At 34.6% G+C, this 57671-nt stretch carries 56 protein-coding genes, 1 tRNA gene and 2 pseudogenes (1 of these 59 cut by a window edge); 52 read left to right on the top strand and 7 right to left on the bottom strand.

The window, feature by feature from the left end; all coding sequences use genetic code 11:
* Positions 1-6 precede the first annotated feature (6 nt).
* From CBF37_RS11950 to CBF37_RS02320, 27 genes and pseudogenes are all read left to right on the top strand, one after another.
* A pseudogene (locus CBF37_RS11950) lies at positions 7-78 on the top strand (SEC-C metal-binding domain-containing protein); the annotation flags it as partial.
* A 67-nt stretch (positions 79-145) separates the two neighbouring features.
* A protein-coding gene (gene prfB / locus CBF37_RS02445) for a peptide chain release factor 2 (protein WP_206168027.1) occupies positions 146-1250 on the top strand; the annotation gives its coding sequence in 2 pieces (ribosomal slippage) (positions 146-217 and positions 219-1250; 1104 coding nt in all).
* Between the two features lie 108 nt (positions 1251-1358).
* Positions 1359-2045 carry a cell division ATP-binding protein FtsE gene (ftsE, locus tag CBF37_RS02440; RefSeq protein ID WP_125983126.1) on the top strand — a complete coding sequence of 229 codons (687 nt, stop codon included), beginning with the start codon at positions 1359-1361 and terminating at the stop codon, positions 2043-2045.
* Positions 2038-2916, top strand: coding sequence for a permease-like cell division protein FtsX (ftsX, locus tag CBF37_RS02435; protein ID WP_125983125.1), 879 nt, complete (start codon positions 2038-2040; stop codon positions 2914-2916). Before ftsE ends, ftsX begins: the two co-directional genes overlap by 8 nt.
* Before the next feature lie 255 nt (positions 2917-3171).
* A complete protein-coding gene (locus CBF37_RS02430) occupies positions 3172-4002 on the top strand; it encodes a phosphate ABC transporter substrate-binding protein PstS family protein (protein ID WP_125983252.1) in 831 nt (276 codons plus the stop codon).
* A gap of 26 nt (positions 4003-4028) precedes the next feature.
* Complete coding sequence (pstC, locus tag CBF37_RS02425; protein WP_125983124.1) at positions 4029-4949, top strand: phosphate ABC transporter permease subunit PstC; 921 nt, start codon at positions 4029-4031, stop codon at positions 4947-4949.
* A 1-nt stretch (position 4950) separates the two neighbouring features.
* Positions 4951-5835, top strand: coding sequence for a phosphate ABC transporter permease PstA (pstA, locus tag CBF37_RS02420; protein WP_125983123.1), 885 nt, complete (start codon positions 4951-4953; stop codon positions 5833-5835).
* Positions 5836-5848: 13 nt separating this feature from the next.
* Complete coding sequence (gene pstB, locus CBF37_RS02415; RefSeq protein WP_125983122.1) at positions 5849-6655, top strand: phosphate ABC transporter ATP-binding protein PstB; 807 nt, start codon at positions 5849-5851, stop codon at positions 6653-6655.
* 11 nt (positions 6656-6666) lie between these two features.
* Positions 6667-7419, top strand: a complete 753-nt coding sequence (gene pstB / locus CBF37_RS02410; protein ID WP_125983121.1) for a phosphate ABC transporter ATP-binding protein PstB — start codon at positions 6667-6669, stop codon at positions 7417-7419.
* Positions 7420-7448: 29 nt separating this feature from the next.
* Positions 7449-8123, top strand: coding sequence for a phosphate signaling complex protein PhoU (phoU, locus tag CBF37_RS02405; RefSeq protein WP_125983120.1), 675 nt, complete (start codon positions 7449-7451; stop codon positions 8121-8123).
* A 393-nt stretch (positions 8124-8516) separates the two neighbouring features.
* Complete coding sequence (locus CBF37_RS02400; protein WP_125983119.1) at positions 8517-9848, top strand: murein hydrolase activator EnvC family protein; 1332 nt, start codon at positions 8517-8519, stop codon at positions 9846-9848.
* A 108-nt stretch (positions 9849-9956) separates the two neighbouring features.
* Entirely contained in the window at positions 9957-11348 is a 1392-nt protein-coding gene (locus CBF37_RS02395; RefSeq protein ID WP_125983118.1) for a gluconokinase, read from the top strand.
* 87 nt (positions 11349-11435) lie between these two features.
* Entirely contained in the window at positions 11436-12731 is a 1296-nt protein-coding gene (gene purB, locus CBF37_RS02390) for an adenylosuccinate lyase (protein ID WP_125983117.1), read from the top strand.
* Between the two features lie 72 nt (positions 12732-12803).
* On the top strand, positions 12804-13265 hold the full coding sequence (locus CBF37_RS02385) for a MarR family winged helix-turn-helix transcriptional regulator (protein WP_125983116.1): 462 nt from the start codon (positions 12804-12806) through the stop codon (positions 13263-13265).
* A 54-nt stretch (positions 13266-13319) separates the two neighbouring features.
* Complete coding sequence (locus CBF37_RS02380) at positions 13320-14558, top strand: MFS transporter (RefSeq protein ID WP_125983115.1); 1239 nt, start codon at positions 13320-13322, stop codon at positions 14556-14558.
* Positions 14559-14825: 267 nt separating this feature from the next.
* Positions 14826-15359: a YqeG family HAD IIIA-type phosphatase gene (locus CBF37_RS02375; RefSeq protein WP_125983114.1), complete on the top strand. Its 534-nt coding sequence runs from the start codon at positions 14826-14828 to the stop codon at positions 15357-15359.
* Entirely contained in the window at positions 15352-16461 is a 1110-nt protein-coding gene (gene yqeH / locus CBF37_RS02370; RefSeq protein ID WP_125983113.1) for a ribosome biogenesis GTPase YqeH, read from the top strand. The genes CBF37_RS02375 and yqeH overlap by 8 nt, the downstream gene beginning before the upstream one ends.
* Before the next feature lie 19 nt (positions 16462-16480).
* A complete protein-coding gene (gene yhbY, locus CBF37_RS02365; protein WP_125983112.1) occupies positions 16481-16792 on the top strand; it encodes a ribosome assembly RNA-binding protein YhbY in 312 nt (103 codons plus the stop codon).
* A gap of 45 nt (positions 16793-16837) precedes the next feature.
* A complete protein-coding gene (locus CBF37_RS02360) occupies positions 16838-17455 on the top strand; it encodes a nicotinate-nucleotide adenylyltransferase (protein WP_125983251.1) in 618 nt (205 codons plus the stop codon).
* Positions 17448-18047, top strand: a complete 600-nt coding sequence (gene yqeK / locus CBF37_RS02355; protein ID WP_125983111.1) for a bis(5'-nucleosyl)-tetraphosphatase (symmetrical) YqeK — start codon at positions 17448-17450, stop codon at positions 18045-18047. Before CBF37_RS02360 ends, yqeK begins: the two co-directional genes overlap by 8 nt.
* Positions 18048-18062: 15 nt before the next feature.
* Positions 18063-18419, top strand: a complete 357-nt coding sequence (gene rsfS / locus CBF37_RS02350) for a ribosome silencing factor (protein ID WP_240626649.1) — start codon at positions 18063-18065, stop codon at positions 18417-18419.
* A gap of 1 nt (position 18420) precedes the next feature.
* Positions 18421-19155 (top strand): class I SAM-dependent DNA methyltransferase, encoded by a 735-nt coding sequence (locus CBF37_RS02345; RefSeq protein ID WP_125983109.1) that lies wholly within the window; start codon positions 18421-18423, stop codon positions 19153-19155.
* Between the two features lie 68 nt (positions 19156-19223).
* Positions 19224-20399 (top strand): nucleotidyltransferase, encoded by a 1176-nt coding sequence (locus CBF37_RS02340; RefSeq protein ID WP_420824156.1) that lies wholly within the window; start codon positions 19224-19226, stop codon positions 20397-20399.
* A 16-nt stretch (positions 20400-20415) separates the two neighbouring features.
* The gene (locus tag CBF37_RS02335; protein ID WP_125983107.1) at positions 20416-20910 is read left to right on the top strand and encodes a cupin domain-containing protein; all 495 of its coding nucleotides are present in this window, start codon (positions 20416-20418) and stop codon (positions 20908-20910) included.
* Between the two features lie 47 nt (positions 20911-20957).
* Positions 20958-21028: transfer RNA gene (locus CBF37_RS02330), tRNA-Thr, on the top strand.
* 449 nt (positions 21029-21477) lie between these two features.
* Positions 21478-21762: a helix-turn-helix transcriptional regulator gene (locus tag CBF37_RS11945; protein ID WP_125983106.1), complete on the top strand. Its 285-nt coding sequence runs from the start codon at positions 21478-21480 to the stop codon at positions 21760-21762.
* Positions 21763-21959: 197 nt separating this feature from the next.
* Positions 21960-23138, top strand: a complete 1179-nt coding sequence (locus CBF37_RS02320) for an acetyl-CoA C-acetyltransferase (protein ID WP_125983105.1) — start codon at positions 21960-21962, stop codon at positions 23136-23138.
* A 33-nt stretch (positions 23139-23171) separates the two neighbouring features.
* Here the strand turns inward: CBF37_RS02320 and CBF37_RS02315 are convergent, their stop codons facing one another.
* Positions 23172-23918 carry a bifunctional hydroxymethylpyrimidine kinase/phosphomethylpyrimidine kinase gene (locus CBF37_RS02315; protein ID WP_165866606.1) on the bottom strand — a complete coding sequence of 249 codons (747 nt, stop codon included), beginning with the start codon at positions 23916-23918 and terminating at the stop codon, positions 23172-23174.
* 152 nt (positions 23919-24070) lie between these two features.
* On the opposite strand from CBF37_RS02315, the pseudogene CBF37_RS02310 reads away from it, so the two are divergent.
* From CBF37_RS02310 to holA, 14 genes and pseudogenes are all read left to right on the top strand, one after another.
* Positions 24071-24751 (top strand): annotated as a pseudogene (locus CBF37_RS02310) (IS6 family transposase).
* Between the two features lie 184 nt (positions 24752-24935).
* Complete coding sequence (locus CBF37_RS02305) at positions 24936-25235, top strand: DUF1507 family protein (protein WP_125983103.1); 300 nt, start codon at positions 24936-24938, stop codon at positions 25233-25235.
* Between the two features lie 5 nt (positions 25236-25240).
* Positions 25241-26485, top strand: a complete 1245-nt coding sequence (locus CBF37_RS02300) for an FtsW/RodA/SpoVE family cell cycle protein (RefSeq protein ID WP_125983102.1) — start codon at positions 25241-25243, stop codon at positions 26483-26485.
* Positions 26486-26517: 32 nt separating this feature from the next.
* A complete protein-coding gene (locus CBF37_RS02295; protein ID WP_125983101.1) occupies positions 26518-29943 on the top strand; it encodes a pyruvate carboxylase in 3426 nt (1141 codons plus the stop codon).
* 25 nt (positions 29944-29968) lie between these two features.
* Positions 29969-31108, top strand: a complete 1140-nt coding sequence (locus CBF37_RS02290; RefSeq protein ID WP_125983100.1) for a CAP-associated domain-containing protein — start codon at positions 29969-29971, stop codon at positions 31106-31108.
* A complete protein-coding gene (locus tag CBF37_RS02285; RefSeq protein WP_240626642.1) occupies positions 31101-31541 on the top strand; it encodes a YlbF/YmcA family competence regulator in 441 nt (146 codons plus the stop codon). The genes CBF37_RS02290 and CBF37_RS02285 overlap by 8 nt, the downstream gene beginning before the upstream one ends.
* Positions 31531-31881, top strand: a complete 351-nt coding sequence (locus tag CBF37_RS02280; protein ID WP_125983099.1) for a YlbG family protein — start codon at positions 31531-31533, stop codon at positions 31879-31881. The genes CBF37_RS02285 and CBF37_RS02280 overlap by 11 nt, the downstream gene beginning before the upstream one ends.
* 37 nt (positions 31882-31918) lie before the next feature.
* Positions 31919-32476 carry a 16S rRNA (guanine(966)-N(2))-methyltransferase RsmD gene (gene rsmD, locus CBF37_RS02275; protein WP_125983098.1) on the top strand — a complete coding sequence of 186 codons (558 nt, stop codon included), beginning with the start codon at positions 31919-31921 and terminating at the stop codon, positions 32474-32476.
* Between the two features lies 1 nt (position 32477).
* The gene (coaD, locus tag CBF37_RS02270; RefSeq protein ID WP_125983097.1) at positions 32478-32969 is read left to right on the top strand and encodes a pantetheine-phosphate adenylyltransferase; all 492 of its coding nucleotides are present in this window, start codon (positions 32478-32480) and stop codon (positions 32967-32969) included.
* A 10-nt stretch (positions 32970-32979) separates the two neighbouring features.
* Positions 32980-34032 (top strand): SepM family pheromone-processing serine protease, encoded by a 1053-nt coding sequence (locus CBF37_RS02265; protein ID WP_125983096.1) that lies wholly within the window; start codon positions 32980-32982, stop codon positions 34030-34032.
* Positions 34033-34087: 55 nt separating this feature from the next.
* Positions 34088-34774 carry a helix-hairpin-helix domain-containing protein gene (locus CBF37_RS02260; protein ID WP_125983095.1) on the top strand — a complete coding sequence of 229 codons (687 nt, stop codon included), beginning with the start codon at positions 34088-34090 and terminating at the stop codon, positions 34772-34774.
* A gap of 29 nt (positions 34775-34803) precedes the next feature.
* Positions 34804-35289: a ComE operon protein 2 gene (locus CBF37_RS02255; protein WP_125983094.1), complete on the top strand. Its 486-nt coding sequence runs from the start codon at positions 34804-34806 to the stop codon at positions 35287-35289.
* Positions 35267-37609: a DNA internalization-related competence protein ComEC/Rec2 gene (locus tag CBF37_RS02250; RefSeq protein WP_125983093.1), complete on the top strand. Its 2343-nt coding sequence runs from the start codon at positions 35267-35269 to the stop codon at positions 37607-37609. The genes CBF37_RS02255 and CBF37_RS02250 overlap by 23 nt, the downstream gene beginning before the upstream one ends.
* 20 nt (positions 37610-37629) lie before the next feature.
* Positions 37630-38643 carry a DNA polymerase III subunit delta gene (gene holA / locus CBF37_RS02245; protein WP_125983092.1) on the top strand — a complete coding sequence of 338 codons (1014 nt, stop codon included), beginning with the start codon at positions 37630-37632 and terminating at the stop codon, positions 38641-38643.
* 53 nt (positions 38644-38696) lie between these two features.
* Here the strand turns inward: holA and rpsT are convergent, their stop codons facing one another.
* The 3 genes from rpsT to CBF37_RS02230 form a co-directional block, all read right to left on the bottom strand.
* Complete coding sequence (rpsT, locus tag CBF37_RS02240; RefSeq protein ID WP_125983091.1) at positions 38697-38951, bottom strand: 30S ribosomal protein S20; 255 nt, start codon at positions 38949-38951, stop codon at positions 38697-38699.
* A 128-nt stretch (positions 38952-39079) separates the two neighbouring features.
* On the bottom strand, positions 39080-40945 hold the full coding sequence (locus tag CBF37_RS02235; protein ID WP_125983090.1) for a heavy metal translocating P-type ATPase: 1866 nt from the start codon (positions 40943-40945) through the stop codon (positions 39080-39082).
* 157 nt (positions 40946-41102) lie between these two features.
* Entirely contained in the window at positions 41103-41942 is an 840-nt protein-coding gene (locus CBF37_RS02230; protein ID WP_125983089.1) for an undecaprenyl-diphosphate phosphatase, read from the bottom strand.
* A gap of 150 nt (positions 41943-42092) precedes the next feature.
* Here CBF37_RS02230 and CBF37_RS02225 point away from each other — a divergent pair, with 150 nt between their 5' ends.
* Positions 42093-42593 carry a PTS sugar transporter subunit IIA gene (locus tag CBF37_RS02225; RefSeq protein ID WP_125983088.1) on the top strand — a complete coding sequence of 167 codons (501 nt, stop codon included), beginning with the start codon at positions 42093-42095 and terminating at the stop codon, positions 42591-42593.
* A gap of 35 nt (positions 42594-42628) precedes the next feature.
* Here CBF37_RS02225 and CBF37_RS02220 read toward each other — a convergent pair whose 3' ends face one another.
* Positions 42629-44014: a hypothetical protein gene (locus tag CBF37_RS02220; protein WP_125983087.1), complete on the bottom strand. Its 1386-nt coding sequence runs from the start codon at positions 44012-44014 to the stop codon at positions 42629-42631.
* A gap of 133 nt (positions 44015-44147) precedes the next feature.
* Here CBF37_RS02220 and CBF37_RS02215 point away from each other — a divergent pair, with 133 nt between their 5' ends.
* Positions 44148-44777, top strand: coding sequence for an MBL fold metallo-hydrolase (locus CBF37_RS02215; protein ID WP_125983086.1), 630 nt, complete (start codon positions 44148-44150; stop codon positions 44775-44777).
* Between the two features lie 29 nt (positions 44778-44806).
* Here the strand turns inward: CBF37_RS02215 and CBF37_RS02210 are convergent, their stop codons facing one another.
* Positions 44807-45391, bottom strand: coding sequence for a hypothetical protein (locus CBF37_RS02210; RefSeq protein WP_125983085.1), 585 nt, complete (start codon positions 45389-45391; stop codon positions 44807-44809).
* A gap of 70 nt (positions 45392-45461) precedes the next feature.
* The gene (locus tag CBF37_RS02205) at positions 45462-46085 is read right to left on the bottom strand and encodes a histidine phosphatase family protein (RefSeq protein WP_125983084.1); all 624 of its coding nucleotides are present in this window, start codon (positions 46083-46085) and stop codon (positions 45462-45464) included.
* Between the two features lie 271 nt (positions 46086-46356).
* On the opposite strand from CBF37_RS02205, the gene rpsB reads away from it, so the two are divergent.
* The 9 genes from rpsB to CBF37_RS02160 all read left to right on the top strand — a co-directional run.
* On the top strand, positions 46357-47145 hold the full coding sequence (rpsB, locus tag CBF37_RS02200; RefSeq protein WP_125983083.1) for a 30S ribosomal protein S2: 789 nt from the start codon (positions 46357-46359) through the stop codon (positions 47143-47145).
* 135 nt (positions 47146-47280) lie between these two features.
* Positions 47281-48159 carry a translation elongation factor Ts gene (tsf, locus tag CBF37_RS02195; RefSeq protein ID WP_125983082.1) on the top strand — a complete coding sequence of 293 codons (879 nt, stop codon included), beginning with the start codon at positions 47281-47283 and terminating at the stop codon, positions 48157-48159.
* Between the two features lie 107 nt (positions 48160-48266).
* Entirely contained in the window at positions 48267-48989 is a 723-nt protein-coding gene (gene pyrH, locus CBF37_RS02190) for a UMP kinase (protein ID WP_125983081.1), read from the top strand.
* Position 48990: 1 nt separating this feature from the next.
* Positions 48991-49548 (top strand): ribosome recycling factor, encoded by a 558-nt coding sequence (gene frr / locus CBF37_RS02185; RefSeq protein WP_125983080.1) that lies wholly within the window; start codon positions 48991-48993, stop codon positions 49546-49548.
* Between the two features lie 166 nt (positions 49549-49714).
* The gene (locus CBF37_RS02180; protein ID WP_125983079.1) at positions 49715-50509 is read left to right on the top strand and encodes an isoprenyl transferase; all 795 of its coding nucleotides are present in this window, start codon (positions 49715-49717) and stop codon (positions 50507-50509) included.
* The gene (locus tag CBF37_RS02175; protein ID WP_125983078.1) at positions 50509-51297 is read left to right on the top strand and encodes a phosphatidate cytidylyltransferase; all 789 of its coding nucleotides are present in this window, start codon (positions 50509-50511) and stop codon (positions 51295-51297) included. Before CBF37_RS02180 ends, CBF37_RS02175 begins: the two co-directional genes overlap by 1 nt.
* Positions 51298-51315: 18 nt before the next feature.
* Positions 51316-52596, top strand: a complete 1281-nt coding sequence (rseP, locus tag CBF37_RS02170; protein ID WP_125983077.1) for an RIP metalloprotease RseP — start codon at positions 51316-51318, stop codon at positions 52594-52596.
* Between the two features lie 26 nt (positions 52597-52622).
* Positions 52623-54323, top strand: coding sequence for a proline--tRNA ligase (locus CBF37_RS02165; RefSeq protein ID WP_125983076.1), 1701 nt, complete (start codon positions 52623-52625; stop codon positions 54321-54323).
* 81 nt (positions 54324-54404) lie between these two features.
* On the top strand, positions 54405-57671 hold the 5' portion of the coding sequence (locus tag CBF37_RS02160) for a PolC-type DNA polymerase III (RefSeq protein ID WP_125983075.1). It continues 1071 nt past the right edge of the window; 3267 of the gene's 4338 nt are visible here — the first part of the coding sequence; its start codon is at positions 54405-54407; its stop codon lies beyond the right edge, outside the window.

Raw genomic sequence — 57671 nt, 5'->3', positions numbered from 1 at the left:
GAGCATATTGGTCGAAATGACCCATGTCCTTGCGGTAGTGGTAAAAAGTATAAAAATTGTCATGGTAAACCAGTATAGATATTATGATATACGACTTAGAATATTCTGAGTCGTATTCATTTTTGAGCGGAGGTACGTAAATTATATGGAGATAAGTGAAAGTAAAGCACAAATAAAAGACTTTGAAGAAACATTAACAAATCTTAGGGGGTCTCTTTGACTTAAATGAGTTAGAGGAACAGGTTGCAGAAGCTGAGTATCAAATGGCACAGCCAGGATTTTGGGACGACTCAGAAAAGGCCCAAGCATTTATTGATGAGTCTAATCAAATTAAGGTACTATATGAGACTTTTAAAACACTCGAAAATAGTTATGAAGAACTAACGGTATTGCTTGAGTTGGTGCTGGAAGAACCTGACGCAGAAATGCAGCAAGACTTAGAACAACAAATAAATGAATTTGCAGAGCAGCTTGACGAGTATGAACTCAGCCAACTACTTGATGGTCCTTACGATAAAAATTATGCTATTCTAGAATTGCATCCAGGTGCTGGAGGAACAGAATCACAGGATTGGGGTAGTATGCTGCTGAGAATGTACATTAGATGGGCAGAACAAAAAGGCTATACAGTGGAAACACTTGATTATTTACCTGGAGATGAAGCGGGTATCAAGAGTGTGACCTTATTAATAAAAGGATTCAATGCATATGGATATTTAAAATCAGAAAAAGGTGTTCATCGTCTTGTCCGTATCTCGCCATTTGATTCTAATAGTCGTCGCCATACCTCGTTCTGTTCAGTTGATGTTATGCCAGAATTACCTGACAACATAGATATTGATATTAAAACAGATGATCTGAAAATTGATACGTATCGTGCAAGCGGTGCTGGAGGCCAGCATATCAATAAAACTGAATCAGCAGTTCGTATTACGCATTTACCGACAGGTGTTGTGGTTGCAAGCCAAGCACAGCGTTCTCAATTAAAGAATAGGGAACAAGCGATGAGTATGTTGAGAGCAAAATTATATCAGTTGGAAGTTGAGAAAAAGGAACAAGAGGCTGCAGAAATAAGGGGGGAACAGAAGGAAATAGGTTGGGGTTCTCAAATTCGTTCATATGTTTTTCATCCGTATTCTATGGTTAAAGATCATCGAACCAATTATGAAGTTGGCAATACTCAATCTGTTATGGATGGAGATATTGACGGGTTTATTGATGCTTATCTTCGTTGGAAATTAAATGATTAAGTAGTAAATGACATGAAATTGTAACGATTTATAAAATAAATTTTGTCCAAGACATGTTATACTATAACCAATTAGGACTGGAATAAATATATCAGGGAGAATCTATACATGATTGAAATGCAAAAAGTAACCAAAAAGTATTCAAATGGTACGACTGCACTGAGAAATGTATCTGTAAACATTAATCAGGGAGAGTTTGTATATGTTGTTGGCCCTAGCGGTGCTGGTAAATCGACATTTATTAAATTAATGTATCGTGAAGAAAGAGCCACTAAAGGTGCACTAAATGTGTGTGGCTATGACTTATTAAAAATAAAGAATCGAAATATACCCTATTTGAGACGTGAAATAGGTATTGTGTTTCAAGATTACAAATTATTAACACATAAAACTGTCTATGAAAATGTCGCATATGCTATGCAGGTAATCGGAAAAAAACCGCGTGAAGTAAAAAAACGTGTCATGGAAGTTTTAGATTTAGTTGGTCTGAAGCATAAAGTACGTGTGTTTCCAAGTGAGTTATCTGGTGGTGAGCAACAACGTGTCGCAATTGCTAGAGCCATCGTAAATACACCAAAAGTATTAATTGCTGATGAACCTACTGGAAACTTGGATCCCGAAAACTCTTGGGAGATTATGGATTTATTAGATCGCATCAATGCACAAGGTACAACGGTTGTAATGGCGACTCATAATAGTATGATTGTAAACTCCATTCGTCATCGTGTACTGGCGATTGAAAATGGTCGTATTACAAGAGACCAAGATGAGGGGGATTATGGGTACGATGATTAGAAATTTTTTTAGACATATTGGCAGCTCACTTAAAAATTTAAAGCGTAACGGTTGGATGACAATTGCTTCTGTTAGTGCGGTTACGGTTACTTTAACACTACTTGGAATTTTTCTAGGTGTTATAATGAATATTAATAAAATTGCCGATGATATTCGTGATAATGTAGATGTTTCAGTTTTTGTTGAGATTGGAACGAATGAAACAGATATTAAAAAACTAGGTGAAGAGTTAAGTAAATTACCCGATGTTGATAAAGTAACTTTTTCAAGTAAACAAAATGAGTATAAAAAATTAACAGATCGATTAGGTGATACATGGAAGCTGTTTGATGGGGATGATAATCCGTTATATGATGTGTACATTGTGACACCTAAAAATACAGAATCAATTCCAGATATTCAAAAATCTGCGAAGGATTTGCCTAATGTTGATAAAGCTGATTATGGTGGCAAAAACTCAGATAAGATCTTTAAAATGTCGAAGAATGTAAAATTATGGGGTGGTATTGCTGCAGTATTCCTATTATTTGTAGCAATGTTCTTGATTTCAAATACAATTCGAATGACAATTATTTCTAGAAAACGAGAAATTCAGATTATGCGATTGGTAGGTGCCAAAAATGGGTACATTAGATGGCCTTTCTTTCTAGAAGGTGCATTTATCGGTGTCTTAGGCTCTATTGTTCCAGTGCTTTTGATTTCTTTCGGCTATTCACAAATTTATTTTATGTTTGCTAAGAACATGATGTCTTATCAATTAATCAATCCGACTCAATTGGTCGTTCAGTTAAATATTTTAATTGCTGTTATTGGGATCGTTATAGGATCAGTAGGTTCCATATTCTCAATGAGACGGTTCTTAAAAATCTAAGGATTGAAAAAATAAATCAAACCTGGAGAAATTATTTCTTCAGGTTGTTTTTACGTCAAGAGCATTTGATGCCAAAATATTTTTTTGAGGAATGTTAAATGTTGACGTCTATTGTAAAATCAATGTAAAAATACTTGCATTTCTTTTCGCTTAATTATATGTTTAGTTTGGTTAGTTTATGCAAATTGTGTTAAATGTAAATTATTCGTAAAATTATTAGGGGGTACACTCGTGAAAAACGTGTTAAAAAGCTTGATGTTAGTGAGTTTAGCATTTCTTTTTGTTGGCTGTAAAGGTGTAGATAATGGAGAATCTATTAATGCGGTCGGATCATCTGCTATGCAGCCGCTAGTAGAGGCTGCAGGTGAACAATACAGCGGTAAAAATATTGGTAAATTTATTAACGTTCAGGGAGGCGGAAGCGGAACTGGGTTAAGTCAAGTTCAATCTGGAGCTGTGGAAATTGGCAACTCGGATTTGTTTGCGGAAGAAAAAGATGGAATAGATAGCAAGGTATTGGTGGATCATCGTGTTGCTGTTGTAGGTCTGACTCCGATAGTTAATAAAGAAGTTGGTATTAAAGATATTTCAATGGATAATCTAAAGAAAATTTTTACTGGAAAAGTAACGAATTGGAAAGAAGTTGGCGGTAAAGATCAAGAAATTGTTTTAATTAATCGTGCCGCTGGGAGCGGAAGTCGCTATACTTTTGAACAATGGGTTTTGAAAGGTGATAAAGCTAAAAATTCTCAAGAACAAGAGTCTACTGGGATGGTCCGGCAAATAGTCAGCACAACACCAGGTGCAATCAGCTATGTGGCGTTTTCTTATGTAACTAAAGATGTCGCTACTCTAACAATTGATGGTGTGGCACCGACTGAGGAAAATGTGATGTCGAATAAATGGGTCATTTGGTCATATGAACACATGTATACTAAGGGCGAACCTAAAGGACTAACTAAAGAATTTTTGAAATACATGGAATCTGATGAAGTACAACATGATATAGTTCCACAACTAGGCTATATTCCAGTTTCAAAAATGAAGGTAGAACGAGATGTTAAAGGGAATGTAATCAGTAATTAAATACCTACAATGGGGAGGATATACAGTTGGAAGATATTCAAAAAAAGTTGTTAAAAAAATCTAAAAAAGCAAAACTTGAGCAATTTGGTAGAACTATCAGTTTTTTAGCTATTTTATTAATCGTTATTGTTGTATTAGCAATTTTTTATTTCGTTGCAAGTAAGGGGCTTGCTACCTTTTTTGTGGATAAAGTAAGCATTAAAGATTTTATCTTAGGCAAGGAGTGGAATCCTGGGTCCAAGGGACCTGATGGACAACCATTGGTGGGTGCATTGCCGATGCTTACAGGATCATTTGTTGTCACATTGTTATCGGCTCTGATTGCAACACCATTTGCCATTGGAGCAGCCGTATTTATGACTGAAATTTCTCCAAAACTAGGTACAAAAATTTTACAGCCGGTAATTGAATTATTAGTTGGTATTCCATCAGTAGTGTATGGATTTATCGGTCTTTCTGTTATTGTACCAGCTGTTAGAAATGTATTTGGTGGCTCTGGATTTGGTATTTTAGCTGGAACTTTTGTTTTATTCGTTATGATCTTACCCACTGTAACTTCGATGACTGTAGATGCTTTGAAGTCTGTACCTAGACACTATCGTGAGGCATCTCTAGCACTTGGCGCAACGCGTTGGCAGACAATATACAAAGTGGTTTTGAGAGCAGCTGTGCCTGGTATTTTAACAGCAGTTGTTTTCGGAATGGCTCGTGCTTTTGGTGAAGCATTAGCGATTCAGATGGTTATTGGTAATGCATCATTAATGCCACATAATTTAATAACTCCAGCTTCGACTTTAACCAGTGTACTAACAATGGGTATTGGTAATACAATTATGGGTACTTTAGAGAATAATGTTTTGTGGTCATTGGCATTATTGTTATTATTAATGTCGCTATTCTTTAATATTATTACTCGTCTAATTGGTAAAAAGGGGGTAATGAAATAAAATGAATCCAAAAAAAGCAGATAAAATTGCAACTGGTATTCTCTATACCATTGCTGCTATAATAATTGCCATTTTAGCGAGTTTGATACTTTATATTTTGGTTCGCGGCGTGCCACATATTTCTTGGGATTTTTTAACAAAACCATCTAAGAGCTTTCAAGCTGGCGGCGGTATCGGTATTCAACTATTTAATTCATTTTACTTACTGATTATTACGATGATTATAAGTATACCTATTTCTTTAGGTGCGGGCATCTATTTATCTGAATACGCACGTAAAAACTGGTTTACTGATGTTATACGGACTGCCATCGAGGTATTAAGTTCATTACCCTCGGTTGTTGTCGGCTTGTTTGGTTTCTTAATTTTCGTTATTCAAGCAGGGTTTGGTTTTTCAATTATTTCAGGTGCATTAGCATTAACGTTCTTTAATTTACCTTTATTAACAAGAAATGTTGAAGAATCTTTAAAAGCCGTTCATTTTACGCAACGTGAGGCGGGATTAGCCCTCGGTTTATCACGTTGGGAAACTGTGACTCGTGTAGTTATACCAGAAGCTCTGCAAGGGATTTTGACAGGTATTATTCTAGGTGCCGGAAGAATTTTTGGTGAAGCTGCAGCTTTAATTTATACAGCTGGACAAAGCGCTCCAGCATTAGATTTTTCAAATTGGAATCCCCTAAGTATTTCAAGTCCTCTTAATATTTTCAGACAGGCTGAAACGTTAGCGGTTCATATATGGAAAGTTAATAGTGAAGGTAACATGCCCGATGGTGCCCAAGTGTCGGCTGGAGCTTCAGCTGTTTTGATTATAGCTGTTCTACTGTTTAACTTTTTAGCACGATTTATTGGCAAGAGATTACACAAGAAAATTACGTCAGCATAGGTAGGTAAATTATATGAAAAAATACAGTTTGGACGATACACATATTATCCGTTTCAATGCTGAAAAAAAGATTGCTTTAGAAACGGAAGACTTACATGTATGGTATGGAGATAATGAAGCAATTAAAGGTGTTAGTTTAGAATTCGAAAAAAATAAAATTACGTCATTAATTGGTCCTTCTGGATGTGGTAAATCAACATACTTGAGATCCTTAAATCGAATGAATGATGAAATTGCCAATACGAATGTGACAGGAAAAATTGTTTATGCTGATACCGACATAAATTCAAAATTTATTGATGTTTTTGAGATGCGTCGACATATTGGTATGGTATTTCAACGACCTAATCCATTTAGTAAATCAATATACGAGAATATTACGTTTGCTTTAAAAAGACATGGATTAAAAGATAAGCAGAAACTTGATGAGATTGTTGAAACAAGTCTTAAACAAGCAGCTTTATGGGATCAAGTTAAAGATAACTTAAATAAAAGTGCATTAGCACTATCTGGTGGTCAACAGCAAAGATTGTGTATAGCTAGAGCTATCGCTGTTAAACCGGATATATTACTTTTAGATGAACCAGCTAGTGCATTAGATCCGATTTCTACAAGTAAGGTAGAAGAAACATTAATCAATCTTAAAGAAAATTATACAATAATTATCGTGACTCATAATATGCAGCAAGCGTCTCGTATCAGTGACTATACAGCTTTCTTCTATATGGGTAAAGCAATCGAATATGATAAAACAAGAAAAATATTTACACGACCAAAAATTCAGGCGACAGAAGATTATGTGTCTGGTCATTTCGGTTAGGGAGGATAATCATGGCAATTATTGAATCAAATGACTTGCATTTGTATTATGGCAAAAATGAAGCATTAAAAGGTATCACAATGGATTTTGATGAAGGTGGAATAACTGCACTAATTGGTCCTTCTGGCTGTGGAAAATCAACATTTTTAAGAACACTGAATCGGATGAATGACTTGATTCCAGATGTAACCATTACTGGAAAAGTAACTTATGACAATAAAGATATTTACAGTCCTAAAATGGATATTGTTTCATTAAGAAAACAAATAGGTATGGTCTTTCAACAACCTAATCCGTTTCCTTTTTCTGTGTATGATAACGTTATTTATGGTTTGAGGCTTGAAGGTAAGCACTCTAAGGAAGAACTGGATCAGATTGTTGAAGAAAGTTTGCAAGCTGCAGCAGTGTGGGACGACGTTAAAGATAAACTAAATAAAAGCGCACTTTCCCTTTCAGGTGGCCAGCAGCAAAGAGTATGTATTGCTCGTGTACTGGCTGTGAAACCTGAAATAATACTGTTGGATGAGCCGACGAGTGCCCTTGATCCGGTCTCCAGCGGAAAAATTGAGAACATGCTATTAGAATTAAAAGATCAGTATACGATGATTATGGTAACCCACAATATGCAGCAAGCATCACGTATTTCCGACAAAACAGCCTTTTTCTTAAACGGCGACTTAATTGAGTATGATAAAACAAAAAAAATATTCTTGAATCCAAGTCAAAAAGAAACAGATGATTATATTTCTGGAAAATTTGGTTAAAAATTTATATTTATAAAGGGGATGGATTTATGTTAAGAACACAATTTGAAGAAGAATTAAACAAGCTGCATACAAAGTTCCACAATATGGGAAATGATGTCAGCACTGCAATTAATAAATCAGTAAAGTCATTTATTGATCATGATAAGAGCTTAGCTAAAGACGTCATCGAAAATGATTCAGCGATTAATCAGCAAGAACAAGATTTAGAAAAGAAAAGTTTTGAAATGATAGCTTTGCAGCAGCCGGTGACGACTGACTTGCGAACTATTGTTACAATTATGAAGGCCAGCAGCGACTTAGAGCGAATGGCGGACCATGCCGTCGCAATTGCAAAATCAACAATTAGAATTAAAGGTAATAAACGAGTATTGGAAATCGAACAAGAAATTTCTGAAATGGCTGATAAAGTTACTAAAATGGTTGATGAGGTTTTAGTTGCCTATGTTAATACCGATGTGGAAAAAGCAGTAGAATTAGCACAACGAGATGAAGAAATAAATAGGTGTTTTAAAAATATTTATCATCATTCGATTCAGGCAATGCAAGAAGATCCAGATACGGTTATCGTTGGAGCGGATTATATGCATGTTGCTGGTTTTCTTGAAAGAATCGGGGATTATGTGACAAATATCTGTGAGTGGATTGTATATTTAAAAACTGGCAAGATTTCAGAATTAGAAGTTAAAATCAGTCCTGAATAAAGTTTAAAGGTCAGAGACAAAGTATTTATATTTAGATGCTTTGTCTTTTTTATTGGTAAAATAGAGAAAAAAATGACTAATAATATAGCTTATCAATCATTTATTGGCTTAAATATTCTGTTCCTTATTTTTCAACATTGAATAAAAATTAGGATCAATGATTTATAAATATGAATATTTTTCACAAAATTTTATGGATTTTTCGTAGTACAGATTGAGGTTGAATTAGTTGGTATTTCTGAAGTTTATATTGATGGAACACATATTGAAGCTTATATAAATAATAAGTAATATGGACCTAAGGAGGATTTGTAATAAATCTGTAATTAACTATCAGACTTAAGTATGATATAGTCTAATAGAATAGAAATAAACGTGTATAGGGGTAAATGAATGAGAGCGAAAAAATCACTAGTATTTACATTTGCAGCGACGTGTTTAGTTACTATGACACATGCTTCCATTGCAAATGCAGAAACAATAGATAAAAAAATTGAGAATGAAGATAAAGTTATAAATAAACTTTCTGATGATAAAGATAATTCTGATCGTAAATTATCAGATATCGATGCAAGTATAATTACATTGACTCAAGAAGCTGATCAATTATTATCAGATAAAGTAACTTTAGAAAAAGAAGCTAATCAGTTAGCTATTGATATTGAAGGATTGCAAAAAGCAATTCAAAAAAGAACTGAAAAAATTGAAGATCAAGTACGTTCAACACAAGTTAATCAAAATGAACAAGACATTGTTAATGTTATCTTGGAATCATCTTCAGTATCAGATGCAATCAGTCGTACTGTTGCTTATACAAAATTAGTAACAGCTAATAATGATATTGTTCAGGAACAGAAAAAAGATCAAGAAGAACTGGCTCAAAAACAAATCGATTTGCAAACAAAGTTAGATGAAATTACTAAAAAAGCAAATGATTTAAAAGCTAATCAAACTAAATTAGAGGCTGAAAAAGATGCACAATTAAAATTAGCTCAAGATATTTTAAAATCTTTAGATTCAGCAAAAGATAAAAAATCTGGATTATTAGCTCAAAAGGCACAAGCTGAGAAAATTGCTGCAGAAAATGCGAAGAAGCAAAAAGAACAAGCTGAAAAAGCAAAACAAGCTAAAGAAGCACAAGAAAAAGCCTTGGCCAAACAACAAGCTGAAGCAAAAGCAACGAAACAGGCTGAAAAACCTTTAGAATCAAACAAACCAGTCTCTGCTAGCAGACCGTCAGGCAATCAAGGAGCAAGCAATAATTCAGAGCCTGCAGCTGATAGTAGTTCTTATGATGAACCAACAGTTATCCCAACAACATCTGGAAGTGGGGGATTCCAACGTCCAATTCCAAATATTACAATTACTAGTGGTTTTGGCGGACGTCCAGACCCAAACGGATTTGCTGGAACGTGGCATGATGGTATCGATATGGCAGGATCATCTGGTCAGCCTATTATGGCATCAAGAGCTGGTACAGTTGTAGAATCAAGTTTCCATCCAAGTGCAGGTAACCACGTTATTATTAAACATGATAATGGTTACTATACTTACTACATGCATTTAAATGCTCCCGGTATCGCTAATGGATCGCAAGTACAAGCTGGTCAGGTAATCGGCGGAATGGGAACAACTGGCAATTCAACTGGTGTTCACTTACATTTTGGTATCAGTACAGGACTATGGAATGGATTTATGGATCCAAGTTCATTCATCGGAATTTAAAAAATGAAGCGATAGTCAATAGCTATCGCTTTTTTTATAGCTTTTTTTTACGATAAAAAGTAGAATGAAAGATGAAGATAAACTTGAAGACGTAAAGGAGGATGACCAATGAGCATCTTAGCAATTGATGTTGGTACAACTAATTTAAAATGTCAAATATTTGAGAATCATCAAATTGTAGATATGGTTTCAGTTCCAATAGAAACTCACTCGGATAATACGGGCAAAGTTTATCAAAACCCAGAAAGGATTCTTATTCAAATAAAAAGAACAGTTCGAGTACTGACGCAAAAGGGTTACGATATTACATCTATTATTTTTTGTACAGCAATGCATAGTATCATGCCGTCTTTTGAATCAGGAATTGATCAGGAATTATTGATATGGCAAGATTCGCAAAGCAGCGAGTTTGTTAAAGAGTTTCGGCAGGACTCATTAGCCCATGAGTTCTATGGTAAGACGGGAACTCCAATTCACGAAATGTCGCCTTTCTCAAAAATTGCTCATTTTCGCAATAAAGGGTGGTTTGCTTCTGTTGATAAATGGATAGGATTGAAAGAATATTTGATGCAAGCTTTTACGGGACACTTAGTGGTCGATTACTCAGTAGCTTCTGCAACAGGAATGTTTAATTTAAAAGAAAAGCGTTGGGATGAGGATGTTTTAACTTTTCTCAATATAGAGTCGACTCAATTGGCATCATTAGTTGATACAGATCAATACTATATTATTAAAGAATCTTTAGCAGATGAGTTATTCATATCCCGTGATGTGAAGGTTTATGTTGGAGCCAGTGATGGCTGTTTAGCCAGTTATGCTAGTTATGTATCCAATGGGACGTCAAATACCTTGACAGTCGGAACCAGTGGCGCTATTCGCAAGCTATCCAAGGAGATAAAATTAGATTCAAAAGGACAAACATTTTGTTACTATTTGACAAAAGATTATTGGGTAGTCGGCGGAGCGACTAATAATGGTGGTCAAGTTTTAGAGTGGGCAGATAAGATATTTTATGATAATAACAGCTTGTATGAAAAACTAGCAGATATCGTCTATACATCACCAATCGGTAGTCGTGGAATTTCTTTCTTACCATTTTTGTCAGGTGAACGTGCACCTTTATGGGATTCTTCAGCAATGGCTTCTTTTCAAGGGGTAAAGAAATATCATTCAAAAGAAGATCTAACTCGTGCGATTGTTGAAGGTGTTTTATTTAACTTATTTTATATAGCAGAATTGATTGATTTAGATATCAGAGATCTATCTATCAACGGCGGCTTCTTTCAAAATGATGTTTTAGCAATTATGACTGCAGATATTTTTGGGAAGACGTGCATTCAATCAGAGTACTCTGAGGCAGCATTTGGTGCCGTGAGTTTAATCGAACCACCGACAGCTAATCAAATGACTGAACAAAAAAGGATATTTTATAATGAAGATAACCATAAAAGATACATGCAATATTACGATGTATATAAAAAAAGATTAGCAGAATTTTAACGTGATTTTGATGAATATCATTTGCAGTTTCATGTTATGATATAAAAGTATTTTTTTATATGTGGTTAGAAAGGGACTAATTTAATTATGATAGAACGTTATACACGACCTGAAATGGGTAAAATTTGGACAGATGAAAATCGTTATGATGCGTGGCTTGAAGTAGAGATTTTAGCAGATGAAGCGTGGGCATCTTTAGGTGAGATTCCTCAAGAAGATGTAAAAAAAATACGGGAAAATGCTAGTTTCGATATTGCTAGAATTCTAGAAATTGAACAAGAAACACGCCATGATGTCGTTGCTTTTACACGGGCTGTATCAGAAAGTCTAGGCGACGAACGTAAATGGGTTCATTACGGTTTAACTAGTACAGACGTGGTGGATACTGCGTATGGATATCTTTTAAAACAAGCTAACGATATTTTAAGAAAAGATTTAGCAAACTTTTTAGAAATTATTGGTAGAAAAGCTGAGGAACACAAGTATACTGTCATGATGGGGCGTACACACGGCGTACATGCAGAACCGACAACTTTTGGTTTAAAATTGGCTCTTTGGTATTCTGAGGTGAAACGAAATATAGAACGCTTTGATGAAGCAGCTAAAGGTGTTGAAGCGGGTAAAATCAGTGGAGCTGTAGGGACTTTTGCTAACACTCCACCAGCAGTTGAAGCATATGTCTGCGATAAATTGGGTATTCGAGCACAAGAAATATCTACTCAAGTTTTGCCTCGTGATTTACATGCTGAATATATGGCTACAATTGCTTTAATAGGAACAAGTATCGAAAAATTTGCGACTGAAATTCGTGGGTTACAAAAATCTGAAACGCGTGAAGTTGAAGAATTCTTTGCTAAAGGTCAGAAAGGTTCGTCTGCAATGCCACATAAACGAAATCCAATCGGTTCTGAGAATATGTCTGGATTAGCACGTGTTTTACGCGGTTATATGATAACAGCATATGAAAATGTAACGCTATGGCATGAACGTGATATTTCTCACTCATCAGCTGAACGTATTATTATTCCTGATGCCACTATTTTATTAAACTATATGTTGAATCGTTTTGGAAATATTGTAAAAAACTTGACTGTTTTTCCAGATAATATGAAACGTAATATGAACGCTACTTTTGGTTTGATTTATAGTCAACGTGTTTTATTGAAGTTGATTGATCATGGCATGAGCCGTGAAGAAGCTTATGATTTAGTTCAACCGAAAACAGCTTATGCTTGGGACAATCAAATAGCATTTCGACCATTACTTGAAGCAGATGAAAAGATTATGTCGGTATTAACTATGGCTGATATTGATGATGCCTTTGACTATAATTATCATCTGAAAGCAGTAGATACAATTTTTAATCGGGTTGGTTTAAAATAAATAAAAGAGTAGAACAGCTTAGCAAAAGGTTAAGCTGTTTTTATTTAATGGTAGACAAGGGAGCGGCAAAAAATGGATAAGAGGCAAGAGTTAATGACTGGTTTAATGGATTTGCTAAATGAAATAAATTATAGAAATAAACCTGAGATGGAAGCTGAGTTGTCGGGTATGACACTAAATGAAGTTGAGTTGATTGAGTTGATTGCCAAAGAGCCTTCAGCCAATGTAACCAGACTAGCTGAAGCAACTCATATGACTCGAGGGGCCATCAGCAAGTTAACTAAAAAAATGATTAAAAGAGAATTAATTGAAATGTATCAGATACCTGAAAACCGTAAAGAAACTTTTTTTAAATTAACGAAAGAAGGACAATTAGTTTTTGATAAACACCAACTACTTCACCAGCAGTGGCTTGAGCGAGATGCAGAAGTTTTTAATCAACTTTCAGATGCTGATTATCATGTGTTTTTTGAATTCATTAATAGATATCAGAAAAAAATAGCCGAAGATAATGTTGACAAGGAAACAAAATAGAGTTATCTTAATAATGTTGACAAGGAAACATTATTAAGATAGGAGTTAAGGCTATTGACAAACAAATTTGAAAAGCACACAAAAATTTTTGGATTCATTTCGGTATTTCTAACAGGTATTGGTTTAACTATTATTAGTCCAATTTTACCGTTCTTGATCAATCCATATGTGCACTCAGCTCATGAACAAGCAACAATGATTACGTTAATGATGTCAGTTTATTCAGGTGCTGTATTTATTTTTGCACCGATATTAGGAAATCTCAGTGATAGAATCGGCAGACGGCCAATTTTGTTATTTAGTTTAGCTGGCTCGGCAGTTGGATACATCATCTTGGGTATTAATGGATCATTGATAATGATTTTTATAGGCCGATTGATTGAAGGAATTACAGGTGGAGAAATTTCAACTCTTTTTGCATATTTCTCTGACATCACGAACTCGGAAGAGCGAACGAGATATTTTGGGTGGATGTCAGCAACAGTGGGGGTTGGAACAGCTGCAGGACCGGTTGTCGGCGGATTATTAAGTCATTTTGGGACAAGTGTCCCTCTTTTCGCAGGGGCCGCAGTTACATTAGTGAATGCTTGCTATGGTTATTTCTTTATGCCGGAAACGTTGAAGAAGAAGAGGATAGTAAACAAAGGAAGCGTTCGAAACAGCTTGCTGAAGTCTTTAAATCCGGTACATTCATTAAGACCGCAATTAAAGAACATATTAATTTCTGGAAGTTTTGTCTGGTTATCAGCGGGTTTGTTCCAATCATTATTTGGGCAATTGACGATTGATACCTTTAGATGGCAAGCTGCACTGATTGGTGTGATGTATTCAATTATCGGCATCATGGATATCGTTTCTCAAGTATTGTTTATGCCGTACTTACTAAAATATTTAAGTGATCAAAAAATTGCTGCGGTGGGGCTTATTAGTGAATTGATTAGTTATGGAGTAATCTGTATATCAGTTATTACAGGCAAGCCAATTGTTTTTGTAATTGGTATGATAATATTCGGTTTTGGAGATTCCTTGTTTGGACCGTCATTTAATGGCTTGCTTTCTAAACAAGGAACTGAAGATGAACAAGGAAAACTTCAAGGTCAAGCCCAAAGTTTACAAGCATTATCACGGGTAGTCGGTCCGCTGATCGGCGGTCAATTGTATGGCGGAATTAGTCACATTACTCCGATTTTACTGAATAGTGTGTTACTGCTAATGGGGCTCTTTTTCTTATCACGATTAAAGGATAAAAGCAAACTTAAACTAGGTAAGCAGTGTGTTTCTGATTTATTTTAATTAAGAATAGTATTTTGACTGAACTGCTAAGCTATGAGGTGCTGAAAGTATGTAAAGAAGTTTTTGACGCACATTATTATTTTTACTGTAACGGTAGTTGGTTTATTAGTTTACCTGATAAAAGTGAAGTATTGTATTAGTAATGAATTGATTTATTATTGCTCTAGTGATTAATTTTAGGTGAATTTTGCTGGATTTTAACGTATAATAGTAGGAAAGCTAAGGAGAACTTAAGGTTTCTCCTTTTTTTAATGAAAGGAATTTAACATGTATCAAAATTATAAACCAACCTGGATGGTTGAAGCAATTTATGATATTACCCCTGAGCAGTTAAAACAACATGGCATCAAAGCCGTACTAACCGATTTGGATAATACGTTAATTGCTTGGAATAATCCAGATGGTACGAAAGAATTGTTAGAGTGGATTGACTCGATGCGCATTGCTGATATTCCAGTTATCGTTGTCTCTAATAATAAAGCCTCGCGAGTTGCCCGAGCTGTTAAACAATTGAATTTAGATTACGTATCCCGTGCTATGAAGCCGTTTCAACGCGGGTTCAAGCAAGTTGAAAAAAGGTATCAACTTCCAAAAGAGTCACTAATTATGGTTGGTGACCAACTTATGACAGATATCCGCGGTGCAAATCGTGCTGGTATCAGAACTGTGTTAGTTAAACCGATTGTTGAAAGTGATGCTTGGAATACAAAATTTAATCGGGCTAGAGAGCGCCGTGTGATGAGAAAGTTAAAGCAAGTTTACCCTGAAGAGATGAAATGGAGGAATTCCTTAAATGACTGAAGAAATACAATGTATCGGCTGTGGTGTAATTATTCAAACTGAGGATAAAGACGGCATCGGCTATACACCAAAATCTGCACTAGAAAAAGGTCTAGAAACAAATGAGGTCTATTGTCAGCGATGTTTTAGATTGCGTCATTATAATGATATTCAAGATGTGAATATTACCGATGATGAATTTTTGAAATTATTAAACAGTATTGGAACGTCTGATGCACTAATTGTTAATGTCGTTGATATTTTTGATTTCAATGGGAGTTTAATTCCTGGACTGCACCGATTTGTTGGTGATAATCCAGTTCTGATGGTCGGAAACAAAGTAGATATTTTACCAAAATCATTGAAGCGAGGTAAAATGATACAATGGATGCGTGAGCGTGCTCATGAAGTTGGTTTACGTCCAGAGGACATAATTTTAACCAGTGCGAAGAAAAAGCAAGATATGTTAGATTTACTTGATTTAATTGAAGAACATCGACATGGGAAAGATGTGTATATTGTCGGGGTAACAAATGTCGGAAAATCAACTTTAATCAACGCAATAATCAGTGCCACGGCAGGTGTTGATAATGTTATTACTACATCACAATTTCCAGGTACAACACTTGATAAAATAGAAATTCCTTTAGAAGACGGTCAATTTATGATTGACACACCAGGGATTATTCATCGTCATCAAATGGCGCATTATTTAGGTAAAAAAGATTTACGTTTGACATCACCGACCAAAGAAATTAAGCCTAAAGTTTATCAGTTAAATGCTGGACAGACTTTATTCCTTGGAGGAGTTGCTCGTTTTGATTACATTCAAGGCAAGAAGGCTTCATTCGTTGCCTATGTATCAAATGAATTAAATATTCATCGAACTAAGACAGAGAAAGCTGATGAATTTTACGAGAAGCATGCTGGCGGTTTATTACAACCACCACGTCCCGATGAATTGGCCGATTTCCCTAAATTGGTCCGCTTTGAATTTTCGATTAAACAACCAACAGATCTAGTTTTTGCTGGATTAGGTTGGATTACTGTCAGAGAACCAGCAGTTGTTGCTGGCTGGGCTCCAAAAGGTGTCGATGTCATTATTAGGAAAGCATTAATTTAATAAAAGAAAGAGGAATAAAATGAATTTAAGAGGAAAACAAAAGCGTTATTTACGTAGTCAAGCACATCATCTAGATCCAATTGTACAAATCGGTAAAGGCGGTATTAGTGAAACATTGCTTGAGCAAGTTGATGATGTTTTGGAGCGTCGTGAACTAATTAAAGTTAGTCTATTACAAAATACTGATGAAGACACTGAGGACGTTGCAGAAATTTTCGAATCAACCTTGAATTGCCAAGTTGTACAGGTGATTGGCCGTGTTCTTGTTGTCTACCGTCCGTCATCAAAAGAAAAATTTAGAAAAGTGTCTCAAGCAGTTTCTAAAATATAACAGAGGTGACAGACTGTGTTTCTTAAGTGTAAATATCAGGAATTTGTGTTACCCAAAGTTCATGTTACACCGCAGCATAAAGGTAAAAAGAAAAAATCGGTAGGATTGCTGGGTGGCGGATTTAATCCCGTACATCATGGACATCTGGTTATTGCTGATCAAGTCAGTGAACAATTACATCTGGATGAGTTTTATTTAATGCCTTCATTTCATTCACCTCATATTGATGAGAAAAAAGTTATTGATGCATCGCATCGTGTAGCAATGTTAGATTTAGCGATAGAAGACAACCCAACATTAAAGCTCGAACTTTGTGAAATTGATCGGCAAGGGAAAAGTTATACATATGATACTATAAAGCAGTTGACGGAAGAAAATCCTGAAGTGTCCTATTATTTTATTATCGGCGGAGATATGGTAGACTATTTGCCGAAGTGGTATCGAATCGATGAGTTAGTTTCAATGGTTCAATTTGTCGGTGTTAACCGATCAGGATATAATATAGAAAGCAATTATCCAATTATTTGGGTTGATGTACCATTACTGGATATAAGCTCCAGTATGATACGGAAAAAAATAAATCAAAATGGTTCAATCCGTTACTTTACACCAGATAAGGTGCTTGATTATATTGAGAAAGAGGGTCTATATCGTAATGACTAAGAATTTAGTGTATACCGAAAAATATGTACCATTTACTCGAGATGTATTCATGGAAAAAATAGCATCTAAGTTAAGTGAGAAACGCTTTGCTCATGTTTGCCGCGTAGAACAGAAAGCTTTACAATTAGCAGAAATGTACAATTACTCTGATTTGGAACAAGTTAGTATTGCTGCCTTAGCACACGATTACGCAAAAGAACGTCCTGATGGAGAAATGATTCATTTAATTGAAACAAAAAAAATGGATCTAAACTTGATTACTTTCGGCAATTCAATATGGCATGGCGTGGCAGGCGCTGAATTAGTTAGAGATGAATTACATGTGACAGATGAGGATATTTTACAAGCTATTCGACTGCATACAACTGGGGCCGCTAATATGTCAGAATTAGATAAAATATTATATGTGGCGGATTATATTGAAGACGGTCGGGATTTTCCAGTAGTCGCAGAGGCACGTGAAATAGCTGAAAAAAGTTTAGATGCTGCTGTAGCCTTTGAAACACAGCAAGTTTTAAAGTTCTTAATAGAACACAACCATAAAATTTATCCAAAAACAATTGAAACATATAATCGGTGGGTAGCCGATTAATTTTAGGAGGGAATTATCATCGAAAGTAAAGAATTATTAGAGTTAGTAGTAAAGGCTGCTGATGATAAAAGAGCAGAAGAAATTATTGCACTGGATGTACAAAACGTCTCATTATTGGCGGATTATTTTGTTATTTGTCATGGGAACAGTGATAAACAGGTACTTGCAATTGCTGATGAGATTGTCAGTGAAGCGCAAAAAGCAGGTATTGACATGAAACGAGTTGAAGGAAGAGATTCAGCAAAATGGATCTTAATTGATTTGCATGATGTCATTGTCCATGTCTTTTATGGTGAGGAACGTTCATTTTATAATCTTGAAAAATTATGGCGTGATGCTCCGTTAGTTGATATTACAGCGATGGTTGATTAATATGGCCAGCTATGAGACGTTTGCGGCGATTTATGATGAAGTGATGGATAGCAGTTTATATAATGATTGGCTAGAATTTACAAAGCGTCATATGTCTGACAAAGGCCATGCAGTTTTAGAATTAGCATGCGGTACCGGTATTCTATCGATTTTATTGGCAAATGAAGGTTATGATGTGACAGGTGTTGATTTATCACATGATATGATTCGTTTAGCTGATAAACGCGGCCGAGAAAATAAAACAGACGTTGTTTTCAAACAAGGGGATATGTTGCAGCTTGATGATATCTCTAAATATAATATGGTGACATGCTATTCAGATTCACTATGTTACATGCCTAATGAACAAGCTGTTTTAGACGTTTTTACCGGTGTTCATAAGAGTTTAAAGGATGATGGCCGATTTATTTTTGACGTTCACTCGATTTTTCAAATTGAGGAAATGTTTAAAGAATACAGCTATCATTATCAAACGGATGATTTTGCGTTTCTTTGGGAATCTTATCCTGGTGTAAATGAATTTAGTGTTGAGCATTTTTTGACATTTTTCATCAAAGAAACGGATGACCGTTTTGTAAGAGTCGATGAGTTACATGAAGAACGAACATATGAATTGGATACTTATATAAGTTTACTTCAAGATGCAGGTTTTTCATCAGTAGATATCTGTGCTGATTTTACAGATGATGCACCGCAAGATGATTCTACGAGATGGTTTTTTGTTTGTTATAAATAATTAGTCAATAAAAAAGATTAGTGCAAGTTAAAATAACTTTGTTCTAATTTTTTTTTACAAAGGGAGTGCTGAAGTTGTTAACAAGTTGTGGTGTGATTGTCGAGTATAATCCTTTTCACAATGGTCACAGATACCATGTTTTAGAAGCCAGAAAACGAAGTAAAAGCGATGTTGTTGTGGCTGTTATGAGTGGAAATTTCTTACAACGTGGTGAACCGGCATGTATGGATAAGTGGATACGTGCGCAACAAGCACTAAAAAATGGTGTTGACCTAGTTATTGAATTGCCAACAGTATATTCTGTTCAATCAGCTGATTATTTTGCCGATGGTGCAGTTAAACTGCTACATTCATTAAGAGTGGATAGTCTTTGCTTTGGTACAGATATTACTGGGGATCTTGATTACGAACGTTTTGGTCGTTTTAATTATGAAAATCAACAGCTTATTGACGAAGAGTATCAAAAGATAAAAAACAATGGTATGAGTTATCCGCAGCAAATGACCAGTGTTTATCGTAAATTATTCCCAGAATGGCTGCTTGATTTTTCATCGCCAAATCACATTTTAGGAATGGCATATGCTAAAAGTAACGCTGCATATGATTTTCCAATGTCTCTTTATCCTGTGACACGTCAAGGTAGCGGTTTTCATGATACCACGTTTGAACAGCAGAAATATGCAAGTGCAACAGGTATTCGAAAATTATTAGCAGAAAAAAATATTGATTCATTAAAAGATGTTGTCCCATTTGAGACTTACTTTGATTGTCTTAATGAATCAATAGTTAGCTGGGTTGATTTTTGGCCTTTTTTAAAGTATAAAATACAGACTACTTCTGTTGCCGAACTTAGCCAGATTTATCAGATGTCTGAAGGGTTAGAATATCGTCTTAAAGAATATATTAATGGCGCGACAGGTCTTGATGATTTTATTAAAAAAATAAAAAGTAAAAGATATACACGGACTAGATTGCAGCGTTTATGTGTTTATTTACTTTTAAATTTAACACAGCAAGAGGTTCAGACTGTTTGGGAAAACCCTTATTTGCGAATATTGGGTTTTAATTCAATTGGTCAGCAATTTTTGAAACAACAAAAAAAGATAATTAATAAGCCGTTAATTACAAATGTTAATCAAAAAAACACAAAATTAATGGACGTAGATATAAAAGCTGGTTTGGTTTATTCAAATGCGGTGCATGATTCTCAAGATTTTTATAGAAAACCAATTGTAATTGATTAAGGAGTGAGATGGAATAATGAAGACTAAGGAAGATTGGATTAATGAATTAGGCTTGATAGCACATCCAGAAGGAGGCTTTTATCAACGTACAGAAGAAAGTAAAAAAATGTATGCAGTCGAAAGCGACAAAAACCGTCATTTGTATACGAGTATTTATTTTTTACTGACACCTGATAGTCCTTCGCATTTTCATCGATTAATTGCTGATGAAATCTGGTATTTTCATGAAGGACAGACATTAACGGTTCACTGTATCTATCCGGATGGACAGTATGCTGAAGTTGATTTAGGAAAGGAACAAGGTAATCGTCTTCATTTTGTCGTACCAGCGGGCACAATTTTTGGTTCGACAGTTAAAAGAGGATATGCACTAGTTAGTTGTGCGGTTATTCCTGGATTTGATTTTCAAGATTTTGAATTATTTACACAATCACAGTTATTGGAAAAATATCCGCAACATCAACAAATTATTGAAAAGTTGGCTTATAAAGAATTACCTAATGAAAATTAAGTCTTGAAAAATATCAAAAAAGTATTACACTAGTTATATAACTAGTCGCCCTTTTAGTTTAGTGGTAGAACATCGGATTCGTAACCCGGTAACACCAGTTCAATTCTGGTAGAGGGCATATATTATTTAAGATGGTGCAGGGTGTGAAAAAATTGGAATCAAAAGAAAAAGTAATCGTTCATGCTTTATACAATAGTCTCTCCCTTAACGATGATTCCTATTGTAACTTACCAGACGTATTAGAAAAAGTGTATATCAAACACTAGATGCGACACTCGGTGTCGCGGCATTAATCAATCGATTGACTAATTTTATTTATTTTAATGCTTCTGAGCGAAAATGTTCGTTCACTTCCGAGCAAGATAAATTGATTACAGAATTAGTCTCTATTGGACTGACTGCCGGATTGAATGGAGTTTATCGTTCTTTTTATAGTGATGCTTCTCAATTTTAATACTAGATAAATATTGAATTAAATAAGTACATAATTATTATTTTATCAGTGACGCAAAGAATATTTACGTCACTTTTTTTGTTGCATTGAAGAGTTCCTTGTGAAATTTATAAATGTTATTTCAAGACATGTTAAAGAAGTGGCGATTTGAATTGAATTTTACTCAGCAGGAAATAGGGGATCAATTAAATGTTACCAGACAAATTATTTTAAGTTGGGAATGCGACAAAAGCCCCAATTTAATGACCGTAGTAAAAATTAGTGATATTTACAGAATGTCGATAGGTGATCTTTTAAGTTGTGACACTAAACTATTATTAGGAGCATTTCTTTTATTTTTCTGTACCTTATCAGGTTTTTCGGGTATTCTTTTTTCTGGTTTTATAAAGTTGAATTAAGTAAGATGGATAATGATTTTAGTCAATCTTTTATTTTTATTAAGTTTTCCGTTATTATTTTTTTGTATTACTTATGGGATTCTAAAAAATGGAATGTTAATATTACCTTAAAACAAATATATCTGTCTTGCTTTTATACGCTGGTTGGTTATTATTTATTTAGGATAAATAAGTAAATAGTTTTGTAGGAGGTTTTTATGAACCGTGTTGTAATAGTATCCGCAAAAAGGACACCGATTGGAAAATTTGGAGGCAGTTTGAAAAATGTATCAGCTGCTGATTTAGCAGCTCAAGTCATTGAAGCATCTTTGAAAGAGCTTAATTTGAAACCAGATATTGTAGATGAAGTTATTCTTGGTAATGTATTATCTGCAGGTCATGGTCAGAACATTGCACGGCAAGCCGCTTTAAAGTCTGGAATTCCAGAAACTTCATCTGCATTTACAGTTAATAAAGTATGCGGATCAGGAATGAAATCCGTGATATTGGGTGCACAATCAATAATGCTCGGCGATAATCAAGTAGTGATAGCAGGAGGTACTGAGAATATGAGTCAAGCAAATTTTGTCGTACCAAATCACCGCTTCGGTCAGATGATGGGCAATAGTCAGTTGGTTGATACAATGTTGTCTGATGGCTTGACGGATGCTTTTAGTCATGAACATATGGGGATAACTGCTGAAAATATTGCAGAAAAGTACGGAATAACACGTCAAGAGCAAGATGAATTTGCATTGAATAGTCAAAGAAAAGCACAAGAAGCTATCGAAGCGGGAAGATTTAAAAAAGAGATTGTCCCTATTCTTGTGTCTCAAAGAAGGGGCGAGCCATTAACTATTGCAGCTGATGAATTTCCGCGTTTTAATTCTACCTATGAGGAATTATCCAAATTAAAAGCAGCTTTTAAAGAAGGCGGAAGTGTGACAGCGGGTAATTCTTCCGGTATAAATGATGGTGCAGCAATTCTTATCTTAATGAATGAAATGACTGCTGAAAAATTGAATTTGAGAATACTCGGAACTATTGAAGGTTATGCTTCAGCAGGAGTTTTACCTGAATTAATGGGAACCGGTCCAATTCCTGCTACACAAAAGATATTGAAACAACTTCAATTAAATGTATCTGATTTAGATTTAGTAGAAGGTAATGAGGCCTTTGCTGCTCAATCACTCAGTGTAATAAAAGAGTTAGGGTTGGATGAAGAAAAGACAAATGTTAATGGTGGTGCAATCGCGTTAGGTCATCCAATCGGTGCTAGTGGTGCAAGAATTTTAGTAACTTTGCTACATGAGATGGATAAACAAGAAGCGGAACGTGGACTTGCGACTTTGTGTATCGGCGGAGGGCAGGGTGTTGCGATGGTTATTTCACGATAACAAAAGACACATCGGATGATGTGTCTTTTTATTCTAATCATAAGACTGTTCTATAAATTTTTCAGCGAGTTTGCAAGCTTGCATAATAGATAATCCTTTACCAAGTTCTGCAGTAATAAAAGCAGCCAGATCACCTTGCATCGAGTGTTTATTTTGCTGGTTAAATATTTTATGCGTAAAGAATTGACATTTTTTTCCATCAAATAACACGTGTTGGCTGACAGCAATAGTTGACTTATTTTCGATTTTTAAAATCAGAATAGCTTTAGGTCGGTATATTTTAAAAATTTCTTTAGCAATAAGAGTTAAATCGTTAGAGTCGTGATTAACATTTGGGGAAACTTTAAGTATGTTTAACGCATCCTCATAAGTTAAGATGGAAATAGTCGATAAAGGTATCAGCTTCTCAGCATATTGCATTAGCTCATATGCTGTTAAATCAGTGCTGCTAGAATAATTATAATTTACTGGAGCAGAAATAATATGTTTAGTTTGAGTTTCTAATAAGAGTTCGGTTAATGTGTCAGTCGTCTTAACGGTTGTTAAACAGCCGATATTTATTGCGTCAATTGGTTCAGCAATTAGGACGGTGCTAAATTGTTGCTTAACCAATGATGAATCAAAAGTGTAACTGGATTGTGTGGATCTATCAATTGTAATCAGCTCAGTAATGACTGTAAAACCAAAAACGTCACAGGTCTGAAAAAGTTGTAAATCACGTTGAATTCCTCCAGTACAGTTCGGTAATGAAGCAGACACACTTAGAACTTTGGTAACCATCAGCAGTCCTCCTAAAGAATTGTTATGAAATAAGAAAAGTATAACATATTTCAGTCTAAACATAATTGAAAGAATTGATTCTGTTGCAAAGTTTTCTCAAGGCTAACATTTTAAGTTAAAATTAAGATAAAAAGATAGTTAGGAGATTTTCGATGACTCATTTTAAAGGGAAACAATTTCAACAAGACATTATTATGGTAGCTGTAGGATATTTTACTTAAGATACAACTTGAAGTCTCTGAAATCATGGCTGATCGAGGAATTATTGTTTGTCACACGACTATCTACCGATGAGTACAAGAGTACAGCCAGATTATCTATTGCTTGTGGAAGAAGCAAAATAGGACAGTTGGTGATTCATGGCGGATGGATGAAACTTATATTAAAGTGAAAGAGGATTGGAAGTATTTATACCGTGCTATTGATTCATCTGGCTTAACATTAGACCTTTGGTTATGAAAAAATCGTAAAAGCCAGATTGCATATGTTTTCTTCAAACGATTAATTAAACAATTTGGAGAACCTAGATCGATTGTGATAGATAAAAAGCATCATCACTGACATGTGCACTCAATCAATTAAAATCAGAAGGACTACTTGAATTAACTATTCATAGAACCAGTAAATATTTAATAATATTATTGTGCAAGATCATCGATTCGTTAAGAAATGGTACCGTCGATATCAGTCCTTAAGGACTTCGTCTCGTCCACTACAATTAAAGAAATTTAAATAGTACATGCCTTATATATAAAGTTAGCCAAAGAGACGGAAATCTCTTTGGTTTTTCAGTATGCAACGAGCTTAAACAATTAATAAGAATATCTGCCTAAAAAGAGGACATCAGGAGAAATTGCTTTTTTACTTTTAACTTTGCAACAGAACCAAAGAATTAATTAAAATATATTTATTTATGATTAACTAGAGTTAAAAGATTTTTAGTTTTATCATTCAAAAGATATAGAGTCGTATCTGTAATTTATGATATAATGTTACACAATGAAGGAGGCTTGTAATATGTTAGAGATTTCAAGAGAAGCCGGTTTAATGGTTTTGCAAGAAGAGTCTGAAAAAATTAAAAGGCTCATTAAAAATCAGCATAATTACGAGTGTATTGCGCAGTGCCGTGCATTCGAAGAAGTTATTGATACGCAGATGTTCGGTTATTCAAGGCAGCTTGATTTTGCCCAAAAAATCGGAATTATTACACGAGAAGAAAATCATCAGTTAATTATTAAGTTAGAAACTGAATTAAATGATGTCTATAATAAAGTTTACGATGAACAAAGAGATAAAGAAATCAGTGAAAGGAAGTGACACCTTTGCATAAGCGTGTGAAGAAACGCTTCTATTTAGATTATGCAATTTTGATTCCATATTTGTTTTTATCAATTCTAGGAATCATCATGGTTTATAGCGCGAGCTCAGCGACTTTAGCATCTAAAGGATTAAATCCAAATCAAGATGCCTTAAAGCAAGCAGCCTTTTTTCTATTTGGAGTGATAGCAATTGTCTTTATCTATAAAATGAAGACATCTTATTTTATGCATAAAAACCTTATTATGATAGCTATCTTTATTATAAGTGCTATGCTATTGCTGACAAAGTTCAGTAATTTAGGACAGTCAGGTGGGGGCGCAGATGGTTGGCTCAGCTTAGGTCCGATTACATTACAGCCAATTGAGTTCTTAAAGATTATCATTATTTGGTATTTGTCCTATATTTTATCGAGACGACAAAAATCAATTGAGCATGATTTTAAGCATGCGATAAAAAAACCCATGCTGTTAGTAGGCGGTCTCATAGCCTTGGTTATTATTCAGCCGGATAATGGCGGTGCAGCTATTCTGTTTTTAATTGCTTTAGTTGTCATTTTAGCCAGCGGAATTAATTATATGTACACCTCGCTTTGCTTAATCGGTGGGGTAACTGTGTCATTTTTAGCCATTCAGTTTATCTCTGTTACCGGTGAGTTTTTATTTCCGCAGCGATTTGCCTATGTTTATCAACGGTTCAGAACATTTTCAAATCCGTTTATCGATCCTTTGGGTGATGGACATCAAATGATTAATTCCTATTATGCAATGAGTAATGGTGGTTGGTTTGGACGTGGTATTGGAAATAGTATTCAAAAAAAGGGCTTCTTAAGTGCAGCACAGACAGATTTTATGTTCTCAATTGTTATTGAAGAGTTGGGACTTATTGTGTCATTGATTATTCTAGCTGTCCTTTTATTTTTGATTATTCGAATTTTTTTAGTGGGTATTCGTTCGAAGAACACATTCAATTCATTGATGTGTATAGGTATTGGAGGGATGCTGTTGATCCAGACATTTGTCAATATCGGAGGAATCACAGGTATTATTCCTTTAACCGGTGTGACCTTTCCTTTTTTAAGCCAAGGTGGGTCTAGCTTGATTACATTATCGGTGAGTGTCGGTATAGCCTTGAATATTAGTGCTGACGAAAAAAGAAAAAGTTTTGAGAAACAAAGAGAAATAGCATATCAACAACATTTAGAATTGGAATACACTCAACATCATAGTGATCAAATAAGAAAAAGTTAAAATCTTTTTTTTATAATAATGGGGGAAAAGTAATGAAAAAAGTATTAGTTGCTAACAGAGGCGAGATAGCTATTCGTGTTTTTCGCGCGTGTACAGAACTACATATCGAAACAGTGGGAATCTATGCAGCAGAAGATGACCGTTCTGTTCATCGTTTTAAAGCAGACGAAGCTTATTTAGTCGGATCAGGGAAAAAGCCGATTGATGCCTATTTAGATATAGAAGATATTATTCGAATCGCAAAAATGAGTGGTTCTGATGCCATACATCCTGGTTATGGGTTTTTATCAGAAAATATCGATTTCGCAAGACGTTGTGAAGAAGAGGGATTGACGTTTATCGGTCCTACGCTGCATCATTTGGATATTTTCGGGGATAAGATTAAAGCTAAGGAAGCGGCGATTTCAGCAGGTGTTCAATCAATTCCTGGAACTGATGGTCCTGTTGCATCAGTGGCGGAGGTTTTAGACTTTGGTGCTGAACATGGTTATCCAGTTATGATTAAGGCTGCACTAGGTGGTGGTGGACGCGGTATGCGTGTTGCTCACAATCCTGAAGAAGCAGCTGAAGGATATGAACGTGCTAAAAGCGAAGCTAAAGCAGCTTTTGGTAGTGATGAAGTCTATGTGGAAAGATACATTTCAAATCCTAAGCATATTGAAGTTCAAATTCTTGGTGATATGCATGGCAATATAGTCCATTTATTTGAACGTGATTGTTCGGTACAACGCCGTCATCAAAAAGTTGTTGAAGTTGCACCATGTGTGTCGATGAGTGAATCGCAGCGTGAGGAAATATGTCAAGCAGCAGTTAAATTGATGAAACATGTCAACTACATTAATGCAGGGACCGTAGAATTTTTAGTAGAAGGCAATAAATTTTATTTTATTGAGGTAAACCCTCGTGTACAGGTAGAGCATACGATTACTGAACTGATTACTGATGTGGATATTGTTATGTCACAACTACAAATTGCAATGGGGATGGATTTGCATGCAGAAATTGGAATCCCACAACAAAAAAATATTGTAATACATGGTTATGCGATTCAATGTCGGATAACAACTGAAGATCCGTTGAACGGCTTCTTGCCTGATATTGGTAAAATTGATACATACCGTTCGCCAGGTGGTTACGGTATTCGCTTGGATGTGGGTAACGCATTTTCTGGTGCTGTGGTTACACCTTATTTTGACTCTTTATTAGTGAAAGTCTGTACACATGCATTGACATTTGAATTAACAATTCAAAAAATGCTTCGTGCTTTAAAAGAGTTTAGAATTCGCGGAGTTAAGACAAATATCCCGTTTTTAGCTAATGTTATTTCGCATTCGGAATTTACTTCTGGTAAAGCTATTACCACATTTATCGATAATACACCCGAATTATTTAATTTTCCACGAGTCCGTGATCGTGGAAATAAAACAATGAAATATATTGCAGAAATAACAGTTAACGGATTTCCTGGTGTTGAAAAGACAAAGAAGAAATATCTAAAAGAAGCAAGGCTACCAAAAGAAATTGTAAAAAATAATGCGATAATTACTCCCAAAATGTTGTTAGACCAAAAGGGGCCTCAAGCTGTTATTGATTTTATTAATCAAAAAGAAGAAGTGTTGATGACTGATACAACATTTAGAGATGCACACCAAAGTCTACTTGCAACTCGAGTTCGTACAACCGATTTTAAAAAGATTGCTGAACAAACGAGTCAAGGAATACCTGAGTTGTTTTCAGCCGAGGTTTGGGGTGGTGCTACTTTTGATGTTGCCTATCGTTTCTTGAATGAGGATCCATGGGTAAGACTGAAAAAATTACGTAAATTAATGCCTAATACTCTATTTCAAATGTTGTTCAGAGGGTCTAATGCTGTTGGATATCAAAATTATCCTGACAATGTCTTAAGAGAATTTATTAACAAAGCGGCGAAAGAAGGCGTTGATGTTTTCCGAATTTTTGACAGTCTAAACTGGTTGCCTCAGATGGAGAAGTCGATTCAATATGTTAGAGATGCAGGTAAAATTGCAGAAGGGACTATCTGTTATACAGGTGATGTGTTGGATCCAAATCAAACGAAATACAATATGACATATTATAAAAAAATGGCAAAAGATTTGGAAAATATGGGATCACAGATTATTGCAATTAAAGATATGGCTGGTTTGCTTCAGCCTCAAGCAGCATATCACTTGATTACAGCGCTAAAAGAAACTGTCTCTGTTCCAATCCATTTACATACTCATGATACAGCAGGAAATGGTGTTATCACATATTCTGCAGCTACTAAAGCGGGTGTTGATATTGTTGATGTAGCTATGAGCGCTATGAGCGGGGCAACTAGTCAACCAAGTATGAGTAGTTTGTATTATGCTCTAAAAAATGGCGATCGAACACCAAATATCAATATTGATAATGTTCAGCAGATTAATCACTATTGGGAAGATGTGCGCACATTTTATGCACCTTTTGAGAATGGAATCAGTGCAGCACAAACGGAAGTCTATGCTCATGAAATGCCGGGAGGTCAGTATTCAAACTTGCAGCAACAAGCAAAAGCAGTCGGCTTAGAGGCTAAGTGGGATAAAGTCAAAGTAATGTATGCTGTAGTTAATCAAATGTTTGGCGATATCGTTAAAGTTACACCGTCTTCTAAAGTAGTTGGCGATATGGCGCTTTTTATGGTACAAAACGAATTATCAGAAGATGACATATATGAAAAAGGTCGTACTCTAAATTATCCGGAGTCAGTTATTAATTTCTTTGAAGGAAATCTTGGTCAACCTACGGGAGGATTTCCCCCTAAGCTGAAAGAAATCATCTTAAACGGGCGCGAGTCAATTGACGTTCGACCTGGCAGTTTAACACCACCCGTTGATTTTTCTGTCGTAAAGGCAGAATTAAGCGAGTTGATTCATTATGAACCAACAGAATTGGATGTGATCAGTTATATCATGTATCCACAAGTTTTCTTGGATTATGTGAAAATGCACGATAGATTTGGTGATGTCGAATTGTTGGATACATTAACATTCTTCCAAGGAATGCGTGAAGGTGAAACAGTGGAAGTAAGGATTGAAAAAGGGAAAACATTGATTATTACGCTGGATGAAATCGGTCGCTCTGATATCGAAGGTAATCGTACCTTATTCTTTAATTTAAACGGGCAGCGTCGTGAAATAACCGTTAAAGATCAACAAGTAAAAACGCAGGTAGTTTTAAAAGAGAAAGCAGAACCAACAAATAAAAATCATATTGGTGCCACAATGCCTGGCTCAGTATTAGATGTTCTAGTTAATGTTGGTGATGAAGTCGTTGAGGGACAACCCTTACTGATTACTGAAGCAATGAAAATGGAAACAACAATTAACGCAAGTCGCACTGGACACGTTAAAAGGATTCATGTTGTTTCAGGTGAAGCCATCCAATCGGGTGACTTATTAATTGAATTAAGTATATAATTCTAACTGAAGGTGGTGGAGAAGCATGAAACGTTTTTGGCAGTTTGTTATCTGTTTTAGTATTGTGATTGTTGTAGTGTATATGAAACCCGTGCTTGCTTCTCGTAATACACCTCCAGTAAAGAATAAATTAGACGTTATTGAAGAATCCTATAAACCAGCTAACATGCTACATAATGAATTAAATGCAAGTGGGATGGCATTGGAAATTGGAACACCTGAAGCTGATTGGTTGAAAGAACACCCAAATCCTACAAAAACTTATCAATCAGCATTTGATATAAAATGGTTGGTTTATGGAAGTTCTTTGACAGACTTTTATCAAGTAGGAATTTCGAAGGGTAAAGTATCGAATATTTTTATTTTGGGAAATCACTTAGATACGGATCCATTCCGTATCGATATGAATTTAGCTGATTTATCAGAAATTACAACAATTTTTTCGACATTTAAAATTAATTTTGATAATAAAATATATCGGATGGAATTAACAGAAGATGATATGAATTATCGTCCGTTAGTATCGTTCAATAATGGAACTTTTGCTATGCTCCATTTAAATCAGACAACAGGTCAATTAATATCGATTCGTTACTTAGATAAGGAAACTTTACTAAAATTAGCTCCTTATCCATTTGATGGTATAAATAAATACGAACCACAGCTTTCGGATGCAATTGATTGGAAAGTAATTAATGAAGATAATCGGCAACAAACACTGCAATTATTGAATTTATTGAGATCACGTGACCATAGGTTGCAATATACGTTCGATGAACATTTGCAAAGTGAAACAACAAAATCTTTAGATAGTTTTCTTGAGAAACCTGAGAGTGTTTTAGATGACGAACAAAACTTAATTTGGGCGGATTACCAAACAAAGCTATCACAGTCGGATATTATTAATTTTAATGAGGATATGATGAATCGTTTAATTAAAGAAGCTGGGTTTAATAAAAAAAATACACATGGCTTATATTATCAACCGGCTACAGATATTCCATTTATGGTTAGTTCTTTATATGGCAGTCGTTCTTATCATGAAGAGTTGTTGCATACGAAAGATAAATATATCGGTATTTCTTTTCAAAAGAATAGTATGCTGATGTTTTTCAGTAAACAGACACCAGTTGAGACCGTAAAAACTGAAGAAAGTAGTGAATAAAGCAGTGATAATAAATGAAGAATTATTTAAATTAGAAGATTGTGTTTTTTGTCTTAAAGATAAATTGTTAAGCAGTTCAACTGTGAAAAGCTACTTAAATCATGAACGTGCACTCCGAGAAGATCTTGAAGTTGAAGCATTAATTTCACAATTTCAAGAAGCTAAATCAGTATTTGAGCGTATTGAACCGTATGGTAATTATGCACCGGGATTTAGAGAAGCCAGACGGAAATTACGTAAAGAAAAAAGAGCATTGGATACGAACCCGACAGTATTAGTCTATAAACAATCAGAAACAGAATTACAAAATGTGCTAGATTATCTAGCATTGGATATTTCAAAAAGTATCTCTGAGAAAATAAAAGTTGATGCTGGCAATCCATTTTTCGAGTTTGCGAGCAGAGGTTGTGGAGGTGGATGTCATGGTAAATAACAAAATCACAAATGACTTTCAAATTAATCCAAGACGTGGTTTAATTATTTGGGTTTATAGTTTTAAGCAATTAAAGCAGCTGAAACGTTTCGGGTATGTCCATTACGTTTCCCGAAAAATGAAATACGTTTTAATATATGTTGATGAGACAGACGTTCATTCAATCCAAAATAAGTTGGAAAAACTCTTTTTTGTTCGACGAGTTGATAAGTCTCTTAGGCCTGATATTAATATGGATTTTAATAACCGATTGGGAAATAAAGATTTCTCAAACGTAGAGGAACCATTGGAATTTGAAGAACAAAAAACGAAAATCAGATTAGCTGACTATACTGATTAATTATACTTTATTCGATAAAGGAAGAAGGAACTTGTTAATGAGAGTTATCGCTGGAGAATTCAAAGGTCGTAAATTACATTCATTATCTGGAGATAACACACGACCAACAAGTGATAAAATTAAAGGGTCGATATTTAATATTATCGGTCCTTATTTTGATGATGCCATTGTTTTAGATTTATATAGTGGTAGCGGTAATTTAGCGATTGAAGCTGTATCTCGCGGATGCGCTAAAGCATATTGTTTTGATAATCATTTTAAAGCTATCCAAGTTATAAAAGAAAATACATTATTGACTAAATCAGCTGAAAAGTTTGTTGTTACAAAGATGGATGCGGATAAGGCAATACCATGGTTGAGTGTCAAGGCCCTTAAGTTTGATTTAGTCTTTTTAGATCCGCCATACGCAAAACAAAAAATAGAAATACAGCTGCGTGAAATGTTATCTGGCAGTTTAATTAATTCAGACGCGCGTGTCGTGTGTGAAGTTGATAAAAAGTTTGACTTACCGGATCAAATCGGTAGTTTAACAAAAATTAGAGAGCAAGCATACAGTTTGACTAAGATTGTAATCTATCGAAATAGTGGTGAATAATATGAAAAAAAGAAAAGCGATTTTTGCGGGCAGTTTTGATCCGTTTACCAATGGACATCTCAATACTGTTGAACGAGCAAGCCAAATGTTTGATGAAATAATTATTTGTATTGGTACAAATACTAGTAAACAAGCTTTTTTCACATCAACGGAAAAAAAAAGTCTGATTATTGAGGCAACAAAGTGCTTTGATAATGTGACTGTATACGTCAATGATGATGAATTAACTGTTGCAATTGCCAAAAAGTTTGAAGCATCTTTTTTAGTTAGAGGGATTAGAAACAGCCAAGATTTTGAATATGAAAAAAATATAGCATTTATGAATAGTCAGATGGCAGCTGAAATTGATACGGTATTTCTTTTAGCAGATGAAAAATACAGCAGTATCAGTTCGTCAATGATTAAAGAAATTGCAAAATTTAATGGAGATATCTCTAAGTTTGTTCCATGTAATGTACGAGAAGCGATGGATAAAAAACTAAGAAAAAGTTAGAAGGTGTCTAGTGAAAAAGTTTAAACAAAAAAAATTCCTGCAATACTTTCTGTTGGGTGTTATCTTGTTAGTAGCAGCCTGTACCGTTATACCAGTACCTTATTACTTAGAAATGCCTGGTACCGCCGAGTCACTCAAGGATTATATGTCTGTGAACGGAAAACGGGATAAGTTAAACGGTGAATTTTTAATGACTACTGTGGGAATTAGACAAGCTACAGTTGCTAACTATTTAATGCAGCCATTTGTAAAAAATACAGATCTTGTACCTAAAAAAGATTTAATCGGTGACAACAGTTACAAGGAATACGAAGAAATTCAAATGATTGATATGAAGAATTCCCAAATTCAAGCGATGGAAGTAGCTTTAACAAAAGCAGATAAAACGTATACTATTACTAATGAAGGTGTGTATGTCTTAAATGTAATTAAAGAATCTCCGTTTACTCGCAAATTAAAAACCGGGGATATTATTATAGCAATCGACGGTCAAAAAGGTGAAACTTCAAAGGATTTAATTAATCTATTAAAAGATAAAAAGGTTGGTTCGGAAGTTACAGTGACATTTAAAAATTTCTCTGGAAAAACGGCTGATACTAAGGGTAAATTGATAAAATTACCAAATACGAAACGATCAGGTATCGGTGTGACACTAATTGATAAAATTGATATTAAAACCGCAGATAAGATTTCTTTTAATTTAGAGGAAGTTGGTGGTCCATCAGCAGGTTTAATGTTTTCTTTGGAATTATATGCTATGTTAAGTCAAAAAGAATTGACAAAAGGTCATATCATTGCCGGCACTGGAACAATCTCTTCGGATGGAGCAGTGGGTCCGATTGGAGGCATTGATAAGAAAGTCGTTGCTGCAGAGAAAGCCGGTGCCGAGTTCTTTTTTGCACCTGATGATGAATTAACTAAGGAAGAAAAAAAAGAACAACCGAATTGGAAATCAAATTATCAAGAAGCTGTTGAAAGTGCTAAACGAAACAAATTAACGTTGCAGGTTATTCCTGTTAAAACTTTCGATGACGCAGTCAAATTTCTAAATAATTTACCTTAAAAATCTAGTGGAAACTAGATTTTTTTTTGTATTTTATAGTTAGGGAGGTTAGCGAATGAAGAAGCAGAAAAAAGGAATAAAGTATAAACATAATTTGCAAAAAGTATTACTTACTATTTTTCTAATGTTATTCGTACTTGGTTTCATTCTTTTTAGATACTTAAAACATCCGGTAAATGATAATCAAATAGTAAGCAACGTGAGCATGACAAAGGCGGATACAGAAAAAACAATAAATTCTGATAGTAAATCCGGGGATACAGAGCAGCGTAAAGCGCAAAATAAACAGTCTGAGACATGGAAAATAGATGTGAAAGGGGCCGTTAAAAATCCAGGTATCTATATAGTAGACAGTTCAATGCGTGTTATTGATGCTGTAGAAGCTGCAGGTGGGTATATTGCAGAAAGTGACCAGAATAAAATTAATAATGCTGAAAAAGTGATGGATCAAATGGTTATTTATGTTCCCAAAAAAGGCGAGGAGACTGATTTAAATATACCGATGTCAAATACTGCTACTTCCGGAAATGTGGGATCGAATAATGGTACTGCGCAAGTAAATTTAAATACTGCCACTTTAGCAGAGTTAATGACTTTAAAAGGAGTCGGTCAAAAGAAAGCTGAGGCTATTCTTCAGTACCGTGATGAGAATGGTCGGTTCGAACAAATTGAGGATTTAAAAAAAGTGAAAGGAATCGGCGAAAAAACATTTGAAAGTCTCAGTCAATCGATTAGAATATAAAGTAATCAATGACAGAGAGAAGGAATAGTATGACATTTGAACGAATACCTTGGAATCAATATTTTATGGCTCAGAGTTTATTATTGTCTTTAAGAAGTACTTGTACAAGATTAGCAGTTGGAGCGACAATTGTTAGAGATAAGCGCATAATTGCCGGTGGATATAACGGATCTGTGAGTGGGGACGTTCATTGTATCGATGAAGGCTGTTATTTAGTAGATGGACATTGTGTAAGGACAATACATGCTGAAATGAATGCAATTTTACAGTGTGCAAAATTTGGTGTGAAAACAGATGGTGCGGAGATATATGTGACTCATTTTCCTTGTCTGCAATGTACAAAGATGATTATTCAAGCTGGTATAAAAAAAATATACTACCTTAAAGACTACCGTAATGATGATTACGCAGTTCGTTTGATTCAACAAGCTGGCGTTACTGTTGAACAAGTCAGGCTTTCAAAAAAATATTTTGCTGAAATAGAATTTGGAGATGAGATGGAAGACTTATATTAGAAAACTAGGTAATTACTTTTTTTTCCCGGTTATGTGCTATCAATTAGCATTTATATACGGTTTTAAAAACTGGTCTGCTGCATTAGTTATTGGTTTGCTTATTATATTAAGAAGTATAGTTTTAAACGATAAGATAATTTTTGTAACTGTTATTATTTTTGGTATCAGTGGCCTGATATTCGGAACTTTAAAACCAAATACGTTAATTTATTCTGAACGTCCCTTTGCAGAAAAAATCCTTGTTTTACCAGATACGATTGAGGTAAAGGGAGATTACGCATCATTTACGGGAGTGATTATCGGTCAAAAATGGTCACATAAAAGATTTAAAGCTGGTTATGTAATATCATCAAAGCAAGAAGCAGAATTTATAAGAAGTATCTATCGACCGTTAACTGCTGATGCAATAGGGAATTATACAGAGATAGATACTGCCAGAAATTTGCATAGCTTTGATCAAGCTGATTACTATAAGTCAAAACGTTATCTGGGAAAAATTCAACTTACCCGACTGAAATTTAGGCAAGAGTATCAACCGAGTATGGTTAACATTTCTTTACATGTTAGAGTACTTCGAAAGAGAGCTTTGCTCTATTGCTCAAAAAAAATGCCTAGATTATCAAGTTATTTTTTTAAGGTATTCTTTTTGGGATATCAGGATAGTGATGAAAAAGAAATAATGAAAAATTGGAAAAAATTGGGAATTTTACATATTTTCAGTCTTTCTGGAATGCATATTTTTTTCTTCATAGTTATCTTTAGATATATTTTGTTAAGGCTAGGGACTTTACTTGAAGTAGAATTCTTCTTGGAAATAATTTTTATCATCTGTTTATGTTTAATTACCGGATCCGCCGTTGGTATGTTACGGGCTGGTATGCAATCTATTTTTAATCGAGGTAGTTTACTAATAAAATATAAATTATCTGCACTAGATATTTGGTCTTTAACTTTGATGGTACATTCATTATTTAATCCTTTTATTTTACTAACGATTGGCGGTCAACTCTCTTACTATTTATCTTTTTGTATCATTATCATTCAGCCAGTCTTATTAAAATGTAAGGATACATTTAGTCGATTTATTTTATTTGATGCATTATTATGTTTTTTGTCATTACCAATAATTTGGTTCTATTTTTACGAATGGAATGTATTAACAGTAATTTTTAGTTTGGTCTTCGCAAATCTTATTCTTTATATTTTTATGCCGCTGCTTTTAGCAAGCAGTATCTTAAGTTTGTTTTTTGGACCTGGTATCTTTCTTTTTTGTGAGGTTATGTTAAAATTACTAGAAAAAATCAGTGCTTTCTTAGCAAATATAGATCTGTTTCAAATAATCGTTGGCAGACCGCCAATAATCATTGTTATATTATTAATAATTTGCCAGTTCTTTTTGATTTATTTACTTACTCAGAAAGAAGTTTCAATAATATTAGGTATTTACATTAGTTTATGTTTTATTTTACTGGCCAACTTTAAGTGGTTTAATCCATTTGGTATAACAGCTTTTGTAGATGTCGGTCAAGGTGATGCAATTTTTATTAAAGAACCGTTTAATGGGCCTTCTTATCTAATAGATACTGGCGGTCAGAAGCTATTTCGACAAAAAGAAAGTTGGCGTCGTTCTAAACAAATGGGGTATGCAAGTGACTATCATTTGGTTCCCTTTATAAAAAGTCAGGGAACAAGTAAAATTGATAAAATATTTATTACACATGCTCATGAAGATCATTTTGGTGATTTGGAAAATATTGCTACTCAGTTTTCTGTTCAGCAGCTGATAACGACAACTGGTGCAGCTAAGCAATCAAATTTTTCGAATATTCTTAAAAAAATATCATTTAAAACATTAAATACGGTTGAAGATAATTATTTTTTTAAGTCTAACTATGTCACTTTTAGGAGTTTGAGTCCAAAAAAATCAGGAGATGGTGGAAATAATGATTCATTGGTTTTAAGTGTAGAATTATCTAAAACAAAGATATTACTTATGGGTGACCTTGAATCAGATGGAGAAGAGTGGCTGCTACATCGCTATAGGGAGAATATATTAAAATGTGATATACTGAAACTAGGTCATCATGGAAGTAAGACTTCTAGCAGTATTGAATTTTTAGCGAAGACAATGCCTGACTATGCGGTAGCATCTTGCGGAGTTGAAAATCGTTATGGTCATCCCTCGCCTGAGGTAATACGGAGAGTACAAGCACGAAATATTCACTTATTCCGAACTGACTTGGATGGAATGGTTTATTTTAAATGGACCGGTTATCAAAATAATAAAATAATGATGAAGAAAATGTTAAATAAGAAGTAGTTAAAAAAGGGGATATGGCATTGAATTTGCAAAAAATATTAGCTGATATAAATAAGAAGAAGTTCTCATCTGTCTATGTTTTACAGGGGACAGAGAGTTTTCTAATAAATGAGTTTATGACAACATTAAAAAAGAATGCTTTAATACCTGATGAGGAAGAATTCAATTATATTAATTTTAATATGTATGAAACAGAATTGGGGTTGGCTATAGAGGAAGCAGAGATGATGCCGTTTTTTGGCGATTATAAGGTAATCAGTATAGATCATCCGTATTTTTTTACAGGTGAGAAGAAAAAGTCTGAATTAATTCATAACATAGATTTACTGGTTAATTATTTAAATAATCCTTCATCTACATCAATTCTTGTTTTTTTTGCACCTTATGAAAAATTTGATGAACGAAAGAAAATTGTTAAATTATTAAAGAAAGAAGCAGTAATTGTCGATGTATCACCATTAAATGAAGGGCAAACGAGAAAGTTTGTACTAGAATACATCGAGAATGCAGGTTATACAATACAACCAAAATCGTTTGATCGACTTTGTTACTTATGCGATATGAATTTATCAAGAATAATGAACGAATTAGAAAAACTATTCCTTTATTCGTTGGAAACAAAAGAAATAGCGATGAAGGCAGTTGTTGAGCTCGTTCCAAAGTCTTTAGAACATAATATTTTTGATATGACGAAATTTGTTATGACAGGAAAGAAAGCAGAAGCCATGATACTTTATGAAGATCTTTTAAAACAAGGTGAAGAAACTATTAAAATTAATGCTATTTTAATCAGCCAATTTCGTCTGTATTTACAAGTGAAGTTGTTACAATCAATACAGTATCAACAAAGTAATATGGTAGATATGTTAAAGGTTCATCCCTATAGAATTAAGCTGGCTTGCGGTGAAGTGAAGAAGTATGATGTGAATGAGTTGGGGAAGATTTTCGATGAATTGGTTGAAAATGATTTAAAATTAAAGACAGGTTTTATGGATAAAAAAATGCTGTTTGAATTATTTATTCTGTCAACATAAAAAAATAAAACTTGATGACTACTAATCAAAGGATAAGTATCATCAAGTTTTTTTTATTTTGCTAATTTTTTTGCTAGACGAGATTTTTCACGGTTAGCTTTGTTTGTATGGATAAGACCTTTAGCAGAAGCCATATCGATTTCGCGAGTAGCTGCAACTAATAAATCTTTAGCATTTTCATCGTTAGACTCAACTGCTGCTTCATATTTTTTCATGGCAGTACGCATAGTGCTTAATTTAGCTGAGTTAGCTTCGTTAGATTTTGCAGCTGTACGTACACGTTTGATAGCTGATTCAATGTTTGGCATTTTAAATTCACCTCCGACTTAGAGTTTATATTTGAAATTTTCAAATATAATTTAACATTCTCATTATACAGAAAGCCGTTTAAGTTTGCAATAATTAATATAAGAATGAGGAATAAAATTAGTCATCTTTATTTAATAGTCTGTAACATCCGTAAACCATTTAGTATGACTAAAATTGTACTACCTTCATGTCCGATAACGCCTAAAGGAAGATTAACAATTCCGGCAAAGTTCGAAATAATTAAACACGCAATCACAGTAAATGAAAATGCAATATTTTGTTTGACAATTCTTTTTAGCTTTTTGGATAATTTATGACTATACGATAAACGGATAAGCGAGTTTTTTATTAATACAACATCTGCAATATCGATTGCGACATCTGTTCCTTGTCCCATTGCTACACCAATTGAGGCATTTGCTAAGGCTGGCGCATCGTTAATACCATCACCAACCATGATATTTTCACCTAAGTTATTCTTTTGCTGCTTGATAAAAGTAGTTTTATCTTCAGGTAAACAACCAGCTACGACGTTGTCAAGATGTAGACTTTTAGCAATAGCATGAGCTGTTTTTTCATTATCACCAGTTAACATAGTAGTTACCACACCTGATTTGTTGAAATAATCAATTGTTTCCAACGCCCCATCTTTAGGTAAATCAAGTAATGCCAAGTATCCGACAATGGTATCATTTTTTGAGATAAAGATTACAGTTTTCCCTTCAGTTTGCCATTTGTTTTGTTGGGTTAAAATATCATGTGAAACGGGTTGTGTGGTAACAAATGCAGGTTTTCCAACTCGCCAAACATCATCATTATCTGTGGCTTGCATGCCACAGCCATCAATTTCTTCAACAAGTATTTTGGAATCATATGACTGATTGGTTGGATAATGGTTAAGAATAGCTGCAGCTAATGGATGAGTTGAATTACTTTCAAGTGTAATCAGCATATTTAATGTGTCTTCTTTTGGATTATTAATAAAACAGTCATCCGTTACTTGGGGTGTACCATTAGTTAGTGTTCCCGTTTTATCAAAAGTAATAGCTTTAATATCTGCTAAAGATTCTAGATAAATTCCTCCTTTAAAGAGAATGCCATTTCTGGCGCCATTTGAAATGGCGGCTAAAGTTGCTGGTGTAGCTGAAGCTACTAAGGCACAAGGCGAAGCTACAACTAATAGTACCATGCCACGATAAAAACTTTCCTCGAATGACCAAGAAAGTAAGAAATACGGAAGAATAATGGCCAAAGGTACTATAATTAAGATGACTTTAACATATACATTTTCAAAACGACTTAAAAAACTAGCCGTCTGAGATGGAGTGTTTTGAGCTTCTTCGACCAATTTAATTATTTTACTAAAAAGTGTATCATTAGAAATTTTTGTAACAATCATTTGAAAAGCATGTCCAGCATTAATTGTACCACCAAAAATAGCGTCATTCATCTGTTTATCAACAGGAATAGATTCACCTGTAATACTAGCTTCATCAATTGTTGCAAAATTAGTAATTAAGTCACCATCAATTGGAACATTTGCTCCTTTTGGTACTAATACAATATCACCAATAGCAAGATCTTGTACGGGAACCTCTATAGTTTCACCTGTTTCATTGACTTTGATAGCTGTTTCAGGTTGAATTTTAATCAGTGCTTCAATTTCTTTTTTGCTTTGGTTTGTTGTCATTTCTTCTAATGCACCGCTTAAAGAGAAAATAAAAGTAAGCATAATTCCTTCAAAATAATACTGAATCAGACAAGCACCAATAGCAGCTAAAGCCATTAACAGGTCGACATTCAGGTGACGATCTTCAATTGTATCAAGTATACCGTCCTTTGTTTGTTCAAAACCACCAATAAGCATACCGCTGATAAAAATAATAGGATACCAACTAATTTGCTGTTGTTGTATTATATAACCGATAATCATCATTACTCCGCAGATAATAGTTGTCCACATACTGACGGGTAATTGTTTTATTTTAGTCATGTCTATCCCTCCTCAAAGTGAGTATATCATAAAGGTAGACAGATTGTAATGATTATAATCTAGTTGGAAACGATAGTCATTATCAATGAGAATGATAAAGGGAAATCCTTATTAAATAAGGATTTCCCTTTAAGTTGATTTTAAATATAATTCTCAATTAGATAGATGTAGCTAACCAGTAAATGATTAAGATAATACCGAGTATAATGCGATACCAGCCAAAAGCTTTAAAATCATTTTTCTTAATGTATCCCATTAAGAACTTAATAGCTAAAATCGATACAACAAATGCAACGATACTTCCAATCAATAGTAAAATAATTTCGGTTGATCCGAACGAATTACCACGATAAACAAATTTAAAGATTTTTAGAGCACTTGCTCCAAACATTACTGGGATGCCTAAAAAGAAGGTAAACTCGGCAGCAACGAATCTTGAGCAACCAAATATAATGGCTCCGATGATTGTCGCTCCAGAGCGAGATGTTCCTGGTATCAGTGCCAAGACTTGGAAAAGTCCGATAATAAAAGCTATGCGGTAGGTTAGTCCATTTAGTGTTGTAGTAGTAGGTAATCTGTTTTTATTATGGTTTTCTACAACTATAAAAAGTATCCCGTATAAAATTAACATTAGTGCAACAGGAAGAAATTTATGAAAGTGATCTTCTAGAAAATCATCAAGTAATGGACCAGCAATTATTGCAGGAATACATGCAACAACTACTTTGAACCATAAAGTCCATGTATCGCCTCTTTCTTGTTTAGTTTTTGATTTGAAGGCGAAGGGATTTAGTTTTTGAAAGTAGAGAACAACGACGGCCATGATGGCACCTAGTTGGATAACGACATTAAACATTTCTTTAAAGGCATCCGAGGCATTTAGTTTAATGAATTCATCTACTAAAATTAAATGTCCCGTACTGCTGATTGGTAACCACTCAGTGATGCCTTCAACAATACCTAAAATAATAACTTTTAAAATATTAATAAAATCCATGAGAACAACCTTTCTTAACAAATAATAAATAATACTTTAAAGTATACCTTAATTACATTTAAAATTAAATACTTCTTTGGTTGTAAACAGTAACAGACATATGGTATAACTTAATTAAAGTATATTTTATAGGAATGGAGTGCAGCTAATATGTTTGGATTTTTCAAGAAAAATAAAAAGGAAACCCCAGAAACAGTAATAAATAATGAGGTCTATGCAGTCGCAAAGGGTAAATTAATTTCAATTACTGAAGTAAAAGATCCAGTCTTTTCTGAAAAAATGATGGGAGATGGCTATGCCGTTATCCCTAATAATGGTAAGGTTTATTCACCGGTTGAGGGTGAAGTTCTAAACGTGTTTCCTACAAAACACGCAATAGGTCTAAAAATGACAAATGGTGTTGAAGTCTTACTTCATATGGGGATAAACACGGTTGAATTGGAAGGTGAACCTTTTACAATTCACGTTAAAGAAGGCGACAGAGTGACTAAAGATACACAGCTTGCAGATGTTGATTTAGCTGCTTTAGCTGAAGCTGAAAAAGATAATGATTTAATTATTATTTTTACTAGTGGAAATGAATCTCTAAAAATTGCGAAGTATGGTGCTGTTGAGCCTAAAGAACCGGTAGGTAAGGCTGAACTAAAATAATATAAAAAAAGCTGCCTTTAAAAAGGTAGCTTTTTTTATAATTGATTATCAGTTTTATTTTTAATGAAGCGTGTTAAATTTGGAATGAAAAAAATAAAGATAAACAATAAAATTATTTTTGTTACTTTCAGTGGTTGTAAAGTATTTAGGTTAGCGGTTTTGTAACTATAATCATGAAACATTTCGCTTAAAGATGCAGAATGCAGTAATTTTGTCGTGATAAATAAAATTGTAAACATGATAACTTGCTGCAGAATCGAGCCAATATTATTCAACCGATATTTGACTATTAAACGATAATCTTTAGGTAATTTAGGATTACTGTATGCAACTTCATTTAACTGCTGATTTAATTCTGTACTAATTACAGTTAGAAAGAATACGCCAATGTAAAAGGTCTGGGTAACTGCTAAAAAGAGTAAACTAATTGTTAAAAAGGTAGCGACGTAATGATGTAGTTGTCGCGAAGAAACAAGGCGTATGTAAATTTTTTTGATAAGTGGTGTGACGATAATTGCTATTAAGTAGATAAAATAAACCAGATAAAAGGCTTTTGAGCCGTGATAAAGTAATTGATAAAAAGTGCAGAAAACTAAAATGAAATTTGTTAGCATCCCTTTATAAATAATAGCACTGATAAATTGTAATGACAGGATACGATTCTTTTTGATGTACACAATATAAAATAAATAAATCAGTGAGATTGATAATAAAAACAGCAAGATAGGAAAAATAATTTGTCCAATATCAACTTTTTTGGCACTTTTTAAAATCAAAATAGATAAAAAGCCTGTGACAAAAAGAAAAATAGTTTCAATTATTGAATAATTAGGATAAGGAATTGATTCTTTAAGATGATACTTTGGATAGGTAGTTAAGACTAAGGTTAAGAGTGCGATATTGATACCTAAAAAAATAAAGGACAAGCCCAAATTATGCTGGTCAAGTTTTAGAATAAGAAAGACTAGTAAGAAGGCGTAAATGAGTGAAAAAATTTGTTCTTTTCCAGTCGAGTGAAAGTTATTAATGCGTTTTTCGTGAAATTGAATCGTTAAATGACTTGGCATCAATGTTCCTGAGCAGAGGCCAAGGAAACAGCCCGAAATAATCGCAATAATCAAAGAAAAAGCAGAGGCACTGCCGATTTCTGAAATAAAACCTAAGATAGAACCAATCATTCCAAAGGTTAATGATAGTTTTAATAACTTAGTCATTTCAATCGGTTTGAACCGAATCAGAAAAAGTGTGGTTGTTTTAAAACAATAAAACATAATTAGCGGTAAAACATACTTGTCAATCCGTTCGTGTACTAAAAAAAGTTTTGAGAGTATTAATATAGGAAAGATATTCATCCCATTTGTCATTACAAAAGTAATAAAGCGCAATGATACTAGTCTCTTTCTTAATAAATCCGATATCATGTGTAAAACACCTTTCCTTGATATATAGACAATTTTATCATAAAATCAGCTATTGTTATTGTGAAATAGGAATTTTTTTACTATTAATCTGATATCCTTTATAATTAGTGTGACATATTATAGGAGGGATTGTATGATTACAGTAGAACAGATTGTTACAGGAAGTATTGAAGAAAATTGTTATTTGATTTATAGTCAAAAAGCATTACTCGTTGTTGATCCAGGAAATAATGCAGACAAGATTAAATTGGAAATAAAAAAAACAGGTGTTATGCCGAGTGCTATTTTACTCACGCATACCCATTATGATCATATCGGTGCAGTTGAAGATATTAGAAATACATATAGTATCCCAGTTTATGTGAGTCCAATAGAACAAGCGTGGTTATCTGATCCTAAATTAAATTTTTCTGGTTTAATGCATCATTCTGATATGGCTGATATTATTGTTCAACCAGCAGAATATGAGTTCGAAAACTATAAGACCTACACAATTGGTGATTTAACTTTTAAAGTGGTGCCGACTCCAGGTCATTCACCAGGTAGTGTTAGTTTTGTTTTTGATAATTTTGTGGTTACCGGTGATGCACTATTCAGTGGAAGCATTGGTCGTACAGATTTGCCATATGGTGAAAGTCAAACTTTGTTGGAGAGTATTGAAAAGGAACTATTTACTTTGCCAGATGAGATGCGTGCTTATCCAGGTCATCGAGAGCCAACTACAATCGGGAAAGAAAAGAAAACAAATCCATTTTTTAATTAATTAAATCAAGAGACAAAAAGACCTTGTTGCTACTTCAACAAGGTCTTTCTGTGTTTTATAGTTGGGATCGTATATGTGAGTAATAAAATCATATTACTGCTTAATACATACATGCCAACTAATATGGCAATTGGAATGAAAGAAGTAATGAAAGGAATGCCAATCATAATTGCAAGAAGCAAGGATAGGCAAGATAGTATCTTCTCAGCATAATTCTTTTTTCGATCAAAGTGTGCTGTTATGAATACTATGATAAGTTGAACAATAGCATCTATAATAAGCCAAAGGATAATTAGAAACATTCCTAACAATGAGTTTGAAAAGATATTATAAATGATTGAGATACCTAAGATAATACTTAAAAAAGCATGGATTGAATATAAATACTTTATCTCGTGTACATTTAAAATTGATTGAATCGTATAAAAGAAAATAAAGCTTAAAAATCCTTTGAAAATTGCTAACATTCCGATTGCTACGGTTAAATCTTTTAGTGTTTTATCAAAATTCATAAAGGTCAAGATACTAAAAAGTAGCATGCCGATATTTAAAAGATACAGCGTCCAATTTAATCTATCGAACCCCATTAATATACGATAAAATTGTTTTCTCATAGACAGTTCCCCTTCTAAGTCAAAAAGTCAACTTAGATAGTTTATCATGAATTGATCTGAAAGAGTATGGTTATTTTAGATGATCGGTATTATTCCAATTAGTTATTGAGTATAAGTTATCATTTGAATTGAATTCAAGTGTTGTGATACTAGTATTATCAAGAAAACCATTTTTTCTGATATCAGCAGTACAACCCCCAGTCAATGTATGAAGGACGGCTAGTAAAGTTAAACCATGTGCTACGACTAAAATATTCTTATCAGGATTTTCTTTGGAGATAGTGTGAAATACATTTGTCGTTCTCTCAATCAATTCATCGTAGGATTCACCATTAAATTCAACTGGGTTATAAAGTTGAGGGGATTCTACAAGCATTTTAAATTGAGGATGATCCAAGTAGTCAGTCTGATATTTTCCGTCCCAATCACCAAATTTCATTTCACGCAAATTTTCGATTGTTTTAATTATGAGGTTATCCTGTCTTTCCTCAATAATCGCTTTAGCAGTATCTTGAGCTCTTTTTTGAGGACTTGCAATTACTAAGTCGAATTTTATATCTTTTAGTGCTTTTCCAGCCAAGTGAGCTCCCTTGATTCCTTCAGGTAAAAGCGGTGAATCGACGAGGCCTCCTTGAAAAATACCGTCACGATTAAATTCTGTTTTTCCATGTCTTACACAATAAAATGTTGTCATAAACAAATTCCCTTCTCAGTAAAGTATCTAACAATTTTCTATTATAAATCTTTTGCATAATTTATCAAAATAATATAGTAATATTAATGGAAATGAACTTTGTAACTTGCTATTTTATTATTGATACGCTATAATACAAAAGGTTATGTAACTTAAGTATACATGATCAAATACCACATCTCAGGGGATGCGTGGAGTAGTGCTTTATTTATAAAGTTCTTCACACAGTAGAACGTGAGAGAGGAAAATAAAACTATTGGAGGCAACAAAAATGGCAGTAATTTCAATGAAACAGTTACTAGAAGCTGGTGTACACTTTGGTCACCAAACTCGTCGCTGGAACCCAAAAATGAAGAAATACATCTTCACAGAAAGAAACGGAATCTACATTATCGACTTGCAAAAAACAGTTCGTTTAGCAGATGACGCATATAACTACATGAGAAATGTAGCAGAAGAAGGCGGAATCGCTTTATTTGTAGGTACTAAAAAACAAGCTCAAGAAGCAATTAAAGAAGAAGCAACTCGCGCTGGTCAATTCTACGTTAACCACCGTTGGTTAGGTGGAACTTTAACAAACTGGGATACTATCCAAAAACGTATCGCTCGTTTGAAAGAAATCACTAAAATGGAAGAAGAAGGAATCTTCGACGTTCTTCCTAAAAAAGAAGTTGCGGGCTTAAATAAAGAACGTGAACGTTTAGAAAAATTCTTAGGTGGTATCGCTGATATGCCAAGAATTCCAGATGTTATGTTCATCGTTGACCCTCGTAAAGAGCGTATTGCTGTTCAAGAAGCTCAAAAATTAAATATTCCAATCGTAGCTATGGTTGATACTAACTGTGACCCAGATGAAATCGACGTAGTTATCCCATCAAATGACGATGCTATTCGTGCCGTAAAACTAATTTCTGGTAAAATGGCTGATGCATTCATCGAAGGTCGTCAAGGTGAAGATGAAGTTGTCGAAGAAACATTTGCAGCAGCTGAGGAAGTTGCTGAAGAAGCACCTTCAATCGAAGAAATTGTAGAAGTTGTTGAAGGAAAAAGCGCTGAATAATCAATAAGTATAAAATTGGCTGTCTTAGGTTGCGGGTCAAGGTGAACAAAGTAGCCGGACGTTGTGTTCCTAAGGCGGCTTTTTGTCTAAAAAATGATAAAATACAGTTTTTAAAATTCAAGGAGGATCTTTATAATGAGTAAAATTTCTGCTTCTTTAGTAAAAGAATTACGTGAACGTACTGGCGTTGGTATGATGGACGCTAAACGTGCATTGGTTGAAGTCGAAGGTGATATGGAAGCTGCCATCGATTTATTAAGAGAAAAAGGTATGGCCAAAGCTGGTAAAAAAAATGACCGTATCGCTGCTGAAGGTTTAGCAAATGTATATGTTGAAGGTAACACAGCAGCTATCGTTGAAATAAACTCTGAAACAGACTTCGTTGCTAAGAATGAAAAATTCCAAAAATTAGTGCAAGACATTGCTAAATTAATGGTTGAAAACAAACCTGCTAATATGGAAGAAGCAATGAAAGTTAAAACTGATACTGGAACAATTGAAACTGATTTAATCGAAGCGACAACTGTTATCGGTGAAAAAATCAGCTTCCGTCGTTTTGAAGTATTAGAAAAAGAAGATAACGCTGCTTTCGGTGGATACTTGCATATGGGCGGACGCATTGCTGTTTTAGTTGAAGTAACTGGAACAACTGATGAGCAAGTTGCTAAAGACATCGCAATGCACGTTGCAGCAATCAATCCTCGTTACGTAACTAAAGACCAAGTATCTCCTGAAGAGCTAGAACATGAGAAAAAAGTTTTAACTGAACAAGCACTTAACGAAGGCAAACCTGCTAATATCGTTGAAAAAATGGTTGATGGACGTATGCACAAATTCTTAGCTGAAATTTGTTTAGTTGACCAACCATTTGTTAAAGATCCAGACATGACAGTTGAGAAGTATGCAGCTTCTAAAGGTGCAACTGTTAAAGGATTTGTACGTTTTGAAGTTGGTGAAGGACTAGAAAAACGCGAAGAAAACTTTGCTGATGAAGTTATGAGCCAAATGAAGTAAGCATAATTTGACGTTATGGAGCGCATTTATTATTATATATGATATATGCGTTCTTTTTTTAGAATAAAAACAATTTGTAAATTAAGTAATTAGCGGAGGTAAACAAAATGAGCGAACCTAAGTATCGTCGAATTTTATTAAAAGTAAGCGGAGAAGCATTAGCCGGAGATAAGGGCTTTGGGATTAATCCGGTTATTGTCAGCAAATTAGTGAAAGAAATTAAAGATGTTCATGATTTGGGAACTGAGATTTCAATCGTAGTTGGTGGTGGAAATATCTGGCGTGGAACAATTGGTGCTGAAATGGGCATGGAGCGTTCGCAAGCAGATTACATGGGGATGCTGGCAACTGTTATGAATGCCCTTGCTTTACAAGATACTTTAGAAAATTTAGGTGTACCTACGCGTGTACAAACATCGATTGAAATGCGTCAAATTGCTGAACCGTATATTCGTCGTCGTGCTATTCGACATTTAGAAAAAGAACGGATTGTTATTTTTGCCGGTGGAACTGGTAATCCATACTTTACAACGGATACCACCGCGGCACTAAGAGCTGTAGAGATTGAAGCAGATGTTATTTTAATGGCTAAAAACAATGTCGATGGTGTTTATTCTGCTGATCCGAAATTAGATAAGACAGCTACTAAATTTGAAGAGTTGACACATTTAGATGTCATTTCAAAAGGACTTTCAGTAATGGATTCTACCGCCAGCAGCTTAAGTATGGATAATGATATTCCATTGGTTGTCTTTAACATTAATGAACCGGGAAATATTAAACGTGTTGTTTTAGGCGAACAAATTGGAACAACAGTAAGGGGGAAATAATATGCAAACAACAGTATTAAACGATGCAAAAGAAAAAATGACAAAATCAGAAGAAAGTTTACAACGTGAACTAGGTCAGATTCGTGCAGGACGTGCCAATGCGAGTTTATTGGATCGCATTCAAGTTGAATACTATGGTGTCCCAACACCATTAAATCAAATGGCGTCAATTACTATTCCAGAAGCACGTGTTTTAATGGTAACACCGTTTGACAAATCAATCATCGGTGATGTTGAAAAAGCAATTATGGCAAGTGATATTGGTATTAGTCCGGCTAATGACGGGACAGTTATCCGCTTAGTGATTCCTCAATTAACAGAGGAGCGCCGTAAAGAATTAGCTAAAGAAGTAGGCAAATCCGGCGAAAATGCTAAAATTGCTATCCGTAATATTCGTCGTGATGCAATTGATGAATTAAAGAAACTTGAAAAATCAAAGGATATCACCGAAGATGAGCTTCATAGTTTAGAAAAAGATGTTCAAACAATTACTGATAAAAGCTCAAAAAACATTGATGCGATTATTGAAGAAAAAGAAAAAGAATTATTAGAAGTTTAACAATAGTACAAAAGAAGGCGGGTTTGACTATGAAGTCAGATCCGCTTTCTTTATGTAGCAAGTTATTTTTAAATTTACTTAACAATTGTTGGATTTTAATAGGTTTTTTACTTAGTCTTTGCTACAATAATAACGATAGTCTAAAGTCTTTTTTAGGGGGCTTCTTATGTTAAATTTTTTAAATAAAAAGAAGAATACGGAAATGGATAGTTTATTTGATAAAGATAAACCAATACCCAAGCACATTGCTGTTATTATGGACGGTAATGGACGTTGGGCAAAAAAGAGATTTATGCCACGGGTTGCAGGGCATAGAGAGGGTATGAATAACGTTAAAAAAATTACGAAGCATGCTAGTCAACTTGGAGTTGAAGTTTTAACTTTGTATGCTTTTTCAACTGAAAATTGGAAACGGCCTACTGATGAAGTTGATTTTCTAATGAAACTTCCGGTTGATTTTTTTGATGAGTTTGTACCTGAATTAATTCAAGAAAATGTTCAAGTCAAAGTTATGGGATTTACTGAATATTTACCAGAACATACAAAGATAGCTGTGGAAAATGCGATTGAGCAAACTAAAAGTAATACTGGAATGATACTTAATTTTGCATTGAATTATGGTAGTCGTGCTGAAATGCTGACAGCTATTAATCGAATCATAGTGGATTCTAAAGAAGGCAATATACAGGAAGAGATAACGGAAGAGGTATTTTCGGATTACTTAATGACAGGTATGTTGACTCCGACTTTACGAGATCCTGAACTACTTATACGAACAAGTGGAGAAGAACGTATTAGTAATTTTCTCCTTTGGCAAATTGCCTACAGTGAATTAGTCTTTACTGAAGAGTATTGGCCGGATTTTACGATAAATCATTTTGAAGCTGCCATCGGCATCTTTCAAGCAAGAAACCGACGATTTGGCGGACTGAATGAAACGAAAAAAGGAGATGAGGCGTAATGAGACAACGTGTCATTACAGCAGTAGTAGCTTTACTTATTTTTATTCCATTGATTGTGATTGGAGGTATACCTTTACAATTAGCAGCAGCACTTCTTGGTGCAGTAGGTGTGTATGAGTTATTTAATATGAAAGGTTTGGAGTTAACTAGTTTTGAGGGTGTGCTGGCGATTTTAACAGTTGTTTGTCTGATACTTGGAGGAACAGAAACATTAAGTTTTTTGCCATCGACATTTGATTCGGCATCATTATTCTATTTACCTATTATGATTATTCTTATGCTTCCAGTTTTTTCAAAGAATACTTATACCTTTGATGAAGCTGCATTTCCTGTATTAGTAAGTATTTATGTTGGAATAGGATTCAAAAATTTTGTGTTGGCCAGAGAAGCTGGTGTAAGTATTCTATTATTTGCGTTGTTTATTGTTTGGGCAACAGATATTGGTGCTTATATGTTTGGTATGAAATTTGGTAAACACAAATTAGCACCGCATATTTCACCGAATAAATCCATAGAAGGGGCAATCGGCGGGGTATTAAGTGCCGTGGTTGTCAGCTTAATTTATGGATTATTTGTCTCTTTCAGTTATTCTTTAATTGCGATGGTTATTTTAACAATACTATTTTCAGTAGTTGGTCAAATGGGAGACCTCGTTCAATCAGCTTATAAAAGACACTATGGTGTAAAAGACTCTGGTAAAATTTTGCCTGGTCATGGTGGTATTTTAGACCGGTTTGACAGTCTGTTATTTGTATTTCCACTAATGCATCTGTTTGGTTTATTTTAAAAAAGAAAGGAAGACTTAATGAAAACATTAATTACTTTTATATTTGTATTTGGTTTGATAGTGTTAATTCATGAATTTGGTCATTTCATTTTTGCAAAACGGGGTGGAATTTTAGTTCGTGAATTTTCAATTGGAATGGGTCCTAAATTATTCTCGCATCGGCATAATGGAACAGCTTATACTATTCGTCTGCTGCCTGTCGGAGGATATGTTCGAATGGCAGGCGAAGGAGATGAAGATGTTGAGTTAGCTCCTGGAATGCCGGTTTCTCTAGTTCTAAACAATAACGGTGAAGTTATTAAAATCAATCAGAGCAAAAAGGTTCAATTAGAGAATTCTATACCAGTTGAAATCTTGGAGACTGATTTAGAGGATCAACTGTTTATTAGAGCGTATGAAAATGGAGATGAAACACAAGAAAAACGCTATCCGGTCAATCATGATGCAACAATTGTTGAAGAAGATGGTGTTGAGGTGCAGATAGCTCCACGAGATGTTCAATTTCAATCTGCTAGTTTAGGTCGTCGCTTAATGACGAATATAGCAGGACCGATGAATAATTTTATCTTAGCGTTTGTTTTATTTGTGATTGTTGCCTTTATGCAAGGTGGTACCTATGAACCTAGTACATCTACTGTTATCGGGGGAGTAGCTGAAGGACTGCCCGCAGCAAAAGCAAATATAAAACCTGGGGATGAAATCTTAAGCATAAACGGTCAAAAACAAAAAGACTTTGAAAGTATGGCGAAGATTATTTCAGAAAATCCAGGAAATAAATTAAGGATAGAATTAAAAACGAATAATGGTCAAGAAAAAAACGTCGAAGTCATACCTGTTAAAAGTGAGACAGATCCAAAGGTCGGTGTAATCGGGATAAATATTTCTAACGATTTTGTACCATTATCGTTCTTTGGAAAAATTAAAGATGGATTCATCAAGACATTTACAAACTCTCTTGTTATCTTTAAAGCATTAGGAGATTTAATTACAGGTTTCAGCTTAAACAAATTAGGTGGACCAGTAATGATTTTTAAACTATCAGAATCTGTTTCAAACAGCGGTATTATTGCTGTTCTTTCATTTACAGCAATGTTATCTGTTAATCTTGGAATTATGAATCTGATTCCATTACCAGGACTAGATGGTGGTAAAATTATTTTAAATCTACTTGAAGGTATTAGGGGGAAACCGTTAAGTCAGGAAAAAGAAATGATGATCACAATGATTGGCGTTGTTGTTCTTGTTGTGTTAATGGTGGCAGTAACTTGGAACGATATTAATCGTTTCTTTATTAGATAAAATAAGGAGAAATTTGGAGGAAGTAAATGAAACAATCAAAATTATTTATACCAACACTGCGTGAGGTACCAAGTGATGCTGAGGTAATCAGTCATCAGATGCTGCTGCGAGGCGGATATATCCGACAAGTATCTAGTGGATATTATAGTTATTTACCATTGGCTTATCGAGTATTAAAAAAAATTGAGGCAATTATGCGTGAAGAATTTGACGCAATTGATTCAAATGAAATGTTGATGCCTGCTGTTGTGCCAGCAGAATTATGGAAGCAGACAGGACGCTATGAAACTTATGGTGACGCTTTGCTAAAACTTAAAGATAGTAACAGCAAAGAATTTGTTTTAGGACCAACACACGAGGAAACATTTACAAGTGTTGTTGCTGCAGAGGTTCGTTCATATAAACAGCTACCATTATCTTTATACCAAATTCAAGCAAAATATCGTGATGAAAAGAGACCTAGATTTGGTTTATTAAGAGGCCGAGAATTTATTATGAAAGATGCCTACTCATTTCATGCATCGCAAGAAAGTCTCGATGAAGGTTTTCGTGATTTTGAAAAAGCTTACATAAATATCTTTGATCGTTGTGGTCTAGATTACCGAATTGTTATTGGTGATGGCGGGGCCATGGGTGGTAAAGATTCCAAAGAATTTATGGCAATTTCTGAAATCGGTGAAGATACAATTGTTTACTCAAATGAAAGTGATTATGCCGCAAATTTAGAAATGGCTACAAGCTTATTTGAAGAAAAAAAATCATATGAATCCTTACAGGATATAGAAAAAATCCATACGCCTGGTGTTGGTACAATTAATGAGTTATGCGAGTTTATCTCAGTAACACCTGATAAAACTGTAAAATCATTATTCTATATGGCTGATGGTCAACCAGTTATGGCACTTATTCGTGGGGATCATGAATTAAATGAGATTAAATTGACTAATTATTTAGGTGCTAAAGTTTTAGAACCAGCAGATGATGAAAATGCGATAGAATTTTTAGGTGCTCATTTTGGTTCATTGGGCCCAATTGATTTAGACGAACGGATTCGTATCGTCGGCGACTTATATGTTGAAGGTATCGAAAATACTGCTGTTGGTGCTAATGAAACAGATTATCATTTGATAAATGTTTCTGCAAAACGTGATTTTACTAATGTTGAATATGCTGATCTTCGTGTAGTTCATGAAGGAGAAGTATCTCCTGATGGACAAGGAACATTGAAATTTGCTAAAGGCATTGAATTAGGTCATATCTTTAAGTTGGGTACTTTTTATTCTGAAAAACTAGGTGCAACTGTTTTAAATGAAAATGGACGGGAGATTCCAATAGAAATGGGTTGCTACGGAATCGGTGTGAGTCGATTATTATCAGCGATTGTTGAGCAAAACAGTTCAGAACAAGGAATTGTCTGGCCTCAGACAATTGCCCCATTTGATGTTCATATCATTCCGATTTCGGCAAAAGATAAGGTTCAATGGGATTTGGCATTAGAACTTGCCGCTGAATTAGAAGAGAAAGGTCAAGAAGTATTGATTGATGATCGCAATGAACGAGCAGGCGTTAAATTTAAAGACTCTGATTTAGTGGGTGCACCATTTAGAATAACAATCGGTAAAAAGGCAGAGGAAGGTATTGTTGAAGTGAAGATTAACAAAACTGGTTCAATGCTTGAAGTACGCCGTGACGAATTATTGGAAACATTGCAAATTTTAAATCATTAAGATTATTGGGTTTTAGTACATTGTATAGTGTGCTAGGACCCTTTTTCATGTAAAATAAGGGAGAAAGCGAGGGAACAATACGTGTCATTAAGTCCAAAAGAATTATTTAGTAAATTATTACAGCAAATTAACTTAGTTGATGAAATAGAGGCTTATCCAATACTAAAAGAAGGTCAAGTAGTAAAAGTGACAGTACATAAGCAAAGTCGGATTTGGTCGTTTCAATTAAATTTTCCATCAATTCTCCCGTTTCAATTGTATAAATTGATTGAGCAACATATTGAGTTAGCCTTTAATGAAATCGCGACAACTAGACTTACTCTTTTTTCTGATGATGCCGCAGTATCACAAGAAATTTTACAAAGTTATTGGGCGGAAGTTTTACAATCAGAGCACTGTTCTCGACCAGTTGTTAACCAGGTGTTGTCAAAACAATTGCCAACTATCGAAGGGAATAGTGTAACGGTTGTTGTTGAAAATAAAGGAATGCAAGACTACTTAGCTCAGCAGATATTCCCGATGATCAGTGAAACATTTGTGTCTTATGGATTTCCAAAACTTCAGTTTAATGCGGTCATTGATGAAGAGCAAGCTATAAAAACAGAGCAGGCTTTTAGAGAGAAACAATTAGAGCAAACTGAGCAGATGATGAAGCAAGCAGCTGAGGTTATCGAAAAGAATGAAAAACAAAAACAATTAAAAGATAAAGATGTTCCCATTCTAGAAGGACCTGTTCAACTCGGCCGTTCGATACCTGTTGACGAGCCGATAACACCAATGGGAAATATTTTTGAAGAGGAACGCCGTGTTACTATTGAGGGATTTGTCTTTGATAAAGAGGTTCGTGATTTAAGATCTGGACGAAAAATTTTAATTATAAAGATGACAGATTATACGTCGTCTTTTTCAGTGAAAAAGTTTTCCAATAATGATAAAGATGTAGCTGTTTTTGATGCCATTAAAAAAGGTAGCTGGTTGAGGGTTAGAGGTAGTATCCAAGAAGATACGTTTATGCGTGATTTAGTGATGAATTGCCAAGACTTGTTGGAAGTGAAACATGCTATCAGAAAAGATACAGCACCGGATGGTCAGAAGCGAGCAGAGCTTCATCTCCACACTAATATGAGTACGATGGATGCAACAAATAGTGCGACAGATTTAGTGACACAAGCTGGTAAATGGGGTATGCATGCAATAGCTATTACCGATCACGGAGGCGCCCAATCATTCCCTGATGCCTATCATGCAGGTCAAGCTAACGGCATTAAAGTTATTTATGGCGTTGAAGCAAATATCGTAGATGACGGAGTTCCAATTGCTTACAATCCGAAACACATTCATTTAAATGATGCGACTTATGTTGTTTTTGATGTGGAAACAACTGGGTTATCAGCTGTTTATGACACGATTATCGAGTTATCAGCTGTAAAAATGCATAAAGGTAATATTATTGATACGTTTGAGCAATTTATTGACCCTGGTCATCCTTTGTCGCAAACTACTATCAATTTGACCGGTATTACTGACGACATGGTCCGTGGCTCTAAATCAGAAAAAGAAGTTTTAGAATTATTTAAAATTTTTAGCGACGACTGTATTTTAGTTGCCCATAATGCTAGTTTTGATATGGGATTCTTAAACACTAGTTACGAGAAATACCAAATGCCGGAAGCACCGAATCCTGTTATTGACACTTTAGAATTATCACGTCTATTGCATCCGAATATGAAGTCTCATCGTTTAAACACGTTGTCAAAAAAATATAATATAAACCTTGAACAGCATCACCGTGCTATATATGACTCAGAGGCAACAGGACATCTTTGCTGGATATTTTTAAAGAAAGCCCATGAAGATTTTGGCGTTGAGTATCATGATGAGTTGAACCAGCATATTGGTGAAGGCGATGCCTATAAACGCGCACGTCCGTTTCATGCGGTGATTTTATCAAAAACACAGGCAGGCTTAAAAAATCTGTTTAAATTGATTTCTAAATCAAATGTAAATTATTTTTATCGTGTGCCACGTATTCCACGTTCATTATTAAATCAATATCGTGAAGGATTGCTAGTGGGTTCTGCTTGCAGTAATGGTGAAATTTTTGAGGCGATGATGCAAAAAGGCGTGGAAGAAGCAAAAAAACGTGCAAAATTTTATGATTATATTGAAGTCATGCCAAAACCAGTCTATGCACCATTAATTGAGGCAGAACTCGTTAAAAATGAGAATGATATGGAAGACATCATTAAAAATCTGGTGATGATTGGTGATGAACTAGAAATACCTGTTGTAGCTACAGGTAATGTTCATTACTTAAATGAAGAAGATGCGATTTATCGGAAAATACTGATTAATTCAATGGGAGGGGCAAACCCTCTAAATCGATATTCACTTCCTAAGGTACATTTTAGAACGACAAATGAAATGTTGGATGAATTTTCATTCTTGGGAGAAGCTAAAGCTAAAGAAATTGTTGTGACAAATTCTCAAAGTATTGCCGATATATGTGAAGAAGTGGTCCCCGTAAAACAGGATTTATATACACCAAAAATTGAAGGGTCGGAGGATGAAATAACTAATTTAAGTTATACGGAAGCACATCGTCTGTATGGTGAAGAATTGCCGGATATTGTGGCGAAAAGAATTGAAAAAGAATTAAAAAGTATCAATGGGAACGGATTTTCAGTAATTTATTTGATATCACAAAAGCTGGTGCATAAGAGTTTACAAGATGGTTATTTAGTTGGTTCACGTGGTTCTGTCGGATCTAGTTTAGTAGCAACAATGACTGGTATTACAGAGGTTAATCCATTACCGCCACATTATCGCTGTCCAAAGTGCTGTTATTCTGAATTTTTTGAAGATGGTTCTTATGGTTCAGGTTTTGATTTGCCAGAGAAGACTTGTCCAAATTGCGGTGAGCGTTTAGCAAAAGATGGTCACGATATTCCTTTTGAAACCTTTTTAGGATTTCATGGGGATAAAGTACCTGATATTGATTTAAACTTTTCGGGAGATTATCAACCGCAAGCACATAACTATACGAAGGTTCTTTTTGGTGAAGATTACGTTTTTCGTGCGGGAACAATCGGTACAGTTGCAGATAAAACAGCATATGGTTTTGTAAAGGGATATGAGAGGGATCATAATTTGACATTACGCGGTGCGGAAATTGATCGTCTAGCAAAAGGTTCAACAGGAGTTAAACGAACGACAGGACAGCATCCCGGGGGAATAATTGTTATTCCAGATTATATGGATGTTTATGATTTCACACCGATACAATATCCGGCAGATGATCAAAACTCTGAGTGGAAAACAACTCATTTTGATTTTCACTCGATTCAT

The organism is Vagococcus vulneris (assembly GCF_003950515.1).
GTDB classification, from domain to species: Bacteria; Bacillota; Bacilli; order Lactobacillales; family Vagococcaceae; genus Vagococcus; species Vagococcus vulneris.
Note: the sequence above shows the minus strand (reverse complement) of the source record. Positions and strands in the feature narration are given on the sequence as shown.

What these genes read in the sequence shown, in the direction of transcription:
- coaD (WP_125983097.1), top strand. Translation starts at nt 32,478, where the DNA reads ATGAAAAAAAGAAAAGCGATTTTTGCGGGCAGTTTTGATCCGTTTACC.
- yqeK (WP_125983111.1), top strand. Translation starts at nt 17,448, where the DNA reads ATGACTAAGAATTTAGTGTATACCGAAAAATATGTACCATTTACTCGA.
- CBF37_RS02290 (WP_125983100.1), top strand. Translation starts at nt 29,969, where the DNA reads ATGAAACGTTTTTGGCAGTTTGTTATCTGTTTTAGTATTGTGATTGTT.
- CBF37_RS02395 (WP_125983118.1), top strand. Translation starts at nt 9,957, where the DNA reads ATGAGCATCTTAGCAATTGATGTTGGTACAACTAATTTAAAATGTCAA.
- rsmD (WP_125983098.1), top strand. Translation starts at nt 31,919, where the DNA reads ATGAGAGTTATCGCTGGAGAATTCAAAGGTCGTAAATTACATTCATTA.
- CBF37_RS02220 (WP_125983087.1), bottom strand. Translation starts at nt 44,014, where the DNA reads ATGATATCGGATTTATTAAGAAAGAGACTAGTATCATTGCGCTTTATT.
- CBF37_RS02210 (WP_125983085.1), bottom strand. Translation starts at nt 45,391, where the DNA reads ATGAGAAAACAATTTTATCGTATATTAATGGGGTTCGATAGATTAAAT.
- phoU (WP_125983120.1), top strand. Translation starts at nt 7,449, where the DNA reads ATGTTAAGAACACAATTTGAAGAAGAATTAAACAAGCTGCATACAAAG.
- rpsB (WP_125983083.1), top strand. Translation starts at nt 46,357, where the DNA reads ATGGCAGTAATTTCAATGAAACAGTTACTAGAAGCTGGTGTACACTTT.
- rpsT (WP_125983091.1), bottom strand. Translation starts at nt 38,951, where the DNA reads ATGCCAAACATTGAATCAGCTATCAAACGTGTACGTACAGCTGCAAAA.
- CBF37_RS02250 (WP_125983093.1), top strand. Translation starts at nt 35,267, where the DNA reads ATGAGATGGAAGACTTATATTAGAAAACTAGGTAATTACTTTTTTTTC.
- yqeH (WP_125983113.1), top strand. Translation starts at nt 15,352, where the DNA reads ATGACTGAAGAAATACAATGTATCGGCTGTGGTGTAATTATTCAAACT.
- pstB (WP_125983121.1), top strand. Translation starts at nt 6,667, where the DNA reads ATGGCAATTATTGAATCAAATGACTTGCATTTGTATTATGGCAAAAAT.
- tsf (WP_125983082.1), top strand. Translation starts at nt 47,281, where the DNA reads ATGAGTAAAATTTCTGCTTCTTTAGTAAAAGAATTACGTGAACGTACT.
- CBF37_RS02295 (WP_125983101.1), top strand. Translation starts at nt 26,518, where the DNA reads ATGAAAAAAGTATTAGTTGCTAACAGAGGCGAGATAGCTATTCGTGTT.
- CBF37_RS02305 (WP_125983103.1), top strand. Translation starts at nt 24,936, where the DNA reads ATGTTAGAGATTTCAAGAGAAGCCGGTTTAATGGTTTTGCAAGAAGAG.
- rseP (WP_125983077.1), top strand. Translation starts at nt 51,316, where the DNA reads ATGAAAACATTAATTACTTTTATATTTGTATTTGGTTTGATAGTGTTA.
- CBF37_RS02400 (WP_125983119.1), top strand. Translation starts at nt 8,517, where the DNA reads ATGAGAGCGAAAAAATCACTAGTATTTACATTTGCAGCGACGTGTTTA.
- CBF37_RS02430 (WP_125983252.1), top strand. Translation starts at nt 3,172, where the DNA reads ATGTTAGTGAGTTTAGCATTTCTTTTTGTTGGCTGTAAAGGTGTAGAT.
- pyrH (WP_125983081.1), top strand. Translation starts at nt 48,267, where the DNA reads ATGAGCGAACCTAAGTATCGTCGAATTTTATTAAAAGTAAGCGGAGAA.
- CBF37_RS02320 (WP_125983105.1), top strand. Translation starts at nt 21,960, where the DNA reads ATGAACCGTGTTGTAATAGTATCCGCAAAAAGGACACCGATTGGAAAA.
- CBF37_RS02180 (WP_125983079.1), top strand. Translation starts at nt 49,715, where the DNA reads ATGTTAAATTTTTTAAATAAAAAGAAGAATACGGAAATGGATAGTTTA.
- CBF37_RS02345 (WP_125983109.1), top strand. Translation starts at nt 18,421, where the DNA reads ATGGCCAGCTATGAGACGTTTGCGGCGATTTATGATGAAGTGATGGAT.
- CBF37_RS02335 (WP_125983107.1), top strand. Translation starts at nt 20,416, where the DNA reads ATGAAGACTAAGGAAGATTGGATTAATGAATTAGGCTTGATAGCACAT.
- CBF37_RS02315 (WP_165866606.1), bottom strand. Translation starts at nt 23,918, where the DNA reads ATGGTTACCAAAGTTCTAAGTGTGTCTGCTTCATTACCGAACTGTACT.
- ftsE (WP_125983126.1), top strand. Translation starts at nt 1,359, where the DNA reads ATGATTGAAATGCAAAAAGTAACCAAAAAGTATTCAAATGGTACGACT.
- CBF37_RS11945 (WP_125983106.1), top strand. Translation starts at nt 21,478, where the DNA reads ATGTTATTTCAAGACATGTTAAAGAAGTGGCGATTTGAATTGAATTTT.
- CBF37_RS02385 (WP_125983116.1), top strand. Translation starts at nt 12,804, where the DNA reads ATGGATAAGAGGCAAGAGTTAATGACTGGTTTAATGGATTTGCTAAAT.
- ftsX (WP_125983125.1), top strand. Translation starts at nt 2,038, where the DNA reads ATGATTAGAAATTTTTTTAGACATATTGGCAGCTCACTTAAAAATTTA.
- CBF37_RS02230 (WP_125983089.1), bottom strand. Translation starts at nt 41,942, where the DNA reads ATGGATTTTATTAATATTTTAAAAGTTATTATTTTAGGTATTGTTGAA.
- CBF37_RS02165 (WP_125983076.1), top strand. Translation starts at nt 52,623, where the DNA reads ATGAAACAATCAAAATTATTTATACCAACACTGCGTGAGGTACCAAGT.
- pstB (WP_125983122.1), top strand. Translation starts at nt 5,849, where the DNA reads ATGAAAAAATACAGTTTGGACGATACACATATTATCCGTTTCAATGCT.
- CBF37_RS02255 (WP_125983094.1), top strand. Translation starts at nt 34,804, where the DNA reads ATGACATTTGAACGAATACCTTGGAATCAATATTTTATGGCTCAGAGT.
- CBF37_RS02215 (WP_125983086.1), top strand. Translation starts at nt 44,148, where the DNA reads ATGATTACAGTAGAACAGATTGTTACAGGAAGTATTGAAGAAAATTGT.
- yhbY (WP_125983112.1), top strand. Translation starts at nt 16,481, where the DNA reads ATGAATTTAAGAGGAAAACAAAAGCGTTATTTACGTAGTCAAGCACAT.
- CBF37_RS02375 (WP_125983114.1), top strand. Translation starts at nt 14,826, where the DNA reads ATGTATCAAAATTATAAACCAACCTGGATGGTTGAAGCAATTTATGAT.
- CBF37_RS02235 (WP_125983090.1), bottom strand. Translation starts at nt 40,945, where the DNA reads ATGACTAAAATAAAACAATTACCCGTCAGTATGTGGACAACTATTATC.
- CBF37_RS02225 (WP_125983088.1), top strand. Translation starts at nt 42,093, where the DNA reads ATGTTTGGATTTTTCAAGAAAAATAAAAAGGAAACCCCAGAAACAGTA.
- frr (WP_125983080.1), top strand. Translation starts at nt 48,991, where the DNA reads ATGCAAACAACAGTATTAAACGATGCAAAAGAAAAAATGACAAAATCA.
- CBF37_RS02280 (WP_125983099.1), top strand. Translation starts at nt 31,531, where the DNA reads ATGGTAAATAACAAAATCACAAATGACTTTCAAATTAATCCAAGACGT.
- pstA (WP_125983123.1), top strand. Translation starts at nt 4,951, where the DNA reads ATGAATCCAAAAAAAGCAGATAAAATTGCAACTGGTATTCTCTATACC.
- CBF37_RS02175 (WP_125983078.1), top strand. Translation starts at nt 50,509, where the DNA reads ATGAGACAACGTGTCATTACAGCAGTAGTAGCTTTACTTATTTTTATT.
- purB (WP_125983117.1), top strand. Translation starts at nt 11,436, where the DNA reads ATGATAGAACGTTATACACGACCTGAAATGGGTAAAATTTGGACAGAT.
- CBF37_RS02260 (WP_125983095.1), top strand. Translation starts at nt 34,088, where the DNA reads ATGAAGAAGCAGAAAAAAGGAATAAAGTATAAACATAATTTGCAAAAA.
- CBF37_RS02205 (WP_125983084.1), bottom strand. Translation starts at nt 46,085, where the DNA reads ATGACAACATTTTATTGTGTAAGACATGGAAAAACAGAATTTAATCGT.